At 57.7% G+C, this 57,671-nt stretch carries 49 protein-coding genes (1 of these 49 running past the window's edge); 31 read left to right on the top strand and 18 right to left on the bottom strand.

Features of this window, described 5'->3' with window-relative positions:
• The 4 genes from BM395_RS21465 to BM395_RS21450 form a co-directional block, all read right to left on the bottom strand.
• A protein-coding gene (locus BM395_RS21465) for a polynucleotide adenylyltransferase PcnB (protein WP_069897955.1) crosses the window boundary here: on the bottom strand, positions 1–1,071 show its 5' portion. Its footprint begins 324 nt before the window's first position; the window shows 1,071 of its 1,395 coding nt (coding positions 1–1,071); it begins with the start codon at positions 1,069–1,071; its stop codon lies off the left edge, out of view.
• A 674-nt stretch (positions 1,072–1,745) separates the two neighbouring features.
• The gene (locus tag BM395_RS21460) at positions 1,746–3,170 is read right to left on the bottom strand and encodes a sigma-54-dependent transcriptional regulator (protein WP_090515559.1); all 1,425 of its coding nucleotides are present in this window, start codon (positions 3,168–3,170) and stop codon (positions 1,746–1,748) included.
• 174 nt (positions 3,171–3,344) lie between these two features.
• Positions 3,345–6,299: a sensor histidine kinase gene (locus BM395_RS21455; RefSeq protein ID WP_170860635.1), complete on the bottom strand. Its 2,955-nt coding sequence runs from the start codon at positions 6,297–6,299 to the stop codon at positions 3,345–3,347.
• Positions 6,283–6,459 carry a hypothetical protein gene (locus tag BM395_RS21450; RefSeq protein ID WP_003244646.1) on the bottom strand — a complete coding sequence of 59 codons (177 nt, stop codon included), beginning with the start codon at positions 6,457–6,459 and terminating at the stop codon, positions 6,283–6,285. Before BM395_RS21450 ends, BM395_RS21455 begins: the two co-directional genes overlap by 17 nt.
• 292 nt (positions 6,460–6,751) lie before the next feature.
• Here BM395_RS21450 and BM395_RS21445 point away from each other — a divergent pair, with 292 nt between their 5' ends.
• The 4 genes from BM395_RS21445 to BM395_RS21430 all read left to right on the top strand — a co-directional run bounded on the left by BM395_RS21445 (position 6,752) and on the right by BM395_RS21430 (position 14,600).
• Entirely contained in the window at positions 6,752–10,042 is a 3,291-nt protein-coding gene (locus tag BM395_RS21445) for a transglutaminase family protein (protein WP_090515557.1), read from the top strand.
• A 51-nt stretch (positions 10,043–10,093) separates the two neighbouring features.
• A complete protein-coding gene (locus BM395_RS21440; protein WP_090515555.1) occupies positions 10,094–12,589 on the top strand; it encodes a circularly permuted type 2 ATP-grasp protein in 2,496 nt (831 codons plus the stop codon).
• Positions 12,586–13,509 carry a transglutaminase family protein gene (locus BM395_RS21435; protein ID WP_090515553.1) on the top strand — a complete coding sequence of 308 codons (924 nt, stop codon included), beginning with the start codon at positions 12,586–12,588 and terminating at the stop codon, positions 13,507–13,509. The genes BM395_RS21440 and BM395_RS21435 overlap by 4 nt, the downstream gene beginning before the upstream one ends.
• Positions 13,510–13,748: 239 nt before the next feature.
• Entirely contained in the window at positions 13,749–14,600 is an 852-nt protein-coding gene (locus tag BM395_RS21430; protein ID WP_069897950.1) for a mechanosensitive ion channel family protein, read from the top strand.
• A 78-nt stretch (positions 14,601–14,678) separates the two neighbouring features.
• Here the strand turns inward: BM395_RS21430 and BM395_RS21425 are convergent, their stop codons facing one another.
• The 3 genes from BM395_RS21425 to osmE form a co-directional block, all read right to left on the bottom strand.
• Positions 14,679–15,623 carry a DUF808 domain-containing protein gene (locus tag BM395_RS21425; RefSeq protein ID WP_090515551.1) on the bottom strand — a complete coding sequence of 315 codons (945 nt, stop codon included), beginning with the start codon at positions 15,621–15,623 and terminating at the stop codon, positions 14,679–14,681.
• A gap of 66 nt (positions 15,624–15,689) precedes the next feature.
• On the bottom strand, positions 15,690–16,277 hold the full coding sequence (locus tag BM395_RS21420) for a cytokinin riboside 5'-monophosphate phosphoribohydrolase (protein ID WP_090515548.1): 588 nt from the start codon (positions 16,275–16,277) through the stop codon (positions 15,690–15,692).
• A gap of 2,097 nt (positions 16,278–18,374) precedes the next feature.
• Positions 18,375–18,725: an osmotically-inducible lipoprotein OsmE gene (gene osmE / locus BM395_RS21415; protein ID WP_069898534.1), complete on the bottom strand. Its 351-nt coding sequence runs from the start codon at positions 18,723–18,725 to the stop codon at positions 18,375–18,377.
• Positions 18,726–18,882: 157 nt separating this feature from the next.
• Between osmE and BM395_RS21410 the strand changes: the two genes are divergently transcribed.
• Positions 18,883–19,782: an AEC family transporter gene (locus tag BM395_RS21410; RefSeq protein WP_090515545.1), complete on the top strand. Its 900-nt coding sequence runs from the start codon at positions 18,883–18,885 to the stop codon at positions 19,780–19,782.
• Between the two features lie 78 nt (positions 19,783–19,860).
• On the opposite strand, the gene BM395_RS23420 is transcribed toward BM395_RS21410, so the two are convergent.
• Entirely contained in the window at positions 19,861–20,007 is a 147-nt protein-coding gene (locus BM395_RS23420; protein WP_170827707.1) for a hypothetical protein, read from the bottom strand.
• 207 nt (positions 20,008–20,214) lie between these two features.
• On the opposite strand from BM395_RS23420, the gene BM395_RS21405 reads away from it, so the two are divergent.
• The 7 genes from BM395_RS21405 to BM395_RS21375 all read left to right on the top strand — a co-directional run bounded on the left by BM395_RS21405 (position 20,215) and on the right by BM395_RS21375 (position 28,490).
• On the top strand, positions 20,215–21,105 hold the full coding sequence (locus BM395_RS21405) for a lipase family alpha/beta hydrolase (protein ID WP_090515544.1): 891 nt from the start codon (positions 20,215–20,217) through the stop codon (positions 21,103–21,105).
• A 241-nt stretch (positions 21,106–21,346) separates the two neighbouring features.
• A complete protein-coding gene (locus BM395_RS21400) occupies positions 21,347–21,853 on the top strand; it encodes a TRAP transporter small permease subunit (protein WP_069897945.1) in 507 nt (168 codons plus the stop codon).
• Complete coding sequence (locus BM395_RS21395; RefSeq protein WP_069897944.1) at positions 21,853–23,178, top strand: TRAP transporter large permease; 1,326 nt, start codon at positions 21,853–21,855, stop codon at positions 23,176–23,178. Before BM395_RS21400 ends, BM395_RS21395 begins: the two co-directional genes overlap by 1 nt.
• A 137-nt stretch (positions 23,179–23,315) precedes the next feature.
• Positions 23,316–24,365 (top strand): TRAP transporter substrate-binding protein, encoded by a 1,050-nt coding sequence (locus BM395_RS21390; protein WP_069897943.1) that lies wholly within the window; start codon positions 23,316–23,318, stop codon positions 24,363–24,365.
• 98 nt (positions 24,366–24,463) lie between these two features.
• Positions 24,464–25,837 (top strand): glutamine synthetase family protein, encoded by a 1,374-nt coding sequence (locus BM395_RS21385; protein ID WP_090515540.1) that lies wholly within the window; start codon positions 24,464–24,466, stop codon positions 25,835–25,837.
• Between the two features lie 87 nt (positions 25,838–25,924).
• A complete protein-coding gene (locus tag BM395_RS21380) occupies positions 25,925–27,313 on the top strand; it encodes an aldehyde dehydrogenase family protein (protein ID WP_090515531.1) in 1,389 nt (462 codons plus the stop codon).
• A 7-nt stretch (positions 27,314–27,320) separates the two neighbouring features.
• Entirely contained in the window at positions 27,321–28,490 is a 1,170-nt protein-coding gene (locus BM395_RS21375; protein WP_090515529.1) for an iron-containing alcohol dehydrogenase, read from the top strand.
• A 588-nt stretch (positions 28,491–29,078) separates the two neighbouring features.
• Here the strand turns inward: BM395_RS21375 and BM395_RS21370 are convergent.
• The 3 genes from BM395_RS21370 to dksA form a co-directional block, all read right to left on the bottom strand.
• On the bottom strand, positions 29,079–29,612 hold the full coding sequence (locus BM395_RS21370) for a hypothetical protein (protein WP_090515527.1): 534 nt from the start codon (positions 29,610–29,612) through the stop codon (positions 29,079–29,081).
• Positions 29,613–29,790: 178 nt separating this feature from the next.
• Positions 29,791–30,678 (bottom strand): tRNA glutamyl-Q(34) synthetase GluQRS, encoded by an 888-nt coding sequence (gene gluQRS / locus BM395_RS21365; protein ID WP_090515525.1) that lies wholly within the window; start codon positions 30,676–30,678, stop codon positions 29,791–29,793.
• Between the two features lie 58 nt (positions 30,679–30,736).
• Entirely contained in the window at positions 30,737–31,180 is a 444-nt protein-coding gene (gene dksA, locus BM395_RS21360; RefSeq protein WP_069897937.1) for an RNA polymerase-binding protein DksA, read from the bottom strand.
• 196 nt (positions 31,181–31,376) lie between these two features.
• Here dksA and BM395_RS21355 point away from each other — a divergent pair, with 196 nt between their 5' ends.
• Positions 31,377–32,558: a pyridoxal phosphate-dependent aminotransferase gene (locus BM395_RS21355; protein WP_090515523.1), complete on the top strand. Its 1,182-nt coding sequence runs from the start codon at positions 31,377–31,379 to the stop codon at positions 32,556–32,558.
• Entirely contained in the window at positions 32,548–33,255 is a 708-nt protein-coding gene (gene sfsA / locus BM395_RS21350) for a DNA/RNA nuclease SfsA (RefSeq protein ID WP_090515521.1), read from the top strand. The genes BM395_RS21355 and sfsA overlap by 11 nt, the downstream gene beginning before the upstream one ends.
• 34 nt (positions 33,256–33,289) lie before the next feature.
• On the opposite strand, the gene BM395_RS21345 is transcribed toward sfsA, so the two are convergent.
• Positions 33,290–33,607 carry a Rieske (2Fe-2S) protein gene (locus BM395_RS21345; protein WP_090515519.1) on the bottom strand — a complete coding sequence of 106 codons (318 nt, stop codon included), beginning with the start codon at positions 33,605–33,607 and terminating at the stop codon, positions 33,290–33,292.
• Between the two features lie 127 nt (positions 33,608–33,734).
• Positions 33,735–35,948, bottom strand: a complete 2,214-nt coding sequence (locus BM395_RS21340; protein ID WP_090515517.1) for a TonB-dependent hemoglobin/transferrin/lactoferrin family receptor — start codon at positions 35,946–35,948, stop codon at positions 33,735–33,737.
• 129 nt (positions 35,949–36,077) lie between these two features.
• Between BM395_RS21340 and BM395_RS21335 the strand changes: the two genes are divergently transcribed.
• Genes BM395_RS21335 through BM395_RS21300 form a run of 8 tightly spaced genes read left to right on the top strand, consistent with a single transcriptional unit; the run spans position 36,078 to position 42,594 of the window.
• On the top strand, positions 36,078–36,851 hold the full coding sequence (locus BM395_RS21335; RefSeq protein ID WP_090515515.1) for an energy transducer TonB: 774 nt from the start codon (positions 36,078–36,080) through the stop codon (positions 36,849–36,851).
• 20 nt (positions 36,852–36,871) lie between these two features.
• Positions 36,872–37,942 carry a hemin-degrading factor gene (locus BM395_RS21330; protein ID WP_090515513.1) on the top strand — a complete coding sequence of 357 codons (1,071 nt, stop codon included), beginning with the start codon at positions 36,872–36,874 and terminating at the stop codon, positions 37,940–37,942.
• A gap of 1 nt (position 37,943) precedes the next feature.
• Complete coding sequence (locus BM395_RS21325; protein WP_090515511.1) at positions 37,944–38,585, top strand: MotA/TolQ/ExbB proton channel family protein; 642 nt, start codon at positions 37,944–37,946, stop codon at positions 38,583–38,585.
• Positions 38,582–39,010 (top strand): ExbD/TolR family protein, encoded by a 429-nt coding sequence (locus BM395_RS21320; RefSeq protein ID WP_090515509.1) that lies wholly within the window; start codon positions 38,582–38,584, stop codon positions 39,008–39,010. The genes BM395_RS21325 and BM395_RS21320 overlap by 4 nt, the downstream gene beginning before the upstream one ends.
• Positions 39,000–39,890, top strand: coding sequence for a heme/hemin ABC transporter substrate-binding protein (locus BM395_RS21315; protein WP_090515507.1), 891 nt, complete (start codon positions 39,000–39,002; stop codon positions 39,888–39,890). The genes BM395_RS21320 and BM395_RS21315 overlap by 11 nt, the downstream gene beginning before the upstream one ends.
• Positions 39,887–40,924 carry a FecCD family ABC transporter permease gene (locus BM395_RS21310; RefSeq protein WP_090515505.1) on the top strand — a complete coding sequence of 346 codons (1,038 nt, stop codon included), beginning with the start codon at positions 39,887–39,889 and terminating at the stop codon, positions 40,922–40,924. Before BM395_RS21315 ends, BM395_RS21310 begins: the two co-directional genes overlap by 4 nt.
• Entirely contained in the window at positions 40,924–41,691 is a 768-nt protein-coding gene (locus BM395_RS21305; RefSeq protein WP_090515503.1) for a heme ABC transporter ATP-binding protein, read from the top strand. Before BM395_RS21310 ends, BM395_RS21305 begins: the two co-directional genes overlap by 1 nt.
• 9 nt (positions 41,692–41,700) lie before the next feature.
• A complete protein-coding gene (locus BM395_RS21300; RefSeq protein WP_090515502.1) occupies positions 41,701–42,594 on the top strand; it encodes a ChaN family lipoprotein in 894 nt (297 codons plus the stop codon).
• A gap of 411 nt (positions 42,595–43,005) precedes the next feature.
• On the opposite strand, the gene BM395_RS21295 is transcribed toward BM395_RS21300, so the two are convergent.
• The 3 genes from BM395_RS21295 to BM395_RS21285 form a co-directional block, all read right to left on the bottom strand.
• Positions 43,006–43,803, bottom strand: a complete 798-nt coding sequence (locus BM395_RS21295) for a Crp/Fnr family transcriptional regulator (RefSeq protein ID WP_090515500.1) — start codon at positions 43,801–43,803, stop codon at positions 43,006–43,008.
• 102 nt (positions 43,804–43,905) lie between these two features.
• Positions 43,906–44,178, bottom strand: a complete 273-nt coding sequence (locus BM395_RS21290; protein WP_069897924.1) for a TfoX/Sxy family protein — start codon at positions 44,176–44,178, stop codon at positions 43,906–43,908.
• A gap of 266 nt (positions 44,179–44,444) precedes the next feature.
• Positions 44,445–46,004: a bifunctional aminoglycoside phosphotransferase/ATP-binding protein gene (locus tag BM395_RS21285; RefSeq protein WP_090515578.1), complete on the bottom strand. Its 1,560-nt coding sequence runs from the start codon at positions 46,002–46,004 to the stop codon at positions 44,445–44,447.
• 117 nt (positions 46,005–46,121) lie between these two features.
• Here BM395_RS21285 and mrcB point away from each other — a divergent pair, with 117 nt between their 5' ends.
• From mrcB to BM395_RS21270, 3 genes are read left to right on the top strand one after another with little or no spacing between them, the layout of a single operon-like run.
• Positions 46,122–48,443, top strand: a complete 2,322-nt coding sequence (gene mrcB, locus BM395_RS21280; RefSeq protein WP_090515498.1) for a penicillin-binding protein 1B — start codon at positions 46,122–46,124, stop codon at positions 48,441–48,443.
• A gap of 16 nt (positions 48,444–48,459) precedes the next feature.
• Positions 48,460–49,188, top strand: coding sequence for a tetratricopeptide repeat protein (locus BM395_RS21275; protein ID WP_090515496.1), 729 nt, complete (start codon positions 48,460–48,462; stop codon positions 49,186–49,188).
• The gene (locus tag BM395_RS21270; protein WP_090515494.1) at positions 49,188–49,517 is read left to right on the top strand and encodes a YqcC family protein; all 330 of its coding nucleotides are present in this window, start codon (positions 49,188–49,190) and stop codon (positions 49,515–49,517) included. The genes BM395_RS21275 and BM395_RS21270 overlap by 1 nt, the downstream gene beginning before the upstream one ends.
• 12 nt (positions 49,518–49,529) lie before the next feature.
• Here BM395_RS21270 and BM395_RS21265 read toward each other — a convergent pair whose 3' ends face one another.
• Positions 49,530–49,973, bottom strand: coding sequence for a DUF4124 domain-containing protein (locus tag BM395_RS21265; protein ID WP_090515492.1), 444 nt, complete (start codon positions 49,971–49,973; stop codon positions 49,530–49,532).
• 407 nt (positions 49,974–50,380) lie between these two features.
• Between BM395_RS21265 and BM395_RS21260 the strand changes: the two genes are divergently transcribed.
• Positions 50,381–52,105: an acetolactate synthase 3 large subunit gene (locus tag BM395_RS21260; RefSeq protein ID WP_069898531.1), complete on the top strand. Its 1,725-nt coding sequence runs from the start codon at positions 50,381–50,383 to the stop codon at positions 52,103–52,105.
• Between the two features lie 2 nt (positions 52,106–52,107).
• The gene (gene ilvN, locus BM395_RS21255; RefSeq protein WP_069897919.1) at positions 52,108–52,599 is read left to right on the top strand and encodes an acetolactate synthase small subunit; all 492 of its coding nucleotides are present in this window, start codon (positions 52,108–52,110) and stop codon (positions 52,597–52,599) included.
• Between the two features lie 55 nt (positions 52,600–52,654).
• On the opposite strand, the gene ilvY is transcribed toward ilvN, so the two are convergent.
• Positions 52,655–53,536 carry an HTH-type transcriptional activator IlvY gene (gene ilvY, locus BM395_RS21250; protein ID WP_090515490.1) on the bottom strand — a complete coding sequence of 294 codons (882 nt, stop codon included), beginning with the start codon at positions 53,534–53,536 and terminating at the stop codon, positions 52,655–52,657.
• A gap of 126 nt (positions 53,537–53,662) precedes the next feature.
• Here ilvY and ilvC point away from each other — a divergent pair, with 126 nt between their 5' ends.
• The 4 genes from ilvC (at position 53,663) to msrQ (ending at position 57,340) form a co-directional block, all read left to right on the top strand.
• Positions 53,663–54,679 carry a ketol-acid reductoisomerase gene (gene ilvC / locus BM395_RS21245; protein ID WP_069897917.1) on the top strand — a complete coding sequence of 339 codons (1,017 nt, stop codon included), beginning with the start codon at positions 53,663–53,665 and terminating at the stop codon, positions 54,677–54,679.
• A 148-nt stretch (positions 54,680–54,827) separates the two neighbouring features.
• The gene (gene pssA / locus BM395_RS21240) at positions 54,828–55,643 is read left to right on the top strand and encodes a CDP-diacylglycerol--serine O-phosphatidyltransferase (protein WP_069897916.1); all 816 of its coding nucleotides are present in this window, start codon (positions 54,828–54,830) and stop codon (positions 55,641–55,643) included.
• A 60-nt stretch (positions 55,644–55,703) separates the two neighbouring features.
• On the top strand, positions 55,704–56,717 hold the full coding sequence (gene msrP / locus BM395_RS21235) for a protein-methionine-sulfoxide reductase catalytic subunit MsrP (protein WP_090515488.1): 1,014 nt from the start codon (positions 55,704–55,706) through the stop codon (positions 56,715–56,717).
• A complete protein-coding gene (gene msrQ, locus BM395_RS21230; RefSeq protein WP_069897914.1) occupies positions 56,717–57,340 on the top strand; it encodes a protein-methionine-sulfoxide reductase heme-binding subunit MsrQ in 624 nt (207 codons plus the stop codon). Before msrP ends, msrQ begins: the two co-directional genes overlap by 1 nt.
• Positions 57,341–57,671 lie beyond the last annotated feature (331 nt).

The raw sequence follows: 57,671 nt of genomic DNA, 5'->3' as shown, positions 1-57,671 counted from the left end.
GGGAATGGCGATGCGCTGGCATTGCTCGTTGATCAGGTCATGCGCTGCTTCCTGCATGGCCGGAATCGCCGGCATGCCGCGTTCCTGAAGTTTCAGCACGCGGGCCGGTAGCGCAGGCCAGAGCAGTGCGGCAAACAGGAACGCCGGCGTGACCGGTTTGTTCTGCTGGATGCGCAGGTCGGTGTTGCTCAGCGCATTGTGAATCAAGTCGTCGGTGTAGTCCGGGTTGTCACGCAGCGCCTTGGCGGTGGCCGGGAACAGCTGCTCAAGCAGGCCGTAATCAACCAGCAGGTCGTAGGTGAACACCGCGTAACCGGCGAGGAACAACTTGAGAACTTCTTCAAACAAGCGCGCAGAAGGAATCTCACCCAGCATCGGCGCCAACGTGTAGATCGGCGCCGCGGTGTGCTTCTCGATGTCGAAATCCAGCTTGGCAGCAAAACGCACCGCCCGCAGCATCCGCACCGGGTCTTCCTGGTAACGCTGAGTCGGGTCGCCAATCAGGCGGATCAGGTTGTTGCGAATATCGTGCGCGCCATTGGCGTAGTCGAGAATGCGTTCGCTGACCGGGTCGTAATACAGCGCGTTAATCGTGAAGTCTCGACGCTGGGCATCGTCTTCCAGATTACCGTAGACATTGTCCCGCAGAATTCGGCCGCTCTCGTTGCGCGAAGACTGGTTGCTGTTTTGCGGCTCATCGCCCTGCGGGTGATTGGCGCGGAACGTCGCAACCTCAATGATTTCGCGGCCAAAGTGCACATGCACCAGACGAAAGCGTCGGCCAATGATTCGCGCATTGCGGAACTCGGCTTTGACTTGTTCGGGGGTTGCACTGGTGGCGACATCGAAGTCTTTCGGGTCGATATCGAGCAACAGGTCGCGTACGCAGCCACCCACCAGATAAGCCTGATAACCGGCATTTTGCAGGCGCTCGACAATGCTCACGGCATAGCGACTGATCTGCCCGCGCTTGATCGGGTGCTGGTGGCTCGTCAGCACCTCGGGGGTACTGTGCGAGTGCTTATTGCGACGCAACGGTGTGCGAAATGACTTGAACAGCTTTTTCAGCATGGGGTGCACTGTTTGACGAAATGGCCGGCCAGTTTCAATGATGACCGCAAGGATGGCGCGGATTCTAGCATTGAGTGGGGCAATCGTGTAGGACGGAAAGAAATCAGGCGGGGAATTACCGAGCACAAACTACAAGGGGAGCCTAAGCTCCCCTTCAAGTAGTTACATTCTTTATTGTTATTATTGCGGGCTTGTTGTTTTTGTAAATTTACCCGTTCCATCAGGTCTGCGACCTGTGGAAAACCTCTCAATGAGAGGATTAATAGCAAACGGATTTGTTTGGACGCTGACATTGCAATGATCATCCAGTGATCCAACCAGTTCGGGCGCTGCTTATAAGCAGTTTTATTGTTCTCAGTCCGGTTGTGGGGTCAATCCCAAAAACATGTCCTCTCCAAAAGAATCAGTTAGCTGCGCCTCCGGCTTGTTGTTTTTGTTGTTATGGAGTCGATACGTCTTATTTTTATTATTTTTTTTGCTGCTTGTTATTGTTGTTGTGCCCTAAAGAAAGCAGATGCCGTGCCAACTTTTAAAAGTGCTTTAAAATCAATCGCTTAGTGATTTTGGTGTTTTCTTCGGGCATGAAAAAGCCGGGGTTACGTTACCGTAAGTCCCGGCTTCTGTTACCTGCTCTGGCGTGGGGTAACAACCTCACGCCGCTGGGCGCACACGCGCTACTCCGCGGTTGTGCCCGATTTGCGGCGTGGAATACCCAGGCGCTGGCGGCGTTCCCACAGGCACTTACGGCTGATGCCCAATTTGCGTGCAAGCTCGGTCTCAGTCATGTGTTCCTGGTGCTCGAGAACGAAGTGCTGGAAGTAGTCTTCCAGTGACAGGTCCTCGGTCGGTTCCATGCTGGTGCTGCTTGTCGGGTTATGCGCTTCGCTGTAAGGGTCGTCGTCATCAAGGTCGTCGAGTTCGACATCGATGCCCAGCAGTTCGGCTGAAATGGCGGCGCTTTCGCACAGGATCACTGCCCGCTCAATCGCGTTCTCCAACTCCCGCACGTTACCGGGCCACGGGTACTGGCGAATGGCTTGTTCAGCGTCGTGGGCAAAGTGCAGGTCGTCGCGGTTGATGCGCTTCGACTGGCGGCTTAAGAACGCCAGGGCGATTTCCATTACGTCACTGCCACGCTCGCGCAACGGTGGCAGTTTCAGGGCGATGACGTGCAGGCGGTAGAACAGGTCTTCGCGGAACTGGCCGGTTTTCGCCAGCGTTTTCAGGTCGCGGTGGGTGGCTGCAATCAGGCGTACATCAACCTTCTGCGATTGCACCGAGCCAACGCGGCGAATTTCACCTTCCTGCAACACCCGCAGCAAGCGGGCTTGCGCTTCAAGCGGGAGTTCGCCGATCTCGTCGAGGAACAGGGTGCCGCCATCGGCGGCCTCAACCAAGCCAGCACGACCGGCGCTGGCTCCGGTGAAGGCGCCTTTCTCGTGGCCGAACAGTTCCGACTCGATGAGAGATTCCGGAATGGCTGCGCAGTTGACTGATATCAGCGGCGCCTTGGCTCGGCGCGACAGATTGTGCAGGGCGCGGGCGACCAGTTCTTTACCAGTACCGGATTCGCCCTGAATCAGCACGTTGGAATCGGTCGGCGCTACTTTGCGGATTTTGCTGTACATCTCAAGCATCGACGAACAGGAGCCAATAATGCCGATGTCACCATTGAGGTTGTCGGCGGCTTTGTCATCGGCGCGTGCGCCTTCCGCTGTACTGCGTTCGGGTTGTGCTGCGCTGGTTGCCCGATGGTCGCGCAGAATACGCGCAACTGCCTGGAGCATTTCATCGTGATCAAAGGGTTTGGCGATGTAGTCGACCGCGCCCATTTTCATTGAGTCGACGGCTGAGCGCAGGCTGGCGTAGCTGGTCATGATCAGGACAGGCTTGCCTTCACTGAGCTTGATCAGTTCGGTGCCGGGCGCGCCGGGCAGACGCAAGTCGCTGACGATGAGGTCAAAGCCTGGAATGCTGAAGCGTTCCTGCGCTTCTTGCACCGATCCGGCTTCGCTGACTTCATACTGGTTACGTTCAAGCAGGCGTCGCAGGGCAGAGCGGATAATAGTTTCGTCTTCGACGATCAAAATATGTGGCATCAATTCAGTCTCTCGACGTTCTAGAGCTTATGCAATTACCGCATGGTCGGGTCTTGTGCTGCTGAAGACGCACCGCGATTGCCCGAATGGCCAGGCAATGGCTGTTGGTGTGTTTAAGTTCAGCAGGCTTGACGCTGGCATGAGGCATTTTGCTTCGAGGCTCGTGTCGCTGGTTCAAGTCGCTATTGACGTCGCTTCGACATGCCGTGGCAGTGTCACCCTGATTCGGGTGCCTCGCTGAGTGGCGGTGTCCACCGGGCTGTCGATTGTTATTTGTCCATAATGCTCTTCCACGATGGAATAGACCAGAGCAAGGCCGAGTCCGGTGCCTTTTCCTGGATCCTTTGTGGTGAAAAAAGGCTCGAAAAGTCGGTCGATTATAGCCTTGGGAATGCCACTGCCTTCATCTTCGACAATCAGATCAACGGTGTGCTCGCCCGCTTCGGTCTTGACCCGGATTGATGATCCGCCGGGCGATGCATCGCGTGCGTTAGACAACAGATTGATCAGCACCTGAGCCAGACGTTGCGGGTCGCCATCTGCCCAATGGTCCGGGTCGCAGAGATTGAAGAAGCGGACCTCGATGCTTTCGCGGTTGAGTGACAACAGGCCGATTGCATCCTGCGCCACCTGCGCAAGGCACACCGGCTCGTCGGCCTGCTGATGGCTGCCGGAGTGGGCGAAACTCATCAGCGAGTGAACGATGCGCGTTACCCGCTTGGTCTGTTCGAGAATCTGCTGACTGATCTCGGTCAGCTCGCCGTCGTCTTCGCGTTCTTCACGTAGATTTTGCGCCAGGCAGGCTATACCGGTGATCGGGTTGCCAATCTCATGGGCCACGCCGGCCGCCAGCCGGCCAATGCTGGCAAGGCGCTCGGAGTGAATCAGCTTGTCTTCGAGGTGCTGGGTTTCGGTGAGGTCTTCAACCAGTAACACCAGGCCGCTGTTACCCGGCGCCAGAGGCTCGTCAATCGCCGCTTTGTGCAGGTTCAGCCAGCGACTCTGGCCGTCGGTGGTCAGGCGTTGTTTGTGTAAGTGCTGATCCGGCATCTCGATAAAGCTGTCGAGCAGGCTGCGCCACGGCTCGCCCAGCGTGGTCAGGCGTGAGCCAACTACACGTTGAGCTGGGATCTCGGTGAGTTCCTCCATGGCTTTGTTCCACATGAGGATTTCCTGATCCTTGGCCAGTGAGCAAACGCCCATTGGCAGCTCCTGCAAGGTTTGCCGGTGATAACGGCGCAGGGCGTCAAGCTCGGCCGCAAGCCCGGTCAGGCGCGAGTGATAATCCTCAAGACGGCTTTCAATGAAGTGAATGTCTTCGGTGACATAGCCTTCGCTCTCAGACTTGTACGCCAGAAACGTCTCGACAATATCCTGCGCCACGCTTGGGCCCATCAGGCCGGAAAGGTTGGCTTCAATGCGGTCGCGCAGGCGACGCAGGGCATAAGGGCGACCTTCGTCAAACGGCAGATGCAAGTCGCGCAGCGCTTGTTCAACCTCGCGCTGTGCGGTTTTTGCGCCCAATGGCTTGGCCAGTTGTGCGGCGAATTCTTGTGGCGACAGGGCGACCAGCTCGCGACGTTGCGGGCGCCGGACGTTATCGACGGCACAGGCTTCTGCGGCGCTTTTTTCCTCTTCACTGGCATCGGTGAACACCGACACCAGAGTGAATACCAGAACGTTTGCAGCCAGCGACGCAATGGCTGCAAGGTGCCAGCTGTCGTCATCGAGAATGTAGATGATGTTCAGAACCGGGACGAATACGCCGTCGTAGTTGCCCAGCAACGGCAGCAGCATGCCCAGCGACCAGACCACGATGCCGGCGAGTAAACCGGCAATGAAGCCGCGTCGGTTGGCTGTTGGCCAATACAGCACAGAGAGCACGCCCGGCAGAAATTGCAAAGTGGCAACAAAGGCAACAATGCCCAGGCTTGCCAGATCCTGCTCAGACTTGAGCAAGGCATAGAAGCCATAAGCCGCGAGAATGATGGCGCAGATCAGGGCGCGGCGTGTCCACTTCAACCAACGGTAGATATTGCCCTCAGCCGGCGGCTGATACATCGGCAGGACCACGTGATTGAGCACCATGCCCGAGAGCGCCAGTGTGGTCACAATAATCAGGCCGCTTGATGCGGACAGGCCGCCAACGAAGGCGATCATCGCCAGTGCTTCGCTGTTTACCGCCAGGCCCAAACCGAGGGTGAAGTATTCCGGGCTGATGTTTACCCCCGTTTTCAGGCCCGCCCAGAGAATCAGCGGTATCGGCAGGCTCATCAGCAGCAGAAACAGCGGTACGCCCCAACTTGCGCTGATCATTGCGCGTGGGTTGAGGTTTTCGGTGAAGGTCATGTGGTACATGTGCGGCATGACAATCGCCGAGGCAAAGAACACCAACAGCAGGGTTCGCCATGGGCCTTCCTGCAGCGGTGTGTGCAGGCTGTTCAGCGCGACCTGATTCTGCACCAGCCAGTGTTCAAGATCGCCCGGGCCATTGAATACGCTGTACAGCGCGTAGAGACCGATTGCGCCCAAGGCAACCAGCTTCACCACCGACTCGAAGGCAATGGCGAAAACCAGGCCTTCGTGTTTCTCGCGAGTGGCAATGTGGCGGGCGCCAAACAGAATGCTGAACAGTATCATCAAGGCGCAATATCCCACCGCTACCCTGGCTTGCATGGCCTCACGGGTGAGAATGCCGATCGAGTCGGCCACTGCCTGAATCTGTAACGCCAGCAGCGGCAGTACCCCGATCAGCATGAACAGGGTTGTGAGCGCGCCGGCCCAGGTGCTGCGAAAACGGAAGGCAAACAGGTCAGCCAGTGACGACAACTGATAGGTGCGGGTTATCTTCAATATCGGGTAGAGCAGCACGGGCGCCAGCAAGAATGCGCCGGAGACGCCGAGGTAGCTGGCCAGAAAGCCGTAGCCGTATTGATAGGCCAAGCCGACGGTGCCGTAAAACGCCCACGCGCTGGCATACACGCCGAGCGAGAGGATGTAGGTCATCGGGTGGCGAATGATCCAGCGCGGGATTACGCCGCGTTCGCTGACCCACGCGACACCGAACAGGGTCAGGAGATAGGCGGCGCTGATCAGAACCAGCTGGCTAATGCTAAAGCTCATCGGCATCACGCTGACTCTGCAGAATAAAGGTCACAACAATCAGGATCAGCCACAGCAAGTAAGGCCGATACCAGGCGCCATTGGGGTCGATCCACCAGTCCATGATGGCAGGGGAAAACAGGTAGATTCCCACCACCAGAATCAGAACCAAGCGATAAATATACATGCGGCGTCTCTTATTTCGGTCTGCTGATGTTACCGGATGCACGCCACAGTAGGTAAGTTGCTGGCGTAAAGCAGTTGAGGCCGGTTACAACATGCGAACGCAGGGCCAGGGAGTTTGGCCTGCGCTGATTGCTATCCAGGGGCCGCTTTTGTGCGTGCCCCGAAGTTCCTTCCGGTTTGTGCGCTGTTTTGGTGCCTTTCGCGTTGCTGCCCGCATGCCATCTCGCGCTGCGACGCGGCTGGCATAACTCTTGCGCTGTCCGGTTATCGTCAAGGCTCGCGGGAGGCATGCTGTGTCGATTCATATTGCGCTGCACCACGTTACTCATTACCGCTACGACCGTGCGGTGAATCTTGGGCCGCAGATTATTCGCCTGCGCCCGGCGGCTCACAGCCGTACCCGTGTGCTGTCATATTCTTTGAACGTAGAGCCGGGTGAGCATTTCATCAACTGGCAGCAAGATCCACAGGGCAATTATCTCGCCCGTGTGGTGTTTCCCGAGAAGACCACCGAGTTGAAGGTGGAGGTTGATCTGGTCGCCGAGATGGCGGTGTTCAACCCATTCGACTTTTTCCTTGAGCCTTACGCCGAGAAAATCCCGTTCGATTACACTGACAGCGAGCAGCGCGAGCTTGCACCGTATCGGGTCAAACTGCCGGCCACCGAGCGCTTTGCCAAGTACTTGCAAGCGATAGAGCTGACGCCCACCCCCAGCATCGATTTTCTGGTGGCGATCAATCAGCGGGTGGCGGCGGATATTGCCTACCTGATCCGCATGGAGCCGGGCGTGCAGAGCCCGGATGAGACGCTGAGCAACGGCTCGGGCTCGTGTCGCGACTCCGCTTGGCTGCTGGTGCAGCTGCTGCGCCACCTCGGGTTAGCTGCACGGTTTGTTTCGGGGTATCTGATCCAGCTCAGCGCAGACGTCAAAGCGCTTGATGGGCCTTCCGGCACCGAAGTTGATTTCACCGATTTGCACGCCTGGTGCGAGGTTTATCTGCCAGGCGCCGGTTGGGTTGGGCTGGATGCAACCAGCGGTTTGTTTGCCGGTGAGGGGCATATCCCATTGGCCTGCAGCCCGGAACCATCCTCCGCTGCGCCGATTACCGGCGGCGTGGATGAATGCGACAGTGAGCTTGTGCATGAAATGCATGTCGAGCGTATCTGGGAGGCGCCACGCGTTACCAAGCCTTATTCCGAGCAACAATGGAACGCGATCAATGCAGTGGGCAAACAGGTGGATGCAGACCTGTTAAGTGCGGATGTACGCCTGACCATGGGCGGCGAGCCGACCTTTGTGGCGCTGGATTATCCGGATGACGATGAGTGGAACGTCGCCGCATTGGGGCCGAATAAACGCCGCCTGGCCAGTGATCTGTTCACGCTGCTACGTGAGCATTACGCGCCGCAGTCTTTGGTGCATTTTGGTCAGGGCAAATGGTATCCCGGTGAGCAATTGCCGCGCTGGTCACTCAACTGTTACTGGCGTCGCGACCATCAGCCGATCTGGCACAACCCGGCGCTTTATGCCGATGAACAAACCGACTACGGCGCAGACGCGGCGCAAGCTGCCGCGTTCGTTGCGTCACTGGCCGAGCGTTTGGGCATTACCGGCGAGCACGCTTTTGCAGCTTATGAAGACTGGCTGTATTACCTGTGGAAAGAAGGCTCGTTGCCCGACAACGTCACCCCGCAGGACCCGAAGCTGTCAGACCCGCTGGCGCGCGAGCGGCTGCGCAAAGTATTCGAGCAGGGCCTCGATAAGGTTGTCGGCTATGTATTGCCGTTGGCGCGACTGGACAGTGGCGTGGGTTGGCAGACCGGCAGTTGGTTCCTGCGCGGCGAGCATTGCCGGCTGGTGCCTGGGGATTCGCCTTTGGGCTATCGCCTGCCGCTTGAGTCGCAGCCCTGGGTGCGTAAACAGGATTATCCGTACATAAACCCTGAAGACCCGTCGCAAAAATTTGCGCCTTTACCAAACGCCGCCACCTTGCGCGCGCAGTTGCGTGGCGTCTGGCAGGGCAATCAGAACTCTACCAGCGAGCGCCCGGTGCGCGGCAAATCGGCGAGTAACATCGTGCGCACCGCGCTGTGCGTTGAGCCGCGTGATGGCCGCTTGTATGTGTTCATGCCGCCGCTGAGCAAGCTGGAAGATTACCTGCAACTGGTCAGCGCCATTGAAGCGACGGCCGAAGCGCTGGATTGCCCGGTATTGCTGGAAGGCTACGAGCCGCCACACGATCCGCGTTTGCAGTTTTTCCGCATAACGCCTGATCCGGGCGTTATTGAAGTCAATATTCATCCGGCGTCGAGCTGGGATGAATTGGTCGAACGCACCGAGTTTCTTTATGAGGCGGCGCGTCAGTGCCGGCTGAGCAGCGAGAAATTCATGATCGACGGCCGTCACACCGGCACGGGTGGCGGTAACCATATTGTTCTGGGCGGTGCGACACCGGCCGACTCGCCCTTCCTGCGGCGTCCGGATGTGCTGCGCAGCCTGATCAGTTACTGGCACAATCATCCGTCGCTGTCGTACCTGTTTTCGGGCTTGTTTATTGGCCCGACGTCGCAGGCGCCGCGGGTAGACGAGGCGCGAAACGATGCCTTGTACGAGTTGGAAATAGCCTTCGCGCAAATGCCCGAGCCAGGTCGCGATTGCCCGCCGTGGCTGGTTGATCGTTTGCTGCGCAACTTGCTGGTGGATGTGGCCGGTAATACCCATCGCGCCGAGTTTTGCATCGACAAACTGTACTCGCCGGACTCGGCGACTGGGCGCTTGGGGCTGGTTGAGCTGCGCGGATTCGAGATGCCGCCGCATGCACAAATGAGCCTGGCCCAACAGCTGTTGATTCGCGCATTGCTGGCGCGCTTCTGGAAAGAACCCTACACCCCGGCCAAGCTGGTGCGCTGGGGCACCGAGCTGCATGACCGATTCCTGCTGGCGCATTATGTCGAGCAGGACTTTGCCGATGTCCTGCAGGAGCTGAGCTGCTTTGGCTATCGCATGCGCCCGGAATGGTTCGCGGCGCATCTGGAGTTTCGGTTCCCGCGCGCGGGCGACTTCAACGTCAAGGGCATCGAACTGGAACTGCGGCAGGCGCTTGAACCGTGGCATGTGTTGGGTGAGGAGGGCGCAGCCGGTGGTGCGGTGCGCTATGTCGACTCATCGCTGGAGCGCATGCAGGTCAAGGTCTCGGGCATGCTGCCGGATCGCTTTGTGCTGACCTGCAACGGCCGCGCAGTGCCGATGCGGCCTACTGGCAAAGTTGGTGAGTTTGTCGGCGGTGTGCGTTACCGCGCATGGCAGCCGTCGAACTGCTTGCAACCGACCATTGGCGTTCACGCGCCGTTGGTGTTTGACTTGATCGATACGTGGATGAATCGCTCGCTGGGCGGTTGCCAATACCATGTGGCGCATCCCGGAGGGCGCAATTATGAGACCTTGCCAATCAACGCTTATGAGGCCGAGAGCCGCAGGCTGGCGCGTTTCTTCCGCATCGGCCATAGTCCCGGCAAGCGTTTTGTACAACCTGAAGTCCCTAATAATGAATTGCCAATGACCCTCGACCTGCGCCGAAGTTGAACATTTAACTTAGTGTTGGTGAGCGCTGATTGACTTGCTGCCGAGACCTTGATGGCTGACCTGCTAGCTGATTACCCGCGAAGTGCGGGCACATACCACGAACTGCTGGATAGCAAAGGGCGGGTGCGCGAGCATTGGCAGCGGCTGTATCAGCAGTTGCAGCGCAGCACGCCCGCGCAGATTCAGCAGCGCCAGGCGTTGGTCAGCCGGCAGATTCAGGAAAACGGCGTTACTTACAACGTTTACGCCGACCCCGAAGGCGCTGATCGCCCTTGGGAGTTGGACCTGCTGCCCAATCTGATCCCGGCTAATGAGTGGCAACAGATCGCCGCCGGTGTCGCCCAGCGCGCCACCTTGCTGAATCAGGTATTGGCCGATATCTATGGCCCGCAAGAGCTGATAGCCGAAGGCTTGTTGCCGGCCGAATTGATCTTCGGTCACAACAATTACTTGTGGGCCTGTCAGGGCATCAAACCACCGGGCGGCACCTTTCTGCACTTCTACGCGGTCGATTTAGCGCGCGCTCCTGACGGTCGTTGGTGGGTTACCGCAGACCGTACACAGGCCCCATCTGGCGCGGGTTATGCGCTGGAGAACCGGCAAATCATCTCCAAGGCGTGGCCTGATCTCTATCGCGATTTGCATGTGCAGTATCTCGCCAGCTTCTTTCGTAACCTGCAAGACACGCTGGCTCGCGAGGCGCCTGCGCAGGACGAGACGCCGCTGGTGGTGTTACTGACGCCTGGGCGGTTTAACGAAAGCTACTTCGAGCATGTGTATCTGGCCCGCCAACTGGGTTATCCACTGGTTGAGGGCAGTGACCTCACGGTGCGCGAGGCGACGGTTTATCTGAAAACCCTAGCCGGCCTGCGTCGGGTACACGCTGTGTTGCGGCGACTTGATGATGATTTTTGCGACCCGCTGGAGCTGCGTACAGATTCCGAGCTGGGTGTGCCCGGTTTGCTTGAAGCGGTGCGTCAGGGCCGGGTGTTGGTGGCTAATGCGCTGGGCAGTGGCGTGCTGGAGTCGCCGGGGCTGCCCGGATTCTTGCCAGCCATCAGCGAGAAATTGCTAGGTGAGCCGCTGCTGTTACCGTCCATTGCCAGCTGGTGGTGCGGTGAGCCGCCGGTTCTCGAAGAAGCACTGGAGAAGATGCCATCGCTGGTGCTGCGCTCGTGTTTCCCCTCGCAAAAATTTACCCCGGTATTGCCCGGCGAACTGGACGCAACCAAGCGCGCTGAACTGATGGCGCGCCTCAAAGCCCGACCTTACGTGTATGTCGCGCACGAACTGGCGCAGCTCTCGCAGGCTCCGGTGTGGGAAGAGGAAACGGCCAACTTGCAGGCACGCCCGATCGGCATGCGCGTATTTGCGGTCGCCAGCGCCGATGGCTATCGCATAATGCCCGGTGGTTTGACGCGGGTGGCGGCCGATGCCGATGCCGAAGTGGTGTCGATGCAACGTGGCGGCACCAGTAAAGATACTTGGGTGCTGGGTGCCCGCGTCGCCGGTAACGAACCCTGGCAGGGCGTGCGCCCGGTCGGCACGGCTGATCTGGTGCGCAGTGACCCGTTCCTGCCATCGCGTGTGGTCGAGAATTTGTACTGGTTTGGCCGATACAGCGCGCGCTGTGAGGACTCCGCGCGGCTGCTGCGCATCATGCTTGGGCGTTACGTTGATGATGACGCTCCGCAGGCGCTGGACGCGGCGCTGTGTTTGGGTGAGCGGCTGGGGCTGCTGCCGGCAGAAGATGATGACCTCGTAAGCCTTGAGCAGCGCTTGTTTGAGGCGTTGCTGGGCGCGGATTGGCCGGCGAGCCTGCAGGCCAATCTGCAACGCCTGATCTGGACCGCAGGCAGCGTGCGCGGCAAGTTATCGCAAGCCAACTGGCAGGCGCTGCTTGAGCTGCAACGTGAAGCGCAGGAGCTGCAAAAACCCAACGGTGATGTCGGTGAATCACTGGATTTCCTTGAAGGTCTGCTGATGTCACTCGCGGCCTTGTCTGGTTTCGCCCTGGACGACATGACCCGCGATGACGGCTGGCGATTCTTGATAATTGGTCGTGCTATTGAGCGGCTGCAGTTCATGGCGGAGAGCATCAGCGGCTTTTTACGTCATGCTGCCGCGCAGGATCAGTCGGCGCTGGAGTGGCTGTTGGAATTGGGCAACAGCAGCATTACTTATCGCACCCGTTATCTGGCATTCGCCCAACTGATCCCGGTGCTGGATCTGCTGTTGCTTGATGAGCAAAACCCGCATGCCGTGATCTTCCAGCTGCGCAATCTGTTGCGTTCGCTCGACTATCTGGGCGAGCGTTTTGATTACAGCGACGACGGCGCTCTGGTTACGCTTGAGCGGCAATTGAGCAGCTTCAAGCTGAGCTCGCTGGAAAACGTATTGTTCGGTGCCAGCAGCATTGAGGCCGTGCTGGATGGGCTCGCCGGGTTGCTTGATGACATCGCGCTGGCGGCCGGGCAGGCATCTGATAATCTGGGGTTACGTTTCTTTGTGCATGTCGATGCCAGCAAGCGGACCCTGTCAACATGACGCGCTCAGCCCAGTACGAAATCCTCCACGATACTCATTACCGCTATTCGGCACCCGTTTCGCTGGCCCAGCAGTTGGCCCACTTGTGGCCGCGTGAATGTGCCTGGCAAATTTGTCATGGTCAGGCGTTGCAGGTCAGTCCGCCGCCGTGTCAGCGCATCGAGCGGCAAGATGTGTTTGGTAATCCGTTAACCCGCATGGTGTTCGAGCGTCCGCACGACAGCCTGAGTGTTCTGGCGCGCTTGCACATCGAGGTTCTGCCGCGTCCGGTTGTCCATCAACAGGCCTCGCCACCTTGGGAGCAGGCACGCGCTGTGCTGGGGTACTCGGGGCAACCGTTTGCCGGTGAGGCGCTGAATGCGCTGCGCTATCGCTTCGAGTCACCCTATGTGCATCTCAAACAGCGGTTTGCAGATTACGCCGCAGATTGTTTCCCGCCAGACAGGCCGCTGCTGATAGGTGTCCAGGCGTTGATGGAGAAGATTTTCAGCGAGTTCACCTTCGACGCCGTGGCTACTCAAGTGGCGACTCCCTTGATCGAAGTGCTCGAGGCGCGGCGCGGTGTTTGTCAGGACTTTGCTCACCTGATGCTTGCCTGCTTACGCTCCATCGGCTTGGCGGCACGTTATGTCAGCGGTTATCTGTTGACTCAGCCACCGCCCGGCCAGGCCCGTTTGATTGGCGCCGATGCGTCGCATGCATGGGTTTCAGTTTTCTGCCCGAAGCATGGCTGGGTCGATTTCGATCCGACCAATAATGTCTGCCCGGGGCTTGAACACATCACTCTGGCGTGGGGGCGTGATTTTGCCGATGTGTCACCGCTACACGGCGTGATATTGGGCGGTGGTAATCACGACCCTGAGGTTCAGGTGACAGTGATGCCCATTTCCGCCGCCAGCGAATCCCTCGCCGCGCTCTAACGGTCTGTAGCGACAACTCGTCTGCAAACGCTGGCGTTTAGCTGCGGCTGAGACTTATTTCAGGCGCAATTTCGACGGTATTCAATCTGCGTGCTAACTTTTTGATGGGACTTTTAAGTCCAGACCTAAAGGTTAGTTATCGTTTGTTTTAGGCTGCGCAGAGCGCGGGCTTGCGGTAGACAGCGAGAACAGGACGGCAATGCTATTCCAGCATTATTCCTCGCATTTCGGAGCAGGCTATGGATGACACAACGATAGTCAATATCGGTACGGAAAAACTCAACGCGCTCTACAACCTGGTCACCCAATACGGCGCTGCGTTTGCGATCAAGATCCTTTCGGCAATTGCGTTCTGGGTCGTCGGTCGCTGGCTCATCGGCGTGGCGATCAGCATGGTGCAAAAGGCCCTTGGCCAGCAGAAGGTTGATCCAACCGTTCTGCGCTATGTGGGTAACTTCATTTCGGTCACCCTCAACATCATTCTGGTCATCGGTATTCTTGGCTACTTCGGTGTGCAGACCACCAGCCTTGCTGCATTGATCGCGGCAGTAGGCTTGGCAATTGGCATGGCCTGGTCGGGTTTGCTGGCCAACCTGGCGGCGGGTGGTTTCATCATCGTGCTGCGGCCATTCAAAGTGGGTGACTTCATCTCGGCAGGCGGCGTAACCGGCACTGTGACCGAGATCGGCCTGTTCGTTACCGGGATCAATACCCCGGATAACGTGTTGACCCTGATCGGCAACAACAAGATTTTCTCCGACAATATCCAAAACTACTCACATAACGCTTATCGCCGCGTCGAGTTGAAAGCGCAGCTGTCTGGCGCCGCGGACTACAAAGCGGCAGTGGCGCTGCTCAAAGAGCGCATCAGCGCCATCGACAATGTGATGGCGAACCCGGCGGTGGATGTCGAGATTCTCGAGTTCAATCTGGTTGGCCCTGTGCTGGCTGTGCGTCCTTATTGCCATACCGACCATTACTGGCAGGTGTATTTCGACACCAATGCGGTGATCAAGGACGCGTTGGGCGAGGGCGGTTTCCCCGCACCGATGCCGGCGCAAACCATCATCATGCAGCAGCCCGCCAGTTAAAGCGGTGGGACACAAAAACGCCGGAGTATGCTCCGGCGTTTTTGTGTCTGAGGCAGCGATATAGCCCCGCTAATCCGCTCAGGCGCTGACGGCGTGCTTGATCCGGCCGAACAGTTTCACCGCCGCAAGCACAATGGCGCCGGCAATCACACCGATAACTCCGTGCATGAGGCTCGGCGCTATCGAGCCGAGAAATGCCACGCCGCTAGAGGCTGAAATAACCTCGCCAGCATGTTCAACAAAGTGATGGGCAACCGGTACGCCGTGGGTAAGAATGCCGCCACCCACCAGAAACATGGCGATGGTGCCGACAATCGATAAGCCCTTCATCAGGTACGGAGCTGTTTTCAGAATGCCGTTACCGAAGCTGCGCACAAGGCCCGTCCCCGCGCCTTCACCTTCGCGCTGAGACAAATACAGGCCCGCGTCATCAAGCTTGACGATGGCTGCTACCAGCCCGTAAACCCCGGCAGTAATCACCACCGCAATGCCGCAAAGTACGGCGAACTGCTCAATCAGAGTGGCTTCTGCAACAGTGCCTAAGGTGATGGCGATAATTTCAGCCGAGAGAATAAAGTCGGTACGCACAGCGCCCTTTACCTTGTCCTTCTCGAAGGTCTTCATGTCTTGTGCAGGATTGGCCAACGCCTCAAGGCGGGCCTGGCGTTTGGCCTGATCCGCATCTTTCTTGTGGCCAAAGGTGTGCACCAACTTCTCGAAGCCTTCGAAACACAAAAAGGCCCCGCCGACCATCAACAACGGAGTAATGGCCCAGGGGATAAATGCGCTTATCAGCATTGCCCCAGGCACCAGAATCATCTTGTTCTTCAATGAGCCCTTGGCCACGGCCCAGACCACCGGCAGCTCACGGTCGGCGCGTACGCCGGTCACCTGTTGGGCGTTGAGTGCCAGATCATCGCCCAGAACACCGGCGGTTTTCTTTGCGGCAACCTTGGTCATCAACGACACGTCATCGAGCAGTGTGGCGATGTCATCAATCAGAGCAAGTAGGCTGCTGGCCATGTGCGGGGTTCCTTATCCACAAGCGGGTGAGATGCGCAGTTTATACCTTTGAGCCTGCCAAGACAGTTAATCGGGCTCGCGGTCGTGCCAGCGGGCCTGTTCGATTGGTTGCCATTGGCTAAATGCATCGAGTAAGGCATCGGGAGAATCGCAGAGCTGAAGCATGGCGCGATGCTTGGCCCGGACAAATCCTTCATCCACCAGATGATCAAGGAAGTTACCCAGCTTGGAGTAAAAGTTATTCACATCGAGCAAGCCCAGTGGCTTGGCGTGATAGCCCAGCTGGCCCCAGGTCCAGACTTCAAACAGTTCTTCCAGAGTTCCCAGACCGCCCGGCAGTGCAATAAAGCCGTCGCTGAGCTCTGCCATCCGCGCCTTGCGCGCGTGCATGCCGTCGACTACTTCAAGGCGGGTCAGACCGTTGTGGCCAACCTCGGCGCGTTTCAGGCTCTGCGGAATAATACCGATCACTTCACCGCCCGCCACCATTGCGGCGTCTGCCACAACGCCCATTAAGCCAACTGCGCCGCCACCGTAGATAAGACGGATACCGCGTTCAGCAAGGGTGCGCCCGAGATTTTCCGCCGCTTCCCGATAGAGCGGGTTAGTGCCAGTGCTGGCGCCGCAAAACACACATACAGACTGCAAAGCCATGGGCTACTCCTGAAGTTTACTGGCTTCAGGTTAGTCGTTTTGGCACGCCGAGACGAATGTTTGGATGCGAATATTGTGCTGTTGTTCGCGGCTCAGTCGCTTCCGCAGGCGCCGCAAGCGTAGGCTGCGAGAAGTTGGTGTAGCCAGTGGGTCGGTTGCATGATCGTTCTCCTGTTCAGTTGCAATAACCTTAAGGCATGCACAGAGCGGCCGCCCTTAGATTGTTTGCATGGGCGTGATAGCGCGTTGCCCACAATTGCTGTGGAGTGGCCTGTGCATAACGTGGTGGTAGAACCCGCAGGCCCCGTATCTGCGTGGTTCTGGCGCAGTTGGTGATTATTTGATCAGTTCTCGGCGGAGCTGCTCCAAGCACATATTCACAAGCGTCTGGCGGGTTGAGTAACTTGTCCACGGATATTGTGAGTAGCGCTGTGGACAAGTTCGGTATGCATTGCTGTAAGCGTTGATATGAGTGGCTTACAGAGGGTTGTTTAAATTTTGACCAGCTGTCGCAAGGCCTGCACAGATTGCCGGGTTCGCTCTGAAGTAAAGACTTTTTTCAGTTAATTCAGGCAGTTATTGCACTCAGCCAAAACGCAGTAGATTCACTTATCCCAGTTATCTGTGGAGTGTGCTGTGGATAACATCGGTATGCATTGCTGCAGGCCACAGCAGCCGCGGCTTACATTGATGTGGTTGTTTTTTGATCAGTATAGTATTGAGTGCGGCTGGTTGATTTTTCGCGCTTACTCGTGGCGCCACGACGCCCCTGTTGACAGGATCAAACTACTTATCCAGAAAGTCTGTGGGTGAGCTGTGTATAACTTTTCCTTCCACAGCTGCAGGCACTGTGCTGCCTGGCTTACAGGCAGCTGAGTTCAATACAAGTGGCTGTTCTGCGGCAGTGGTAATACGTTACGACATCCTGTTTTTAAGAATTTCCCCGCTAAATCAGCGCGTTACTGACGTGCAAAATCGTTATCGAGAGAAACTATCCCGACTATCTGGGGATTTAGCTGTGGGTAACATCGGTATGTATTGCTGTAGGCCTTTAAACATAAGGCTTACAGAGATTTGATCAAAAAACGAACAGCTCGTGTGCATGGTAGTGAGCCACAGGATCAACCCGCATCGCTCGGCCTTGCCCGAAATTAAACTGCCTTAATTCAGTGGCTTACGAGGCACTGCAGAATAGTTATCCCTGCTATCTGGGGATTTAACTGTGGGTAACTTCGGTATGCATTGCTGTAAGCCAATAACCAAGCGGCTTACAGAGTTCTGTTCAAAATATGATCAGTTGCAATCGGTCCGTAAAAAGATTGCGCAAGGATCAGCAAGTCAAGAAGTTTTGCCGCTTATTCAAGAGGTTACGGGCAGGCGGAGGTTCAGACTTGTGCAGTTATCCCGACTATCTGTGGAGGGAGTTGTGGGTAACATCGGTATGTATCGCTGAAAGCCTTTAACCACAGGGTCTGAGCGGGATTGATTGAAATTTGATCAAATAATCACGCTGCATCCACAAGCGGGTTCTTTACTGTGGAGCGCGAGCTTTTTACAACCAATCAAACACTTACAGTCGCGCTGTCAGTTATCCCGTTTATCTGTGGAGCGAGCTGTGGGTAACATCGGTATGCATTGCTGAAGCCCAATAACCACGTGGCTTTGCGCGATATGGTTGTTTTTTGATCAGTTGTTTTTCAGGGATAAAAAGTTCTGGGCGGGTGTCATAAGTCAAGGTTTATCAAGCACTTGAACGCAATCGGAGAAATTGCCGGCAAGTAGTTATCCCGCTTATCTGTGGAGTGAGTTGTGGGTAACTCTGGTATGTATTGATACAGCCTTAGTGCGGTGGGCTTTTCAAAGATCTGATTAAAAAACGATCAGCTCTTTTGCTGCGAGCGCAAACTTTTGCCAACACTCACAAGTCAAGCGAAAAGCCCGCTATTTCAGTGGCTTGCGCGTGGCTGACGAACGACTTATCCATTTTTACTGTGGACGTAGCTGTGTATAACCTCAGGATGCTTGTCCACAAGCCATAGCGCATATGGCCTGGCGGGTGCTGGTTGTTTTTTGATCAGCTCCCGCCAGATTCATCGGCTAATCACCAAACAGTGTGGCGCGGGCGTTCTTTTCCATCTGCTCGCAGGTCATGAAACCCTTGCCATCAACCCTGTCGGAGGAGTTGAAGCTGACGTAGTAGGGCTGCTTGTGGTTGTCTTCACTGAGCACATAGTTGTTGCAAGTACCCGGCTCGACGCTGCGATAAATTGTGCTGGAAGGTGGCCCTGCAATTTGCATCACCTCTTTGCTGGTCATGTCGTGATCAACCTTATCCACCAGCGGCTGCGCGCTGTAAGTGACATAGTCGATCGGGTTTTCGACCTTGCTTCCGGCGCAACCGACTAGCGTGCTGAGAGAAACTACGGCGACGAGGACTTTTATGTTCATGAGGGCTCCGTGCAATGAACGCGTATCGTTGATATGCATGTGACCGCCAAAGTGGGCAGAAGTTGAAACTGCAGGTATCGTGTCGCGCTCTATTCTCACCTTCAGCCGCTTTGCAGCTTCATGCAGTGTAGGCAGGGTTCGCGGAGCGGTTCTGAAAATGCTAGCGGTGCTTGCGATTTTGCCGATATTCGGCCTGATAGTTCTGGGGTACGTGCTGGGTCGCCGGCAGTGGCTGAGTCAGGAATCATCGGCGGGACTGGCGAGCATTACCTTCAAGCTGTTCATGCCGACCCTGCTGTTTATCGGGATCGCCAAAGCGCCGCTGGCACAAGGTCTGTCGCCACTGTTATTGCTGGCCTATTACGTGCCGGCCTTAATCGTATTCTGCAGCGTCAATCTGATTGCTCAGCGCATTACCGGCCATGCCACAGCCTCCGGATTGGCGGCTACTTTTTCCAACAATGTGCTGGTGGGTATCCCGTTGGTAACCACATTGCTGGGCCATGACGGGCTGGTTTATGTGTTTGCGATTCTGGTTTTCCACAGCCTTACGCTGTTTACCCTGCAAAGCATTTACTCAGCGTTTGGCAGCGTCGAGCAGGTGAACTTCAAGGCACTGCTGAAGAACCTGGCGAATCCAATGATTATCGGCCTGCTGCTGGGGGCGATGCTTAACCTGTCCGGGCTCACGGTGCCCGCACCTCTGTGGCAGATGGTCGAGTGGCTGGCGCAAGCGGCATTGCCGTGCGCGTTGATCGTCTTGGGCGTGAGTTTGTCCGGATACAGATTGCGTCCGACCACCGCTGTGGTGATGCTGAGCGGCGTCAAGTTGCTGGTGTTTCCGCTCCTTGTCTACACCTCGACGGCTCTGGTTCCGGGGCTCAGCCATGATGCGCGCAGCGTGCTGGTATTGATGGCTGCGTGTCCGAGCGGGGTGAATATTCTGGCCTTTGCGAAAACCCAGTTGGATACCCGCAATGTCAGTTCGACCATCTCGCTGTCAACTGTGCTGGCGGCACTCACGCTGCCGCTTTGGGTGTTGCTGGTGGCGCACTGAGCCCGGCGCAATGCCTGGCTGTTCGGTTGCAAATAACAGCGGCGGATTATCCGCAAGCCGTTTCTGCTCAGTGTCGCCTCAGGCTTGCGGGCTGTTTTGTTGCAGCACAACCGGCTGGCTGTCTTTGAGTTCGCCCAGTAGCGGTTGTGGCTTGAGAACCGGGCGCGCATAAACGTCGGCTGCGAACAGTAAAAACAGCAAGCTGAAGAACAGAGTGGCTTTCATTTCAGGTCTCCTTACGATCAATTCGTCACAATGTTGATGCAGGATATAGCGCGGCTGAAAAATAGGAATTTGTCTGCTTTGATAGTCATCATTGGTCGCTCTGATACACCTTCTCGAGCGCTCTGGCGCACGACTTCTGGCGGATGCGCTAAGGTCATCAAATACTGCTGATAAGGATCAGCAGGCCTGACACACGGATGAACCTAAATGCCCGAGAAGCAATCACTGCGATATCCGCTGATTTTGGTGCCGGGCTTGCTCGGTTTCATAAGCCTGCTGGGCTATCACTACTGGTACGGCATTGTGCGTTTGCTCGCTCGCCACGGTGCCAAGGCTATACCGGTGTTGGTGTCGCCGGTGCATTCGACCGAGGAACGCGGCGAGCAACTGCTGGCGCGAATCGACGCGGTGTTGGCCAGTACCGGAGCTGCCAAGGTGCATTTGCTCGGGCATAGCCAAGGTGCGCTCACTGCCCGCTATGCCGCAGCCAAACGTCCGGATCTGGTGGCGTCAGTAACCTCAGTGGCCGGGCCTAATCATGGCTCTGAACTGGGTGATTTCCTGCAGCGTAATGCCCGGCCAGGCTCATGGCGTGAACGAGTCGTGAGTGCTCTGCTGCAAGCATTTGTCTGGCTTACTACGGTACTTGAGGTCGGCTACCGTGGGCCCAGGTTGCCCTTTGACACCGCAGCCGCGCAGCATTCGCTAACCACAGAAGGGGTGGCGCTGTTCAATCAGCGTTATCCACAGGGCTTGCCGCATACTTGGGGCGGTGAAGGCGATGAGGTGGTTAACGGGGTTTATTACTACTCATGGTCCGGCACATTGCAGCCCGGTATTACCAACCGTGGCGGCAATTTGTTCGATGGCCCGAATGTGGCGTGTCGGTTGTTTGCCCGAACCTTCACCCGCGAAGTTGGCCAGTGCGATGGCATGGTCGGGCGTTACAGTTCGCATCTGGGCAAGGTGATTGGCGACAACTACCCGCTGGATCATTTTGACATCGTTAACCAGAGTTTCGGCTTGGTTGGCAAAGGCGCTGATCCGCTGCGTCTGTTTGCTGAACATGTTGAGCGACTGGCAGCGGCAGAGGCTTAGACCAAAGTCTTAAGCGTCGCGGCAGAAGCCAAGCCCCGCGTTTTCGAGCAGGGAGCAAGCGCCATGCAGCGATGCGGGCGCTGATGCCGGCGGTTGCTGGCGCCTGAAATCCCTCAAGTGACACTCGCCTGGCGCAGGTGCATGCGTGTGGACTGTGGGCGCGTCTTTGGCTTGGGTTGGCTTTGCCTGATCTTGAGCTAGGCTCAGCGGATAAGTAAAAAAACACATTGCAGGGAATCGCATGAACAAGGCCATTCGCGGTTTTGTCAGGACGGTAGACCGGGTTAATCGTCTGATCGGACGATTTGCCATGTACCTGATTTTCGTCATGCTCGGGGTTTTGCTGTACTCCTCCATCAGTAAGACCTTTTTTGATCCGGCTGCCTGGACGCTGGAAACTGCGCAATTTTTGATGGTCGCCTACTTCCTGCTGGGCGGGCCCTATTCGATGCAGCTCGGCGACCATGTACGCATGGACCTGCTCTACAGCCGCTGGAGCCCGAAAACGCGGGCTACCGTGGATGCCGTCACCATTCTGATGCTGATTTTCTACCTGGCGATGCTGCTCTACGGCGCGATCTCCTCGACTCATTACGCGCTGCAATACAGCGAGACCAGTTACTCCGCGTGGTCGCCGCCGATGGCACCAATCAAAATAGTCATGACCATCGGCGTTGCACTGATGTTGCTGCAAGCCATCGCCACGTTCTTCAAGGACGTCGCTGCTGCACGCGGGGAGACGTTGTAATGGGCTACGAATTTATCGCCCTGTTGATGTTCTCCTCGATGATGGTGCTGCTGCTGACAGGCAAGCGCGTTTTTGGCGCCATTGGCTTCGTCGCGGTGGTGGCCGCGCTGGCGTTGTGGGGGGATGGCGGCTCCGAGGTGGCGTTCAGCGCCGCCATGAAATTGATGAAGTGGTATCCGCTGCTGACCCTGCCGCTCTTTGTGTACATGGGCTACATGCTGTCGGAGTCGGGCCTTGCCGAAGACCTCTACCGCATGTTTCACGTGTGGATGGGGCCGCTGCCCGGCGGGCTGGCGGTCGGCACGATTGGCCTGATGGTGGCGATCTCGGCAATGAACGGCCTGAGTGTGGCCGGCATGGCGATTGGCGCCAGTATCGCCTTGCCCGAACTGCTGCGACGCGGCTACGACAAGATCATGGTCACCGGGGTTATTCAGGCCGGCAGTTCCTTGGGTATTCTTATTCCGCCCAGTGTGGTGCTGGTGCTGTACGGCATGATCGCGCGCCAACCGGTCGGCCAGTTATGGCTTGCCGGGGTGTTTCCCGGCCTGCTTATGGCCGGGTTGTTTATCCTCTATATCGCCATTCGTTGTCGTTTGCAGCCGGAGCTGGGGCCGGCGCTGAGCCGTGAGGAACGCGCACAAATCACCTGGGCGGAGCGCTTCAGTCTGCTCAAGGCCGGGGTTGTGCCGCTGTTTATCTTCTTCAGCATGACCGGCCTGTTTCTGATGGGTATCACCAGCCTGGTCGAAAGCTCGGCGGTCGGTGCCACGGCTGCGACCCTGGCGGCGTTGTTTAAGGGGCGGATAAATCGGCATGTCATGGAAGAGACCCTGCGCAAAACGCTGGGCATCAGTTGCATGTTCATGTGGATCATTCTGGCGGCGCTGTGCTTCGGCGCGGTATTCGATGGCCTGGGCGCGGTGAAGGCGATTGAAGCGTTCTTCGTCGATCGTCTGGAAATGAGCCCGTGGCAGGTGCTTATCCTGATGCAAGTGTCGTTCATCATCATGGGCATGTTCCTTGATGACACCGCCATGCTGGTGATCGTCGCACCGCTTTACGTGCCGTTGGTGGGCGCGCTGGGTTTTGATCTGGTGTGGTACGGCGTGCTGTACACCATCACCTGTCAAATCGCCTACATGACGCCGCCGTTTGGCTACAACCTGTTCCTGATGCGGGCGATGGCCCCGCCCGAAATCACCCTGCGCGACATCTACGTCTCGGTCACACCCTTTGTTTTGATCATGGTGCTGGCCTTGGTGTTGGTGATGGTCTTTCCGCAACTGGCGCTTTGGTTGCCGCAGTGGCATTACGCCAGATAGACGGATCAATGAATCCGGCGCGCCTTAAGTAGTGGTGTGCCATCGAACCGGGGCTGTGCAGTATTCAGGCCCGGATAAGTGCCGCCAGCCATGAGCTGAAGCGGCCTGATGTGCCTTGACACTACGGAGAGCACCGCATGACTACTAGACGCAGTTTTCTTAAAAATGCCGCCGTCACCACTGGCGCGGTGGGCGCGACCGCTTTGGGTTCTGCACACATCTATGCCGCCGAGGCGAAAAAAATCACCTGGCGGCTGCAAACCTATGCCGGCCCGGCATTGGCCGAGCATGTGATTAAACCTTCGATTGACGCCTTCAACAAAGCCGCCGATGGCCAGATGGAAATCCAGTTGTACTTCGCCGACCAGTTGGTGCCAACCGGCGAGCTGTTTCGCGCGATGCAGCGCGGCACCATCGACGCGGTGCAGAGTGATGACGACTCGATTGCCGCGCCTGTGGATATCGCCGTGTTTGGCGGCTACTTCCCCTTTGCAACGCGTTACAGCCTCGATGTGCCAGTACTGTTTGAAAAGTACGGGCTCAATGAAATCTGGGCCGAAGCCTACGGCGAAGTCGAAGGTGTTACCTGGCTCGGGGCAGGCGCCTGGGACCCGTGCAACTTTGCCACGGTCGAGCCGGTGAACAGCCTTGCTGACCTCAAGGGCAAGCGCATTTTCACCTTTCCAACCGCCGGCAAGTTCCTCTCGCGTTTCGGCGTGGTACCGGTGACGCTGCCTTGGGAAGACGTTGAAGTGGCGATCCAGACCGGCGAATTGGACGGCATTGCCTGGTCCGGTATTACCGAGGATTACACGGTCGGCTGGGCCAACGTCACCAAGTATTTCCTGACCAACAACATCTCCGGCGCGTGGTGCGGCTCCTACTTTGCCAACTCGGACAAATGGGACGAGGTGCCCGAGCACCTGAAAACCCTGTTCAAACTGTGCATGGACAGCTCCAACTACTACCGCCAGCACTGGTATTGGGGGGGAGAGGCGGCACTGCGGGTTGAGGGCAGCAAATTGCAGCTGACATCCATTCCGGCTGCCGAGTGGAAAACCGTAGAGGATGAGGCGCAAGTGTTCTGGGATGAAATCGCCAAGACCAGCCCACGCTGCGCCAAGGTTGTGGATATCTTCAAGAAGTACAACGCTTTGATGGCCAAGGCTGGCTCGCCTTACCGTTAATCCGTCTTGCCACGACGGCCGATTTCCTGCGCTGCTTTCAGGAAGAAACAGCGCGGGTGTTTTTAAGGAAAGCCTCAACAACAATAACAGAGGTCGCCATGCTTAATCCGCGGGATGTAAAGACCCTTGAAGATGCCAAACGGATCATCGAAGAACGGGGTTTGAGTCATGTGAAAGTTGGGTTGTTCGATAACGATGGGGTCATGCGCGGCAAGTACATGAGCCGCTCCAAATTCTTCTCCTCATTGCACAGCGGTTTCGCTTTCTGCGATGTGGTGCTGGGCTGGGATGTTAAAGACCAGCTCTACGACAACGCCCAATACACCGGCTGGCACACCGGCTATCCCGATGCGCCGGTGCGCATTATTCCGTCCAGTTGCCGTGAGCTGCCGTTCGAAAACGGCATGCTGCTGTTTCTCGCCGAGTTCGACCAGCAAGCGGAGGCGGTTTGCCCGCGCGGCACTTTGCGCCGGGTTATCGAGCGCTGTCAGGCCATGGGTTTTGAGCCCTTTGCTGCGCTTGAGTACGAGTTCTTCATGTTCGATGAAACGCCGGAGTCGGCGCGCGAGAAAGGCTTTCGTAATCTCAAACCGTTCACCCCGGACTGGTTCGGTTATTCGATGATCCGCAACTCGGTACATGCCGAGTTGTATCACCAGATTCTCGAAATGGCCGAGCTGATGGATTTTCCAATCGAAGGCCTGCACACCGAAACCGGCCCCGGTGTGCTTGAGGCGGCAATCGCAGTGGATCGCGCCGAAGCGGCGGCAGACAAAGCCGCGCTGTTTAAAACCTTCATGAAAGTACTGGCCCAGCGCAACGGGCTGATGGCGACGTTCATGGCCAAATGGTCGGGAAAATATCCGGGCCAGAGCGGGCATATCCATGTGTCGCTGCGCGATAGCAGCAGCGACAAATCAGCTTTTTACGACGCCAACCAAGAACACGGCATGAGCGAGATTCAGCGGCATTTTCTGGCCGGTCAGCAACGGCTGATGCCGGAGTTCCTGTGCATGGTTGCGCCCACGCTGAACAGCTATCGGCGGATGATTCCCGGCTTCTGGGCGCCAACTGATGCGACCTGGGGCGTGGAAAATCGCACAGCTGCATTGCGCGTGATTCCCGGCAGTGACAAATCCCAACGTCAGGAATACCGCCTTGGCGCGGCGGACGGTAATCCGTATCTGGCGTTGTCGGTGGCGCTCGCTTCCGGGCTCTACGGGATCATGCACAAGTGGCAACCCACCGACCCGGTAGTCGGTAATGCCTACGATCAGCAGCATCCTGCCGAATTGGCTCTGCCCAGAACCTTGTGGGATGCGGCTCAGCGACTGAAGGCCTCGACGGCGGCGCGTGAGTTGTTTGGCGATGCTTTCGTTGAGCACTTTGCCGCCAGCCGCGAATGGGAGGAACGCGAGTATCGCCGCCATGTCAGCGACTGGGAGCTGGATCGCTACTTCGAGATTATCTAGCGAAGCCGCTGACCGCTGTTGCGGCCCTTAACCCGTGGCGCCGAGCAAGGTTGTGGCGCCGTATGCGGTATTTATCAGGAGTGATGTATGGCGAAGTTGCAGTGTATTTCCCCGATTGATGGCTCGGTGTACGTTGAACGCGAACTTGCCAGCGCAGAGCAGATCAGCGCCGCGTTGGAGCGCGCCGAACAGGCGCAGCGCCAATGGAAGCAAACGCCACTGGCAAAGCGCATTGCCATTGCCCGCAAGGCCGTTGAGTTTTTCAGTGCGCAAGAAGCCGAGCTGGCCAATGAGTTGTGTTGGATGATGGGGCGGCCGATCCGCTATGGCGCCGGTGAGGTGCGCGGGTTTGTCGAGCGTGCAAGCTATATGGCCGACATTGCCGAAAGCGCGCTGGCGGATATTCAACTGCCGGAAAAGCCCGGCTTCACCCGGTTTATCCGCCGCGAGCCGCTCGGTGTCGCGCTGGTAATCGCGCCCTGGAATTACCCGTATCTGACGGCGGTGAATGCCGTGCTGCCAGCGTTGCTTGCGGGTAACAGTGTGCTGCTTAAACATTCGGCGCAAACGCCATTATGTGCCGAGCGCATGGTGGCCGCATTCGATGCGGCGGGCTTGCCGGGCGGGGTGTTTCAGTACCTGCATTTGAGCCATGCCGATACCGAACAGTTGATCAAGGCGCCGGCGGTGCAGCATGTGGCCTTCACCGGATCGGTGCCGGGCGGGGCGATGGTCGAGCAGGCCGCTGCGGGCCGGTTTATCAGCACGGGGCTTGAGTTGGGCGGTAAAGACCCCGCCTATGTGCGCGCCGATGCAGACCTTGCGCATGCCGTTGAAACGACTATCGACGGCGCGTTCTTCAACTCGGGGCAGTCGTGCTGCGGCATCGAACGGATTTATGTGCACGCCTCGCTGTATGACGCCTTTGTCGAGCAGGCGGTGGCATTGGTTAAGCAATACCGTTTGGGGCGCTCGGATGACCCGGAGACGACACTCGGTCCCTTGGTGCGTGCTGAGGCGGCTGAGTTTGTGCGTGGGCAAATCAATGAGGCGGTAGCGGCGGGTGCCACGGCGCATATTGATCCGGCTGACTTTGCGCTCGACAAGCCGGGCACCGCGTATTTGGCGCCGCAGGTTTTAACCGGGGTCGATCACAGCATGCGCGTGATGAGCGAGGAGTCATTTGGGCCGGTGGTGGGTATCCAGAAGGTGGCGGACGATGCCGAAGCGCTGCGGTTGATGAACGACAGCGAGTTCGGCCTTACTGCCGCAATTTTCAGTCAGGATGAAGATGCTGCATTGGCGCTGGCTGATCAAATCGAGGCGGGCACCGTATTTCTCAATCGCTGTGATTATCTCGATCCGGCATTGGCCTGGACGGGCGTGAAAAACTCAGGGCATGGCTGCACGTTGTCGAGTGTCGGTTTCGAGTACCTGACCCGACCTAAATCATTTCACTTCAAGACCCGGTTGTGAGGGCGCCATGAATACTGACCAATACCGTATGAATTGGAATTACCCGACGTCGATCCGCGTGGGAGTCGGACGTATCGCCGAGCTGGCCGATGCCTGCAAAGGGCTTGGCATGAGCGCGCCGCTGCTGGTCACCGATCCCGGCCTGGCGGCGCTGCCCATGATCGATCAGGCGCTGGCCCAATGCCGCGATGCAGGGCTCAAGGCAGATGTGTTCTCTGCGATCAAAGGCAACCCCACAGGCGAAAACGTGGAGGCAGGCGTTCGCGCGTTCAAGGCCGGCGGGCACGATGGCGTGATTGCCTTCGGTGGCGGCTCGGCGCTGGATGCCGGCAAGGCGATTGCACTGATGGTCGGGCAAAACCGCCCGCTGTGGGACTTTGAGGACATCGGTGATAACTGCAACCGGGTCAATGTGGCGGGTATGGCGCCAGTGGTTGCCGTGCCGACCACTGCCGGTACAGGCTCGGAAGTCGGCCGCGCCTCGGTGATCACCGACGACAGTGCGCACATTAAACGCATTATTTTCCATGCGCGCATGTTGCCGGCGTTGGTCATACTCGACCCGGAACTGACCGTTGGCCTGCCGCCCAAAATTACCGCTGCAACCGGCATGGATGCGTTGTCGCACAGCCTGGAGGCGTTCTGCTCTCCACTGTTTCACCCGATGGCTGAGGGCATTGCCCTCGAAGGGATGCGGCTGGTGCAGGAATACCTGCCGCGCGCGGTGGCGCAAGGCAATGATGTCGAGGCGCGTTTGCAGATGCTGGTGGCCTCGAGCATGGGCGCCACCGCATTCCAACGCGGCCTCGGCGCAATGCATGCACTGGCGCACCCGTTGGGAGCCCTGTACGACGCCCATCATGGCCTGTTGAATGCGGTGTTGATGCCGTATGTGTTGCATGCCAATCGCAGCCGCATCGAAAGCCAGATGGCCAAAATGGGCCGCTACCTGAGCCTGCCGAGCCCGACCTACACTGGCGTGTTGGATTGGGTGCTGCAAATGCGCGAGCAATTGGGCATCGCCCATACATTGGCCGAGATTGGTATTGATGATGTGCGAATGGAGCAGGTCGGAAAAATGGCCGAGGTCGATCCCTCCGCCGGCACCAACCCGATCACCTTCAACAGCGAGCAGTACCGGCAAATATTCGAAAATGCCCTGACCGGAAAGATGTAAACACAGGGCCAAACACACGGTGGGGTGTTTAGTTGAGTGTGCTCGCACCGGCGCGGTAATCGGTTGCGGCGCGCCTCGTAACGATGCGTTACGTATTGGGTGCCGGAGGATGGAACCCCCAACGGGGTTTCCGTCATTGCAATATCGCGACTGGCGCGGTGTGGCTTTGGATTTCGCGCAACCCGCAAAACAACAACCTAACCGCGTTATACCGCCAGGCCGCCATGACGGAAGCCGCTACGCGGATTCCATCCTCCGCCGGTGAGGTGTTTGGTTTGGCGTATTCGCACCGGCGCGGTATTCGATGCGTTGCGCCTCGTATTAATACGATTTCTGTTGGGGCATGCCGGAGGATGGAGCCCCCAACGGGGTTTCCGTCATTGCGATGTTGCGACTGGTGCGGTCAGGCTTTGGATTTCGCGCAACCCGCAAAACAACAGCCCAACCGCGTTATACCGCCAGGCCGCCATGACGGAAGCCGCTGCGCGGATTCCATCCTCCGTCGGTGGGGTGTTTGGTTGGGGGGATTCGCCGCGGCGCGGTCATCGGTATGGTGTGGTCCGTAACCGCCGCACTACCAAGTCTGCCTTATTCGGCTTCCAGCTCTGCTTTGAGCGACTCATACGCGGGGGCTGCGTATATGCCGATCTCTACTGCCAATTCCAGCACGCGGGGCAGGTCGGTGGTGTAAACCAGCACTGCTTGCAATGCGTAGTCCAGCGGCTCGCTGAAACTCACCAACACATAACCCTTGGTTTCAGGGCTGAGGCTGCTCAGTTGCACTTGTATGCGGTTCAGCGCTTTCAGCGGTTCAACTTTAACCAGTTGCTTGGGTTTGAGGACGAAGCTGACCTCGGCGCCAAAGGATTCGACAACTTGCTCGAACAGGGCGTCGTAGCTGTCGGCCATGAACAGTACCGTCTCTGGCAGGCTGCCGGCCACGACCCATTCGCCCAGCGGAATGGGGAATTCGTCATCAAAGTTGATATCAGGATTGGCGGCCAGAAACTTCTCGGGATCGGCATACGCCTGCACCGCTTCATCGGCGATGCGCTGAACATCTTCAGCAAGCATGCAGCCCGAACTGATTTTGCTGATTAACTCTTCAAGCTGGGCTTTCATCGCATCTGATCCTGTAAGTGTTGAGTCTAAACGCCAAGGATATAGGCAAATCTGCGCGCACCCTAATTCACAAGACAACCTGCGCCTGAAAAAACGGGCCGGTCAGTCATTTCATGGTGTGCTTTCAGACTGCGGTATGGCGCCAGCCGCCGTTATTTTGCGGGGCGCACTGCACTGATTAAACCAGTGATGCCTCGTCCAGCGTGGCGGTGCGCGGGATTTTGTCTGCATCCCAGTGCGCCGTCGCCCAGCTCAGCAATTCTTTGGGCGGTGCATTATTCAACTCGGGCGGCATCTCCTGGCCAAGCGTGCGCAAGGCTTTGGCCAAAAACGCGCTGGCTTGGTCAGTCTGCAAGGGAGGTGAGCGATAGGACTTGCCGAGTTTGTTGCCGTCGGGTTGGACGATAAGCGGCACATGCAGGTAGCGCGGCTGGCTGAAACCGAGCAGCTCCTGCAAATACAATTGGCGAGGGGTCGAGTCGAGCAGGTCGGCGCCGCGTACGATGTCTGTTATGCCTTGCCAGGCATCATCCAGCACCACGGCCAATTGATAGGCGTATAGCGCGTCGCGGCGCTGAATGACGAAATCGCCAACCTCATTGCCCAGATGCTGGCTGAACGCGCCTTGGACCCGGTCGGTAAATGCGTATGTCAGTTGCGGTACACGCAAACGAATGGCCGCATCAATGCGCGTGTGGCCGGCATTGCGGCAAAAGCCGGGATAGATGCCGTTATAGCCTTCAAGCTGCTTGCGTGAGCACGTGCAGGCGTAGGCCAGGCCCTGGCTGAACAGTTGCTCTACGCAGGCGGCGTAATACGCGTGCCGGTCACTCTGGCGAACCAGTTGGCCGTCCCATTCAAAACCGTAGCTTTCGAGGGTGTGCAGGATTGCATCCTGGGCGCCAGGCACTTCACGCGGAGGGTCTATGTCTTCCATGCGCAGCAGCCAGCGGCCGCCTACCGAGCGGGCGTCGAGATACGAGGCCAGCGCTGCGACCAGCGAGCCAAAGTGCAAGTTGCCACTTGGGGTCGGGGCGAAGCGGCCCACGTAAGCGCCAGTATTCACGTGCAATACCGCTCAGGCAGAAATAAAACGGGGTGCCTTGGCACCCCGTTTCGGCAGATCAGGAACCGATCTGTTTTTCTTTGATTTCTGCCAGAGTCTTGCAGTCAATGCAAAGCGTGGCAGTAGGACGCGCTTCCAGTCGACGAATGCCGATTTCTACGCCGCACGAGTCGCACCAGCCGTAGTCTTCGTCTTCGATCAACTGCAGGGTTTCGTCAATCTTCTTGATCAGCTTGCGCTCGCGGTCGCGGGCACGCAGTTCCAGGCTGAATTCTTCTTCCTGGCTTGCGCGGTCGGCCGGATCAGGGAAATTGGCTGCTTCGTCCTGCATGTGATGCACAGTCCGGTCAACTTCCTGCATCAACTCCAGCTTCCATTTGTTAAGGATGCTGGTGAAATGCGCACGCATCGGCTCACCCATGTACTCCTCGCCCTTACTTTCTTTGTAGGGTTCAAAGCCACGAATCAGTTGACCGCTCTTTTCTTTTGCTTTGGTGGGCATCGATGTCCGCCTCTCACTCTTACTAATCCACTGCGCAGGTGATTTCCATTGCCGATTTTGAGGTCGGCCCTGCGGCTGCAAGCGGGCGAACTTACCAGAACAACCCGTGGTGCGCTACTCCCAGTTGTCGAGGTTGTGCCGTTTCTTCGAACAGTTGGGTAGAATTCGCCCCTAAATTCAGATCAAGGCGAGTTCCATGGCCCAGCCCTACAGTGCCCGCAGCCGCGCAATAGAACCTTTTCATGTTATGGCGTTGCTGGCGCGTGCCAATCAACTGCAAATTGATGGCCATGATGTAATTCATCTTGAAATCGGCGAACCGGACTTCACAACCGCATCTCCTATTATAGCGGCTGGGCAGGCGGCGCTGGCAGAGGGCCATACCCGCTACACCTCCGCGCGCGGGATTCCGGCGCTGCGCGAAGCTATTTCGCGGTTCTATGCCCAGCGTTACCAGCTGAATATCGATCCTGAGCGAATCCTCATTACCCCGGGCGGCTCAGGCGCGTTGCTCCTGGCCACCAGTTTGCTGGTGGACCCGGGCAAGCACTGGTTGCTGGCAGATCCGGGCTACCCGTGTAACCGGCATTTCTTACGGCTGATCGAGGGTGCTGCGCAATTGGTGCCAGTTGGCCCGGATGTGCGCTATCAGCTCACGCCCGAGCTGGTTGAGCGTTATTGGGACAAAGACAGTGTCGGTGCATTGGTGGCGTCTCCGGCCAACCCGACAGGCACCTTGCTCAGCGCCGATGAATTGGCGGGCTTGTCTCAGGCGCTCAAGCGCCGTGGCGGCCACCTGGTGGTTGATGAGATTTATCACGGGCTGACCTACGGCGTAGATGCGCACAGCGTGCTTGAAGTCGACGATGAAGCCTTTGTGCTGAACAGTTTTTCTAAATACTTCGGCATGACCGGCTGGCGCTTGGGTTGGCTGGTGGCGCCGCCGGCGGCTGTACCAGAGTTGGAGAAGCTGGCGCAGAATCTTTATATCAGTGCGCCGAGCATGGCCCAGCAAGCGGCGCTGGCCTGCTTTGAGCCGCAAACCCTTGAAATCCTTGAGCAACGCCGCGAAGAATTTGCCCGTCGCCGCGACTTCTTGCTGCCGGCCTTGCGTGAGCTGGGCTTCAAGATCGCCGTTGAGCCCGAAGGCGCATTCTATTTATATGCAGACATCTCGGCTTTCGGCGGGGACGCATTTGCATTCTGCAAACACTTCATTGAAACCGAGTACGTGGCCTTCACGCCAGGTAATGACTTCGGCCGTTTTCAAGCGCATCAACACGTGCGCTTCGCCTACACACAGAGCCTTGAACGCCTGCAACAAGCCGTCGAGCGTATCGCACGCGGCCTTAAGACCTGGAACCCGCATGCACTTTGAGCCACCACTGGAATCAGCGCGCCTGATCAAGCGCTACAAGCGGTTTCTCGCTGATATTGAGACGGATAGCGGCGAGCTGATGACCATTCACTGCGCCAACACCGGCTCGATGCTCAACTGCATGAGCGAGGGTGGGCGCGTGTGGTTCAGTCGCTCCAACGACCCCAAGCGCAAATTGCCTGGCAGTTGGGAGATCGGCGAAACCCCGCACGGGCGACTGGCCTGCATTAATACGGCGCGGGCCAATGCGTTGGTCGAAGAAGCGCTGAATGCCGGCGTTATCGGCGAACTGGCCGGGTTCACTGCGCTCAAGCGTGAAGTGCCTTACGGTGAGGAGCGCAGCCGGATCGACTTTCGTCTGGAGTATCCGGGCGGGGCGGCGTATGTCGAAGTTAAAAGCGTGACGCTGGGCTTTGCCGACACCGATGTGGCGGCGTTTCCGGATGCGCGCACCGAGCGCGGCGCCAAGCACCTGCGTGAACTCGCCACTCTGGCTCGTCAGGGCGTGCGGGCGGTTCAGTTGTACTGTGTGAATCTCTCGGGGATAACTGCTGTGCGCCCCGCCGAGGAGATTGATCCGGGCTACGCCAGTGCCCTCAAAGAGGCAATGGCGGCTGGCGTGGAAGTGCTGGCGTATGGTGTGGAAATCAGCCCGCAGGGGGTTCGCGTCACTCATCGGCTGGATGTGCAGCTCTAGCACTGATCGGGATCAACGCTGGGTGGCGTTCGGTTTATAGATTGACCCAGATGCCATCCGCGTCTTCGCGGGATTCGAGCTTGTACAAGGATTGTCCCGCGCAGGGGCCCGCGACGCATTCACCGCTATCAATCAGGAACAGTGCGCCGTGGGTGGCACACTGGATCAGGCTGGCGCTGGAATCGAGAAACTGGTCAGGTTGCCAGTCCAACGGCACGCTGCGATGCGGACAATAGTTGCGGTAGACGAACACCTGGCCGTCTTTGCGCACGGCAAAAACCCGTTCATCGTCCAACGTAAAGCCCCGACTCTGGCCTTCAGGCAAGTAGGTCGGGGCGCATAAAAACTGCATGAGTCACTCTCCGCTTAAGGCGGCGATTATCGCCAACAGCGGACAGATGCGAAAGGGGCACATCCGTGTGCGAATTGAATCTGTTGCGCAGCGGCTGCGCAGAAAGTTGCTCAGCCGCTGCAAAGGCTTACATCTCCCAGATCATGTTCACAGCTGCATAACGGCCAGGCTGTGAATAACGGTCCAGTGACGGGCTGTCGGCGGTCAGGCTGCGCACATCGCCCCACTGCCAATACTGCTTGTCGGTGAGGTTGTAGAGGCCGGCGTTAACCGAGAACTGCTCGCTGACCTGCCAGTAACCGTTGAGGTCGAGTGTGCCGTAACCGGCGGGCTCGAACTGGTTAGGGATTGCCGATTTGTCGACGCGCTCTTTGGCGGCCACCAGCGTCCACGCCAGCTCGCCACCGAATTCGCCGTTCGGCGCGTCGTAACCCAGGCCGATAACGCTTTTAAGTGGATCGACGCTGTTGATCGGCTGGCCGGTGTCTTCATCACGACCGCGCGCATAGGCGATAGCGCCGCGCAGGCGGGTGCCTTCAGGCATGCCATAGCTGCCCAGGAACAAGTCCCCCTTGGCCTCTGCGCCACGGATCGTCACTTTGTTGAGGTTCTGGTACTGGAATGTCAGCGGAATGCCGTTGCCGGTCGGGTCGCTGCTCAGAGAGACCTGCTCGATGAAGTCATCGTACTCGTTGTAGAACAGGGCGAGGCCGAAGCTGCCTTGGTCAAACTTGCCGCGCAAGCCCAGCTCGTAGCTGTTGCTGGTTTCGGCTTCGAGGTCCGGGTTGGCAATGGTTTGATAGCCAAAGGCTGAGTTTACAAACTCGCCGAATACATCGACCGGATTCGGCGCGCGGAAGCCTGCCGCATACTGGCCGTAAACGCTGTAGGCGTCGTCGATCTGATAACTGACGGCAAGCTTGGGTGACAGCGCGTGGTCATCGTAATTGTCTGGGTTGGTGTTCACCGGAACACTGTTGAGGTATTCCTGGGTCACGTCCGGTTTCATTTCGTAGTAGTCGTAGCGCAAGCCCGGCAACAGGGTCCAGCGGCCAATTTCTATGCTGTCTTGAGCAAACAGTGCGTACTCGTTGGCGGTTGGGTCCGGGAAGTCGCTCAGCGGGAAGTTTTCACCGCCAAACGACGGCGGGGTTGGCAGGCCCGTGGCTGTGTACACCTCTGAGCCACGGCGCAGGTCGCTGCTTTCAAGGTGCTTGATGTCGAAGCCGTAGATCACCTGATGCTGTGCATCACCGGTGGCGAAGGCCTTGTCGAATTTGTTGTTGAGTGTCCACAGTTCTTCGCGGTACTTGGAGTCGCGGGTGCGCTCACGGAAGGTTCCGGCACTGAAGCGGTCCTGGAATGTTTGCTGACGAATCAGGCTGTCCTGATAACTCAACTGCCATTCAACGCCATCGGTGATCGCGCTCGATAAATCGAACTGGTGCTGCAAGCTGAAGCGTTCGCGGTCGGTGCTGTCCACCGCGTCCGAGGTCCGGGTTGTGCCGGTGGTGGCGTAGTCGCTGAGGATTTTGGTGTCGGCCTCGGCGTTGAAACGCTCATAGGTGAACTGCAGACGGTCGGTCTCGTTGTAACTCCAGCCGAGTTTGCCGAGGAAGTTTTCGTTGTTGAAATCCTGCGGGTTGGCTTCACCCCGGCCACTGCCGATGCCGCTGGCGCCGCCGTAAGTATCGGTTGCCTGGCCATCGCGGCGACCCAGATGCAGCAAGCCGTCGAACTGGCCCTGGCGCCCGGCAAATGTGGCGCTGCGCTGCCAGCTGTCATCGCTGCCGTCGTAACCGGTCTTGAAGCGCAGATACGTGTCGTCGCCGTCTTCCAGATAATCCCCCGCATCTTTGGTCAGGAAGCTCACTGCGCCGCCGATTGCATCGCTGCCATACAGCGAGGATGCCGGGCCGCGAATGATCTCAACCTGCTTGACCGTGTCGAGGTCGACGTAATCACGGCGCGCATTGAGGAACGGGCCAAAGGTGAATGCGTCCGCAGTGGGCACGCCGTCTACCTGGGTGAGGATGCGGTTGTCGCCGATGCCGCGGATATTGAAACCGCTAAGACCAAACCGGCTGCCTGTTCCGCTCACCGTAACACCCGGCTCATAACGCACCAGGTCACTGATGTTGTTGATGTTTTGCTGGTCGATCTGGCGTTCGTCCTGCACCGAAACGGTACTCGGGACCTTATCCAGTGTGCGCTCGCTGCGGGTGGCCGTGACCGACACCGTGTCGAACTGAGTCACTGCAGGTTCCGCAGCGTGAGTCGCTGAGGCGCCGAGCAGCAAAAGTGGCAGCCAGGGACGCAGGGCAAAGGGTGGACGTTGCATAGGTAGCTCCTGATTAGCACGGGTGATTTTGTATTCACCTTGGATGGCAGGCGCAAAATGCTAATGGGATTGACATGCATATGCAAATGATTATCAAATGGATTTGAATTTAATAATTATGGCGTTGTCATGCTGCGTTGGCCGTTGTTTCTCCTGCTTTCACTGGCAGCCCATGTGGCTGCCAGTTGGCTTTTGCGTGAGCCGGTGCAACCGCTCGCCGGCCAGCAGGGGGATGCGCCGCAAGTGCTGCGGATCGCCGCGATTCAGTTGCAGGCCGCCGCCAAACAGGAACCCGTTGCGCCGCCGTCCGCTCCCGCGCCAGAGCCGCCACCGGCAGTTGCCACCGCCAAGCCTGTTGGCGAGCCTGTTAGCACGCCAGCAGTCAAAACCCCGGTTGCGCCGGTGCCCGTGGCCAAGCCAGTAGTCGCCGCCCCCAAGCCTGCTGTCGCCGAACCCAAACCCAAGCCAGTTGTAGCGCCTGAACCTGCGCCGCAAGTTGCGTCCGCCAGTTCGGCCCAGCCCTCTGCGCCGGAACAAGCCGCCGGTAAAGCAAAAGCACCGGCAACAGCCAAACCCGTTGCGGCGCCCGTGACCCAAAGCCCCGAGCCGGTAGAGGTGGTGAGCCATCAGCCGAGCTTTCTGCAGCCGCCGAAACCGCCGAGCTATCCCGCCACAGCGCGGCGCAGGAATCAGGAGGGCACTGTATTGGTTGAGGTGCGCCTTGATCGCAATGGTGCACAGCGCGATGTGCAGGTGCTGCGCTCATCGGGGGTCAGCAGCCTTGATCAAGCGGCAGTGAAGGCGGTTTCTGGCTGGCGCTTCAAACCCGAGACAGTTGCAGGTCAGCCCGTGCCCAGCCGGGTGCAAATTCCCATCGCGTTTGCACTTGCGGCGCGACGTTGAACAACAAGACAGGAGTGCTTATGCAAACGTTAACCAACACCGACGTGACTACAGCGAATTTGTATCAGGCCTGGCAGGCCTTGCGCCAAGCGCAACCGCGTCTGCGCGCCCGCGATGCAGCGGCTCATTTGCAGGTGAGTGAGGGTGAGTTGGTCGCCAGTCGTCTGGGCGTCGACGCCATCCGCCTGCGCCCCGAGTGGAAAACCTTGCTCCCGGCATTGGGTGGGCTGGGCTTTATCATGGCCCTGGCTCGCAACGAGCATTGCGTACATGAACGTAAGGGCTTTTATCGTGATGTAACGGTGATGGCCAGTGGGCAGATGGGCTTGGTGGTGTCTGCCGATATCGACCTGCGTTTGTTCCTCGGCGGCTGGGGCAGCGTTTTTGCCATCGAAGAGCAAACCGATAAGGGCGTGCAGCGCAGCATTCAGGTGTTTGATCGCCAGGGCATGGCGGTGCATAAAGTGTTCCTGACGCCCACCAGCAACGTTGACGCGTGGGCACCGCTGGTGGCGCAGTTCCGCTGTGAAGAGCAGTCTGCCGATCTGCAATTGCAGGCGTTACCGGCCGCTCCAGAGCCAGTTGCAGATGAGCAGATTGATGTCGCTGCACTGCGCGATGGCTGGGCCAGCCTGCAAGACACTCACCATTTCTTCGCGCTGCTGAAAAACTACGGCGTTGCACGTACCCAAGCCCTGCGCCTGGCCGGACACCAATGGGCAGAGCCGTTGGCGACCAGCGCACTGCCGGAATTGTTTGAGCAGGCGGCAAGCGAGGCGGTGCCGATCATGGTGTTTGTCGGCAACCGGCACTGCATTCAAATTCATAGCGGGCCGGTGAACAACCTGCGCTGGATGGACACGTGGTTCAACGTGCTTGATGCCGATTTCAACCTGCACCTGAAAACTCTGTCGGTGCATGAACTATGGCGTGTGCGTAAGCCGAGCAGCGATGGTGTGATCACCAGCTGGGAAGCGTACGACGAAAACGGCGAGATCATCGTGCAGTTGTTTGGTGCGCGTAAGCCCGGCGTCCCTGAGTTAACTGCCTGGCGTGATATCGCCGAGCGCTGCCCGCGCCTGGAGGCCTGACATGCTTGCCCTGCTGCAGAACATGGGGCCGCTGGCGTGGCCTTTGGCGCTGTGCTCCGTCATCGCCTTGATGTTGATCCTTGAGCGGTTGAGCGTGTTCCTGCGCTTGCCGCCCTTGAGTGTCTCTGCCGGCAAGGCCGCCGTAAGTGCGTGCCGCGACTGCGATAAACAGGCGTGCCACGGCGCCGTGCGCGGCTGGCGATATGGCCTGGCCTTGCTGCTGGAACACAGCGCTGCACCCAGCCAGCAGCGTGAAGAGGTGCTTGGTTGCTGGCTGCTGGAGGAGCGTCGCAGGCTTAATCGCCAGTTACGCCTGCTGCAACTGATTGCAGTGCTCGCGCCGATGCTCGGGCTGTTGGGGACCGTGCTGGGCATGCTCGAAATGTTCGCCAATATTGCCGGACAAGATCGTCCCGTGACCCCCGCTTTACTCGCCGATGGTTTATGGCAAGCCTTGTACACCACGGTGTGGGGCCTGTTGATTGCGATCCCGTCAATGGCTGCTGGCCAAGGCTTCGCGCTATGGGCGGAGCGATATCTGGAGGCTGTGCAAAACCTGCTCAATCGTTGTCATCTGGCAATTGATGGCCTGAATCTGGACCTCACGCCAAGTGCATCCCGTGTGCAGTGGGCGTTGCCATGATTCGCCTGGCGCAGTCATCACCCAGCGGCATCAGCTTGCTGCCTGATCTGACGCCGCTGCTTGATGTCATCTTTATTGTCTTGGTGTTTTTCCTGCTCACCGCGCAAACGCCGCTGCTTGAGTTGCCCATGCAAATGGCGCAAAGCCAGGAGACGCTTGAGCCGGCTGTTGCGGGCGGTGAGCGGATGCGCATCCAGCTCGATGAACAGGGCAATTGGCGGTTTAACACGACCGACTACGACAGTTTTGCGGCGCTACGCAGCCAGCTGTTGAGCAATCTCGGCGAAGTCAAAGCAGCAGGGTTGGATATCGCCCTCGATCGCCGAGCGCCACTGACTACATTTCTCGACCTGATGGCCATGCTCCAGCAGCACGGCATTGAGGACAGTCGAATTCTATTGGAGCCTGTCAAAGATGCGCCTTAGTCTTTCTATATTGTTGAGCCTGATCATGCCGGCCGCTGCGTTCGGCGCTGAAACCTTGCCGCAACGCTGGCTCAGCGCCGGCGGCTCGTTAACCGAGTGGGTTGTGGTATTGGGCGGTGAGAGCAAGCTGGTTGGCGTCGACACCACCAGTCAGCACCCTGCAACAGTGACCAAATTACCGAGCGTGGGTTATCAGCGTCAGCTGTCTGCTGAAGGTATCTTGTCGCTCAATGCCGACGTGCTGGTCGGCACGGAAGAGATGGGCCCGCCGCCGGTGCTTGAGCAACTGAGTGCGGCAGGGGTGCGCATCGAAACCTTGTCCGCCAAGTCGGATGTAACCGTACTTGAGCATAATTTGCAGCGCCTTGGCAGTTTGCTGGGCGATGAAGCCAAGGCGCAGGAAGTGTTTGCGCACTACCAGCAACAGTTAAATCGTCAGGCACAATGGGTGAGCGCCGCGCAAAGTAAGCAGGCGGCGCCACGGGTATTGTTGCTGCTGGGTAATGCCGGCGGTAATCCAATGGCAGCTGGTGTTGATACCGGTGCGAATTGGCTGATCGAGCAGGCCGGAGGTCACAACGTGGCGACCCACGCCAGTTATAAAGGTATATCTAATGAGGCCTTGCTGGCGCTCGACCCTGAAGTATTGATTGTGGCGGATCGGCGCTTGCGCGGTGATGAGGCCAAGCAAGCCTTGTTGAAAAGTAACCCGGCGCTAGCGGCCACCCGCGCGGCAAAGGCCGGGCGGATTGTGGTGCTGGACCCGACGCTGTTAGTCGGTGGGCTGGGGCCGCGTTTGCCGGAAGGGCTGGCGGCCTTGTCTGCAGCCTTTTATCCTGCCAGCCAACCTTTGCTTGTTGAAGCCCACGCCAACTTATGAATCCAGTCCTCCGACCGCGCTCACTGTTCATCGCACTGGGCGTATTGCTTGCACTCGCATTCTTCTTGTCCCTCGCACTGGGGCCAGTCAGCTTGCACCTGCTGGACAGCTTGCAAGCGCTGTTACGGCTGGTTGGCGTGCCGGTAGGCGACGACACGTTAGAGCAGGCGCAATTGATTATTGGCCAGATTCGCATGCCGCGGACGCTGCTCGGATTATCGGTGGGCGCGGTATTGGCGTTATGCGGCGTGGCCATGCAAGGGCTGTTTCGTAATCCGCTTGCCGACCCCGGTTTGATCGGTGTTTCCAGCGGCGCGGCACTCGGTGCGGCCATAGCGATAGTCGGCGGCAGTTTGTTCGGCGGGATACCCGAGGCGTTCGCGCCGTATTTGCTTTCAGTGTTTGCCTTCGCCGGCGGGCTGGGCGTCACTGCGCTGGTTTACCGGCTCGGCAGACGTGACGGCCAAACCAGTGTGGCGACCATGCTCTTGGCGGGCATCGCGCTCACGGCATTGGCAGGCGCGGTGATCGGTTTGTTCACCTACCTGGCTGATGATGCGACCCTGCGTACGCTGACCTTCTGGAATCTGGGCAGCCTCAATGGCGCCAGTTATGCACGACTCTGGCCGCTGCTATTGGTCACTTTCGCGGTGGCCTTATGGTTGCCACGCCGGGCTAAAGCATTGAATGCGCTGTTGCTGGGTGAGTCGGAAGCGCGGCATCTGGGGTTTCCGGTTGAGCGGGTCAAGCGTGAGCTGGTGTTCTGTACTGCTCTCGGCGTGGGCGCGGCGGTAGCTGCAGCGGGGATGATCGGTTTTATCGGCTTGGTGGTTCCGCATTTGGTGCGCTTGCTGGTCGGGCCGGATCATCGCGTGTTGCTGCCAGCCTCGGCGTTGGCGGGCGCCAGTTTGCTGCTGTTTGCCGACCTGATCGCACGCCTGCTGTTAGCTCCGGCTGAATTGCCGATTGGGATTGTCACCGCGCTTATTGGTGCTCCGTTCTTTATTTACCTGTTGTTGCGGGGGCGTGCCTGATGCTACGCGCAGACTCAATAAATGTGCAGCGCGGTGATAGCCGTGTGCTTGAGCAGGTCAGCCTTGAGCTGGTGCCGGGCCAAGTGTTGGGCGTGCTTGGGCCAAACGGCGCGGGCAAGAGTACATTGCTCGCAGCGCTTTGCGGTGAGCTGGCGGTTTCAGCCGGTTCGGTGAAACTCGACCAGCGCGAGTTAAGCGACTGGCAAGGTGTAGAGCGAGCGCAGCGTTTGGCCGTATTGCCGCAATCGTCCACGCTCAATTTTGCGTTCAAGGTCGAAGAAGTTGTCGGCATGGGGCGTTTGCCGCATGCCACCGGGCGTGAGCGCGATCAGCAAATCATCGGCCAGGCACTGGCTGCGGCAGATGCGCAACATTTACTCGCGCGCAGTTATCTGGCGCTGTCGGGAGGCGAGCGTCAGCGGGTCCATCTGGCGCGGGTGTTGGCGCAACTTTGGCCTGGTGGAATAGGCCAGACGTTATTACTGGACGAGCCGACCTCGATGCTAGATCCCTTGCACCAACACGTTACCTTGCAAGCCACCCGCAGGTTTGCTGAGCAAGGTGCAGCCGTGATGGTGATTCTGCATGACTTGAATCTGGCTGCGCGCTATTGCGATCGCTTACTGTTGCTTGAACGCGGCGTGCCGCGTGCAATGGGGAAACCTGAAGAGGTGTTGCAGGCCGAATTGCTGCAATCTGTATTCGGGCTCGAAGTGCTGGTGCATAAGCACCCAGAGCGCGGCCATCCGCTGATTATTGCTCGCTAAGGAGTTCGCGTGCGTATAGCTATCACGTTGCTTTTGCTGTTTTTGGCGGGTTGTCAGTCCGTGCGCCCAACAGTCCCTGCGGTTCCTGACTGGCAGAGCCCGCAAGGGCGCGAGCATGCTCAACTCGGGGTAATTATTGATCTGCGCAGTGGCCAGCAGATCAGCCCTCAACAGCTGGTTGATGAGTTGGCAACGGCCGGGCATGTACTGGTTGGCGAGCAGCACGATAACCCTGATCATCACGCCTTGCAGCTATGGTTGCTCAAAGCCCTGGCCCAGTACCGGCCAACAGGCAGCCTGTTGCTGGAAATGCTTACCCCAAGCCAGCAGGGGGCTGTGGACAGCAGCCGCGCTGCGACTCAAGCCAATCAGCCACCGGCAGATTTAGCCAAGGCGTTGAGCTGGAAGGAGGGCTGGGACTGGAACTACTACGGGCCTATCGTGCGCTACGCCTTGGTACAGCCTTATCCGTTATTGGCAGCTAACCTCGACCGTGAAGAAATCATGGCGGTGTATCGTCAGCCTCCGCCGTTGGTTGGCTCAGCTTCTACCGCTGCCAGCGTGCGCACAGCGCTGCAGGATGACATTCGTGAGTCGCATTGCGGGCTGCTGCCAGAATCGCAAATGCCGCCGATGTTAGCCATTCAGCAGCAGCGTGACCGACGCATGGCCGAGCAGATTAAAGCCGCACCACAGCCCAGCATCCTGTTTGCCGGGGCCTTTCACGTGCGCCGTGATCTGGGCGTGCCGCTGCATCTGCAAGACCTTGGCGACAGCGCGCAGACTCGTGTGCTGACGCTGGCAGAAGTAGGGCGCACGGTGACCGCTCAGCAGTCCGACTTTGTCTGGTACACCGCCGCCACGCCAGAGCAGGACCATTGCGCCAAACTGCGTAAGCCATAACCTAGTCCCCCGCGGCGAGCAATTCGTCGTGGGGTCGCAGCCCTTCAGCGCAACTCTGCGCAGTCCGCTACCCATTCCGATCTCATTAGTGCAGCTTGCACGCAGAAGCGTCTTGCCGCCCTAACGTGACTTGCGCGCTCGCGGGTTGCGCCACATCTTCGACAACTCAGATACCTAAGTGATTACGGCGCGGATAAATCGCAGGCAAAAAAAGACCCGGCAAAGTGCCGGGTCAAAAACCGTGATTAGCCTGATGAGGAGATAATCTGAAGAGTCCGACTGAAGGTCTCTTGAGCTTATCAGCTGATCTCGCGACCAGTTGAGTTAATAATAACAATTATCATTTGCGTGTCAACAGTCTAATGCGATTTATTCTCAATTAAGTTTTTTGGCTGTATTTCGGCAGGTTTCTCACTTGAGCGCCGCGGCGCGCAACTGGGTGATTTCCTTGTTCAGCAGGTCGATGCGCCGGGCCATGCTCTCGACCAGACTGTGGGCGATGCGCGGGTTGTTATGCATCAGGGTGATGAACTGATCCTTGGGAATGACCATTACCGTGCACGGCTCGACGGCGATAATTGTCGCGCTGCGTTTTTCTTGGGTGAACACCGCCATAGCGCCAAAGATTTCATCTTTCTTGACGTCGCCAACCTTGTGCCCGTCGACATAGGCGTCGGCCTGGCCCTCGATAATGATGAACACGTCGTCGGCATCATCGCCCTGGTGCAGCAGTTCTTCGCCGGCAGCAAAGTGCTGAAACCCTGTCGCGGTGCGAATTTCTGGTTGCTTGAGGCACGCCAGCGCCTCGCAGAGTAAAACGGTGTGGCCGATCAGGTATTGCAGGAATAACTCCTGACGCTGCTCATCGGCGTGAATGTGCTTGAGCACCTCACTGCGCGAATACGGGAGCAGAGCCACCGGATCTTCGCTGCTGTAATGCGTTGGCGGGAATTCGATATTCTGGCGCAAGCCGAGCAGGTCACCTTGCTGCAGGTAGAACAGCGGGTGTTGATCGACGGCGGCGTGCAACAGACCGTGCTCGATCAGAAACAACTCCGTTCTCGGTAACTCCAGTGTGAGGTCATCACTGCGCTCAAGCTTGATGACCGGGCCACTTGGATCGAGACCGGCAAGTAGCTGGGTGGGAATCTGCTGCAACTTCCTGATGAGTTGTTCGGCGTAGATCGGTTGTTCACCGAGTAGGTACATGAGTGCAATTCCTTGGCTGGCTGGCGGACGAATGCCCTGACTTGAGGAAAACGATAGGCGTCCACAGTCAGCAGGTAAATCTCTCACGTTGGAGGTTGTGAGCTAGCTCTTATTGCGGGTCACAGGGTCGTCCAACTGTCCGCTCAGCTCGGCTTTTAGCGTCGGAGGTAGTTGACTCCAGTGCACATCAAGGAGTGCGCCTTCAATTGCATAGAGCAACACTTTCGAGGCGCGAAAACCGCGTGCACGCACCGCCCGGTAAGCGCTGACGGCGCCAAGCCGGCGTAAATCGTTGGCACTGTGAATTCCCGAGGCATGCAGCCATTGCGCTGAGGTCTTGCCGAGATTTTTCATCTGCTGCAATTCATCGTTCATTGCGCCTCCGTGCGTCGCCAAGCGTACGTGTTGGGGAAGAGGAACGGTGCTTACCCATTAAGTGTAGCGGCCAATCGCGCAGGTGTGGCTTTTTGCTATTGCCGGCTCTCACCGAAAGGCTGGGGGCAGCGTGAAACTGACAAAGAGCTGCTTGAGGCAGGATTTTTAGAGGCGGTCGAGACGTTGCCAAAGTTGGCTTGGAGGGGCTTGATCTGAGGAGGGGAGCGCCGGGGCAGATTCTGCCCCGGCGCTAAAGGGCGACTAAATCAGAGGCCTGGCAGGCGTTGGCGGATGCGGGCCACCAGCCCATCGAGGCTAGCGCTGCTGTTGGTTTCAACCAGCTTGCTGTGAACGCGCTCTTCTTCGGTCAAGGCTTCTCGGTTGGCTTGCTGCGCCTGCACGACTTCCAGTGTGGCGTCGGATGGGTCCTGTCCTTCAGCTTGGCGCTGTGCGAGCCAGCCGGCAATTACTTGCTCCGGAGCCTGGCAGTCGAGAATCAGGAATGGAACGCCGGTTTCCTCGGCAACACTGCACGCCGCTTGGCGCTGCACTTGCTTGAGATAAGTGGCATCGACCACAACCGGGTAGCCGGCATGCAGCGCGGCGCTGGCCAGTTTGTGCAGATGTGCATAAGTAGCTGCAGAGGCGTCGGCGGTGTAAATGCCGCTGTCCAAGGCGTTGCCGTCAGCCTGCTGCTCACCGAACAGGCGCTTGCGTTCGACATCCGAGCGTAGGCGAATGGCGCCCATTGCTTCAACCAAACGCATGGCGACCTGACTTTTGCCGACCGCAGACACGCCATGGGTGATAGCCATGAAACGCGACGGAATAGCGCTGTAGCTCTCGGCTAAGGCGGCATAACGGCGGTACTGGCGCAGGATTACGGCGCGCTCGACTGCGCTTTGCTCCTGCCCCAGACGGAACAAACTGACCTTGCCACGCACCATCGCGCGATAAGCCTTGTAGAAGTTCATCAGTTCCAGCGCGGCGTAATCGCCCGTGTGCTCAAGCCAGCCGTTGACGAAACGTCGCGCCAGGCACTTGAGACCACGGTCTTCAAGGTCCATGGCCAAAAAGGCGGCATCAGCTGTGATGTCGGTCAGGCGGAACGGCTCGTTGAACTCAATGCAGTCGAACAACGTGACCTGACCATTGAATACGGTGGCATTGCCAAGATGCACATCCCCGTGGCATTCACGGATAAAGCCGTCAGCCTTGCGTGAGGCGAGCAGAGGCTTGAGGCGCTCATAGCTGCTTTCGGCCCAGGCCTGCAATGCATCAAGCTGCTCAAGATCAGCTTTGTCGGTGAGCATCGCGCGGGCTTGCTCGAAGTTCTGCATCACCGGCGCCATCGCCGCTTCTGCTGTGCCCAGTTCATGCTCTTGCGGCACGCGCGGGGCGCTGAGATGGAAGTCTGCGATGATTTTCGCCAAGGCGTCGATGTGCTCTGTGCCCAGCTCGCCGCGTGCCTGTAACTCGCCGAGCAGTTGGCTTTGCGGGAATTGGCGCATTTGCAGCACGTATTCGATGGGCTCGCCTTCGCCATTCAACTGCGGGGCCTCGACGCTACCGGTAATCGGCAGCACTTGCAGGTAAAGGTCTTTGGCCAGACGCTGATTAAGGCGCAGCTCTTCGTTGCAGAAGTGTTCGCGGGCGCTGAGTTCGGTGAAGTCGAGGAAACCGAAGTTGACCGCTTTCTTGATCTTGTAGGCGTATTCGCCCGTCAGAATTACCCAGGAAATATGAGTCTCGACGACCTCGAAGGCCTCCACCGGATGGGGAAAAATAGCAGGGTTCTGCAGGGCTGCAATCAGGGCTTGGCTCACGGTTGATCCTTGGCGTGAATTCATAAAGTAGTGGCTCATTATGGCCGCTACGGACGGCGCTGCAAACTACTCAGCGGTGCCTGCTTGTGTGCGACAAAGTGCGTATAATGCTGCGCCATGACTCGACCTAAATCCCCCCGTTCCCGTTCTAAACGCCGTAAAACCCGTGGTTCGCGCCCCTGGCTTGGCTGGGCTGTAAAGCTTGGTCTGGTTGGGCTGGTAGTCTTTGCCGGTTTTGCGGTTTATCTCGATGCGGTTGTTCAGGAGAAATTCTCCGGCAAGCGCTGGACTGTGCCGGCCAAGGTTTATGCCCGGCCGCTGGAGTTGTTCGTCGGTGAAAAACTGTCGAAAAGCGACTTCCTCAAAGAGCTGGATGCCTTGGGCTACCGGCGCGAGAACAGCGTATCCGGCCCCGGCGCTGTGTCGGTTAACGGCAACAGCATCAATCTGTATTCCCGTGGTTTCCAGTTTTACGAAAGCGCCGAGCCTTCGCAGAAGGTCAATGTGCGTTTCTCGGGTGATTATGTTGCCGGTCTGAGCCAGGTCGGCGGTGGCAAACTCTCGGTTGCTCGCTTGGAACCCTTGCTGATTGGCGGCCTGTATCCGGCGCATCAGGAAGACCGGGTGCTGGTCAAGCTCGACCAGGTGCCGCCTACGCTGATCCAGACACTGGTCGCAGTTGAAGACCGCGACTTCTTTGAGCATCACGGTGTGTCGCCCAAGTCGATCGCCCGCGCCGTTTGGGTGAACGCCTCGTCAGGTGCATTGCGCCAGGGCGGCAGTACGCTGACTCAGCAGTTGGTGAAAAACTTCTACCTGACCAACGAGCGCAGCCTGACGCGTAAAGCCACCGAAGCGATGATGGCGTTGCTGCTGGAGCTGCATTACGACAAGAACGAAATTCTTGAGGCGTACTTCAACGAAGTGTTCCTCGGGCAGGACGGCAACCGTGCGATCCACGGTTTCGGTCTGGCCAGCCAGTACTTTTTCAGCCAGCCAATTGCCGAGCTTAAGCTTGATCAAATGGCGCTGTTGGTGGGCATGGTCAAGGGTCCGACGTATTACAACCCACGCCGCCATCCTGAGCGTGCAACGGTTCGGCGTAACCTGATTCTCGACATGCTGGCCGAGCAGGGCGTGGTTTCTGTCGAGGAAGCAACGGCGGCCAAGGCGCGTCCATTGGGCGTGACCAGCAAAGGCAGCATGGCCAACAGTTCATTCCCGGCATTCCTCGATCTGGTCAAACGCCAATTGCGCGAAGACTACAAAGAGGCTGACTTGACCGAGGAAGGGCTGCGCATCTTCACCAGCTTCGACCCGATCATGCAGATCAAGGCCGAAGAGTCGCTCACCGGCACGCTCAAGCGTCTGTCAGGGCGCAAAGGTGTGGATCAGGTTGAGGCCGGTATGGTCGTCACCAATCCGGAAACCGGTGAAGTGCAGGCGCTCATTGGCAGCCGTCAGCGGGGTTATGCAGGCTTCAACCGCGCGCTGGATGCGGTGCGTCCAATCGGCTCGCTGGTTAAACCTGCGGTTTACCTCACGGCGTTGGAGCGTCCGAGCGAATACACCCTGACGACCATGATGGAAGATAAAGCCTTCTCGGTTAAAGGGCAGGACGGCCAGGTATGGAGCCCGCAAAACTACGACCGTAAGTCGCATGGACGGATCTATCTGTACCAGGGGCTGGTCAACTCTTACAACCTGTCGACTGCCAAGCTGGGCTTGCAGGTTGGCGTGCCGAATGTACTGAAAACCTTGCAGCGGCTGGGTATGCAGCGCGAATGGCCGGCGTATCCGTCGATGTTGTTGGGTGCCGGTAGCCTGAGCCCGATGGAAGTGGCGGATATGTATTCAACCTTGGCCAACGGTGGTTTCAATACGCCGTTGCGCGGGATTCGCAGCGTGTTGACCGCCGAAGGCGAGCCGTTGAAGCGCTATCCCTACAAGATTCAGCAGCGCTTCGATCCGGGTGCAATCTACCTGCTGCAAAACGCCATGCAGAGAGTGATGCGCGAAGGCACCGGGCGTTCGGTTTACAACCAGTTGCCGCGCTCGTTGAATCTGGCTGGCAAGACCGGTACCAGTAACGACTCGCGAGATAGTTGGTTTGCAGGTTTTGGGCAGGATCTGCTCGCGGTCGTCTGGTTGGGACGTGACGATAACGGCCCAACGCCGCTGACCGGCGCAACGGGTGCATTGCAGGTGTGGACCAGCTTTATGGCTAAGGCCGACCCGCTGCCGCTGGATATGCCGCAACCGGATAACGTGGTGCAGGCATGGGTTGATCCGAAGACGGGACAGGGTTCCGATTCGAGTTGCCCGGGTGCGGTGCAGATGCCGTATATTCGTGGCAGTGAGCCAGTAGCCGGTTCTGCGTGCGGAATTCAAGCGCCGGTGGACTCTGTTATGGATTGGGTTCGTGGCTGGATAGAATAATTAAAGAGGGTTTGATGTGACTAAGTGGTTGATACCGGCTTTTACAGCGTCCCTGGTTTTGGCGGGTTGCTCCAGCGTACCGCGCGGGTCGATCCCGGTGGTTGATTCCGGTACTTCGGCGTCAGCTAACCGGATGGACAACGTCAAGGTCTATGGCTCCTCCAATGGCCAGCAAGGTTCTCAGGCGCAAGCTCAGGCTCAGGCGATCCCTGAAGATTCTGGCGTGGTGGTCATGGTGCCGGGCGGCGTGGGCGGCTCAATGCCGCTGGATACCTCATCCGCGCCGATCAGCAGCCAGCCAATACAATCCGAGCCGATTCAGATGAACTCGACTCAGGGCGATAACACGCCGTCGACCAGCAGTGCGCCAAGCATCAGCAGCTCGACGCAGAGCGCAGGTGGCCTGGCTGCAGACGAACAGCTTGATGGCCCGGTTCTGGCGCTGCTGACCACTGCTCAACAGCAGCAGGCAGGCGGTGACTTGAACGGCGCGGCTTCGAGCCTTGAGCGTGCCCAGCGCATTGCTCCGCGTGAGCCGCAGGTTCTATACAACCTGGCTCAGGTGCGTCTGGCTCAGGGTGACGCTGCGCAGGCTGAGCAATTTGCCCGTCGAGGCCTCAGCTACGCCAGTGGGCGTCCGGCGTTGCAGGCCAGTTTGTGGGATTTGATCGCGCAGTCCCGGCAGATGCAGGGCGATGCGGCAGGTGCAGCGCAGGCACGTGAGCGGGCCAAGGTTAATCTCTGATGGCCGTGCAAATAGCCGAGGTTGCCGAGTGCTTGTTGCTCATTGAGCGCGAAATGCGGGTCCAGCAGCTCTGGTCGGTCGAGCCGCCCAGCGCTGAGGCCATGGCCAGTGTTACGCCGTTTTGCGTCGACAGCATGCCATTCGAGCAATGGCTGCAGTGGATATTCGTGCCGCGCATGAAGATGATTATCGAGGCAGGCGCCGCTTTGCCCGGCGCGTCAGGAATTCAGCCGATGGCTGAACAGGTTTACGGAGAAAGCAATCCGCAAACCCGTGGTCTTCTCAAGTTGCTCGGCGAGTTTGATCAACTGATCAGCGACGCCAACTAACCCTGAGTCCGCTTAATTGCAGTTTTCGCTGATGGCCTTCTTGGCCTCGGCGATACGCTGCTGGCGCTCATCTTCGCCCAAACGGCGTACTTCCCCGTCGATCTCAGCCCGCAGGCGTGGGTTGTTCTCGAGTTGAGCCAGGCTGGTACGCACTTCGGTGCAGTACTGCTTGCGCTCGGCGGCCTTGGCGGCCACTTCAGCTTTGACCTTCTTGTCGATCTCGGCCTGTTCCGGGTTGGCGATGCTGTCGAACGTCGGCACCTCTGGCTTTTCTAGTGCTTGCACCGGCGCGCTGGTCGGGGTGTTGGTGTCGATTGTCGTCGCCTGCTGCCCGGCTGGCGGTTGCGCCCCGAAATGCGTCATACCCTGCGCATCGACCCACTTGTAAACTTGGCTGGCCATCGCCGAAGTGCTCATGATGAGCAGCAGGGTGCTGGTTAAAAATACGTGGCGCATGTTGAATCCTTAATTCGAACTGTCAGAGCTTGGAATAACTATAACCGTAATCTGTAGTTGCCCATGCTGCGCTATGTCACAACAGAAGTTTGTATATTCTGTCACGGATTACTTGACTTGCAGCGCTCTAATCCCGAACAATCCCACGCTCGCTGTAGTGGAGTCCGCCGCAAGCAGGCTTTAGCTCAGTAGAGATGAGGTGCACACCCGCGCCGACTTGTTACACCCGCAACGCGTTACCTCGCGCTGGGTGGGAAAACCCCGCAACACTTTGGGGCGTTCCCAATACTTGCTCAGTAGTAGCTGACGTAGTCGGCGACCACCGTCGCTCATGCTCTGCTTGGCAGTAAACCTATTTCAAACCGCCTTCTTCCTTGGCGGTTTCTGGCGTTTTAGAGGTGAACAACGTGGAGCTTTTATCCGGCGCTGAAATGGTCGTCCGCTTTTTGCGTGACGAAGGCGTTAAGAACATCTATGGGTACCCAGGCGGTGCCTTACTGCACATTTATGATGCCCTGTTCAAAGAACCTGAAGTGAACCATATTCTGGTTCGCCATGAGCAGGCGGCTACCCACATGGCTGATGGCTATGCACGTGCGACCGGTAAAGCCGGCGTAGTGCTGGTGACTTCCGGCCCGGGTGCAACCAACGCCATTACCGGTATTGCTACGGCCTACATGGACTCCATTCCGATGGTGGTTCTGTCGGGTCAGGTTCCTAGCAACATGGTCGGCACCGACGCGTTCCAGGAAACCGACATGATCGGTATTTCGCGGCCAATCGTGAAGCACAGCTTCATGATCAAGCACGCCTCGGAAATTCCGGAAGTGATGAAAAAAGCCTTCTACTTAGCTGAGTCCGGTCGTCCTGGCCCAGTGGTTGTCGATATCCCGAAAGATATGACCAACCCGGCTGAGAAGTTCGAGTACGTTTATCCGAAGAAAGCCAAGCTGCGTTCGTACAGCCCGGCACTGCGCGGTCACTCCGGGCAGATTCGCAAAGCGGCTGAGATGCTCATCGCGGCAAAACGCCCGGTCATCTACAGCGGCGGCGGCGTGATCATGGGCGGCGCATCCGCTCCGCTCACCGAGCTGGCGCAAATGCTCAACACGCCGGTCACCAATACCCTGATGGGTTTGGGCGGCTACCCAGGTACCGATCGCCAGTTCCTTGGCATGCTCGGTATGCACGGCAGCTACACCGCTAACCTGGCAATGCATCACGCGGACGTGATCTTCGCGGTTGGCGCACGCTTTGATGACCGTGTTATCAACGGCGCGGCCAAGTTCTGCCCGAACGCAAAAATCATCCACGTCGACATCGATCCGGCGTCTATCTCCAAGACCATCAAGGCCGACGTGCCAATTGTTGGTCCGGTTGAAAGCGTGCTGACCGAAATGGTCGCGATCCTCAAGGAAATCGGTGAAACCCCGAGCAAAGAGGCGCTGGCCAGCTGGTGGAAGCAGATCGAAGAGTGGCGCGGCAGCCGTGGCATGTTCCCTTACGAAAAGGGCGATGGCAGCATCATCAAGCCTCAAACCGTTATCGAGACGCTCAGCGAAGTAACGCACGGCGATGCATTTGTGACCTCCGACGTAGGTCAGCATCAGATGTTCGCGGCTCAGTACTATCGCTTCAACAAGCCTAATCGCTGGATCAACTCTGGCGGTCTGGGCACCATGGGCTTCGGTTTCCCCGCGGCCATGGGCGTTAAGCTGAGCTTCCCGGATGATGACGTCGCCTGTGTAACGGGTGAGGGCAGCATCCAGATGAACATACAGGAGCTGTCGACCTGCTTGCAGTACGGTTTGCCGGTGAAAATCGTCAACCTGAACAACGGCGCGCTGGGCATGGTGCGTCAGTGGCAGGACATGAATTACAACAGCCGTCACTCGCACTCCTACATGGAGTCGTTGCCTGACTTCGTCAAGCTGGCAGAGGCTTATGGCCATGTCGGCATGCGCATCACTGATCTGAAAGATCTGAAGCCGATGATGGAAAAGGCGTTCGCCATGAAAGATCGCCTGGTATTCCTCGACATTCAGGTCGACACCAGTGAGCACGTCTATCCGATGCAAATCAAAGACGGTGCAATGCGCGACATGTGGCTGAGCAAGACGGAGCGGACCTAATCATGCGACACATTATTTCCCTGTTACTGGAAAACGAACCGGGCGCTTTGTCCCGTGTGGTTGGCCTGTTCTCGCAGCGTAACTACAACATCGAAAGCCTGACTGTGGCGCCGACTGAAGACCCGACTCTGTCGCGTCTGACGTTGACCACGGTTGGTCATGATGAGGTGATCGAGCAGATCACCAAAAACCTCAACAAGCTGGTTGAGGTGGTCAAGCTGGTTAATCTTTCAGAGAGCGCTCACATCGAGCGTGAACTGATGCTGGTCAAGGTCAAGGCTACCGGTGCTCAGCGCGCCGAAGTCAAACGCACCACGGATATCTTCCGTGGGCAGATCGTCGACGTAACCAGCAGTGTCTACACCATTCAGTTGGCCGGCACGAGCGATAAGCTGGACAGCTTCATTCAGGCCGTAGGCACCGCCTCGATTCTGGAAACCGTGCGCAGCGGTGTTACCGGTATCGCCCGTGGCGACAAGGTTCTGAGCATCTGATTGTTCTGCACTAAAGAAGCCCCGCAAATTTTGCGGGGTTTTTTTTGCCTGTCATTTAATGCTGGCGATTCCAGAACGCGTTGATCAGCGGTTCTTTCAGATGTTTTTCAAGGGCAAACAGGCCGATGTCGTAAGCGGTGAGGGGCGGCTGAATATCGTAGGTGCGGATGCGTGCGCTAAGCGGACTGTTGTCGAGCACAATTTGCGGGACCACACCAATGCCAAAGCCCAGGCTGACCATGCTGACGATGGCCTCGTTACCGCTGACCTGAGCGTATATCCGGGGCTTGATGCTGTGATTTTTGAGCCAGCGATCGGTTCGTGTTCGCGCCAGCCCTTCTTCCGAGAGAATCATCGGCACATCACGCCAACTGGCTGCGCTCGGGTGCTTAACTTGCTCCTCAGTTAAAAGCTGCGGCGATTGCGGGCCAATGAAGCGCAGCGCCGAGCGGGCAATTGGCTGAAAGGCCACGCCGGTTGGCAGGCTGTCTGGGCGCGCTCCGATGGCAATGTCCTCAAGCCCTTCCTGGATACGCTCAACCGCTTTCGCCGCGTCCCCGGTGTGCAGCTTCATTTCGATGCGCGGGTATTCCTGGCGAAAGCTGCTCAAAATATCGTAGAGAAAGCTGTAGCTGGCCGTGACCGAGCAATACAGTGAAAGCTCACCTTGCAGAATCAATTGATCCTGCTTGAACGACTGGCGCATGGTCTGCCAGCCGCTTATCACCTCTGTGGCGTATTCGCGAAACTGCTGGCCCTCGCGGGTGAGTCGGACGGAGCGGTTATCCCGGAGAAACAACTGAGTGCCGAGTTCGTCCTCAAGCTGCTTGATACTGCGGCTGAGAGCAGACGGGCTGACATGATGCTCGCGGCTGGTTTTGCCGAAGTGCAGGTTGTCCGCAAGGGAGAGGAAAAGAATAAGCGAATGGCTGTTCATGTGTATTTCATATATCGGCATGTTGTGTTGCAAATATATCATTTTACGCAATGGGGGGAGGTCGCATAGACTGGCCACGTAGCGGTGCTTGCACCCACCCCTTTTTCGATTAGAAGAGCCAAGAACATGAAAGTTTATTACGACAAAGACTGCGACCTCTCCATCATCCAGGGCATGAAAGTAGCCATCATCGGTTACGGTTCTCAGGGCCACGCTCAAGCGTGCAACCTGAAAGACTCGGGTGCGGACGTGACCGTTGGTCTGCGTAAAGGCTCTGCTACCGTTGCCAAGGCTGAAGCCCACGGCCTCAAAGTTGCTGACGTTGCCACTGCTGTTGCCGGCGCTGATCTGGTAATGATCCTGACTCCGGACGAGTTCCAGTCGCAGCTGTACAAGCAAGAAGTTGAGCCGAACATCAAGCAGGGCGCTACCCTGGCTTTCTCCCACGGCTTCGCGATTCACTACAACCAAGTTGTTCCGCGCAGCGACCTCGACGTGATCATGATCGCGCCGAAAGCGCCGGGCCACACCGTGCGTTCCGAGTTCGTCAAAGGCGGCGGTATCCCTGACCTGATCGCTATCTATCAGGATGCTTCGGGCAACGCCAAGAACGTTGCACTGTCTTACGCTTCGGGCGTGGGCGGCGGCCGTACCGGTATCATCGAAACCACCTTCAAAGACGAAACTGAAACCGACCTGTTCGGCGAGCAGGCTGTTCTGTGTGGCGGTTGCGTTGAGCTGGTTAAAGCGGGCTTCGAAACTCTGGTTGAAGCTGGTTACGCGCCAGAAATGGCCTATTTTGAGTGCTTGCACGAACTGAAGTTGATCGTTGACCTGATGTTCGAAGGCGGTATCGCCAACATGAACTACTCGATCTCTAACAACGCTGAGTACGGCGAATACGTTACCGGTCCGGAAGTTATCAACGCCGAATCGCGTCAGGCTATGCGTAACGCTCTGAAGCGCATTCAGGACGGCGAATACGCCAAAATGTTTATCCAGGAAGGCGCTGCCAACTATCCTTCGATGACTGCTTACCGTCGCAACAACGCTGCTCACGGCATCGAAGTTGTTGGCGAGAAGCTGCGTTCGATGATGCCTTGGATTGCAGCGAACAAGATCGTCGACAAAGCCAAGAACTAAGGCTTTTTGCGACAGCGAAAAACGCGGCCAATGGCCGCGTTTTTTCGTTCTGTAGCCTACTTCTGGTATAAAGCCTGATCTTTAAGCGTTGTCTGGCTGTTTCAGATAAGGCCAAATGAATATCTTAATCCGTTGCAAGGTGCAGTTCATGAACGAGCGTCCCGAAGAGCAAGGCCCTACTCCTGAAGAGGAAAGTCTGCTGCCAATCGATGAGCACATTGAAGAAGGGCACGATGCTGAGGGCCGCAAGGTCCGTCACCGCGGCATCTATCTTTTGCCGAACCTCTTCACCACCGCCAACCTGTTTGCCGGTTTCTACGCCATCATCAATGCAATCAACGGCAACTTCTATGTGGCAGCGGCGACTATTTTCGTCGCCATGGTGCTCGACAGTCTGGATGGGCGTGTCGCGCGTCTGACCAATACGCAAAGCGCCTTTGGTGCTGAATACGATTCGCTGTCCGACATGGTCGCGTTCGGCGTGGCACCGGCAATCATCGCGTTCGAGTGGGCGTTGGGCAGCTTGGGTAAGGTCGGCTGGATGGTTGCATTCATCTATGTCGCCGGTGCTGCATTGCGCCTGGCACGCTTCAACACTCAAATCGGCAGCGTCGATAAGCGCTACTTCATCGGTCTGGCCAGCCCGGCAGCAGCCGGTGTGGTGGCGGGAACGGTGTGGGCATTCAGTGACTTCGGTATTGAAGGCTCGAACATGGCCTTTGTGCTGGCTGTACTGGTAGCGGCCGCTGGCATGTTGATGGTCAGTAACATCAAATATCACAGCTTCAAAGATCTCGACCTCAAGGGGCGTGTGCCGTTTGTGGCGATCCTTGCTGTGGTGCTGGTGTTCGCGGTAGTTTTCAGCGACCCACCGCGGATCTTGCTGATTATCTTCCTGGCCTATGCGTTCTCTGGTCCGGTGCAATATTTGTTGCAATTGCGTCGCCGCAAAACAGCCAAGTGATGTAATTTCTGTCAGGCTCCGCGGTCTACTCGTCTTACTACTGGTAGCTGCGGAGTCATCATGCTGATCAAGCTTCCCCCTGCGTCTGCTTGCAAAGAGTCAGACGTCACCCCCGAGTCAATTTACTTATCGCGGCGCAAGTTTGTTGGCAGCTCAATGCTCGGGCTGGCGGCTACAGCTATGCCTGTGTTGGCGCGTGCCGAAGATGCAGTCCGTTACGCTGGGGTCGAGCCTGCAAAGGCGCCGGCCTGGTTTCAGAACAAGCTTTCAAGCACGCAATGGCAGGATGTTGTAGCCAAGGGCGAAACCATCACGCCTTATGTCGACGCGACCCAGTACAACAACTTCTATGAGCTTGGCGCCAATAAAGGCGACCCAAAGGCCAATGCGGCTGCACTAAAGACCGAGCCCTGGACCGTTGTGGTCGATGGCGAAGTGGCTAATCCCGGTCGTTATACCCTCGAAGACTTCATACAACCTCATCAACTTGAAGAGCGCATTTACCGGTTGCGCTGCGTAGAGGCGTGGTCGATGGTGGTGCCGTGGCTGGGGATTCCGCTGTCAGCGTTGCTCAAACAAGTCGCGCCAACCAGCAAAGGCAAGTTCGTCCGGTTCGAGACGCTGGTCGACCGCGAGAATCTGCCGGGGCAAAAATCCAGCTTCGGGCTTATCGACTGGCCTTATGTGGAAGGGCTGCGTATTGATGAGGCGATGAGTCCGTTAGCGATTCTGGCGGTCGGTATGTATGGGCGCACGCTGCCCAATCAGAATGGCGCACCATTACGGTTGGTCGTGCCCTGGAAGTATGGCTTTAAAAGCATCAAGTCGATTGTGCGCATCAGCCTGGTTGAAGAGCAGCCGAAAACCACCTGGCAATCGCTGGCCGCCGATGAATATGGTTTTTACGCCAACGTTAATCCGAGCGTCGACCATCCGCGTTGGACGCAAGCGCGTGAACGGCGTTTGCCAAGTGGTCTGTTTAGCCCGAATGTTCGCGATACCCTGATGTTCAATGGTTATGGCGATGAAGTTGCCTCTCTCTACAGAGGCATGGACCTGCGAGTTAATTACTGATGCGTTATCCGCTTTGGCGTTTTCTGGTGTTTGTCGTCATTGCAGCTGTGCCGCTGTATTGGTTCTATCAGGCCTGGTTGTTTGCGCTCGGCCCGGATCCGGGCAAGACCTTGGTTGATCGTCTGGGCTTGGGCGTTTTGATTCTGTTGTTTATCACCCTGGCGATGACGCCGCTGCAGAAGCTGACAGGCTGGCCGGGTTGGATTGCAGTGCGCCGACAACTAGGGCTGTGGTGCTTTGCTTATGGGGTGCTGCATCTCACTGCGTATAGCGTGTTCATTCTGGGGCTGGACTGGGCGCAGTTCGGGGTAGAGTTAAGCAAGCGTCCATACATAATAGTGGGGGCGCTGGGCTTTCTCGGCTTGCTGGTGTTGGCGATTACCTCTAACCGTTTCAGCCAGCGCCGTTTAGGCAAGCGTTGGAAGAAGTTGCATCGCGTGGTATATGGCATCCTCGCGCTGGGCTTGCTGCACATGCTGTGGGTTGTGCGCGCAGATCTCAAAGAGTGGAGCCTGTATGCCTTGATCGGTGTGTTCCTGATGGTTCTGCGTATTCCGGCGGTAGCCAGGCGTTTACCGCTCATTCGCTCTAAATCAGCCGGTACTGCAATAAATCCGCAATAAACCCTTGACGGCAAAACTGAGGTGCCTATAATGCGCACCTCTTCCGGCGTCGACCTCTCGGAAAACTTCTTAGAAAACAAGAAGTTAGCTTAAAAAGAGGGGTTGCAAAACAGCGAAAGCTGTGTAGAATGCGTCGGGCTCTGAAGGGTGGTTTTAAAGCCTTTTAGAGTGATCGCCACGGTGATCGGAAGCGGTAGAAAACGAGGTGTTGACAGCGGCTTTGAACGCTGTAGAATGCGCCTCCCGCTGACGAGAAGCTGGTTTGATCGGAAGCGCAAGTGGTTGAGTAGATTGAAGAAATTCTTCGAAAAACAGCTTGACAGTAAATGAG

Source organism: Pseudomonas marincola (assembly GCF_900116605.1).
Classification (GTDB): domain Bacteria; phylum Pseudomonadota; class Gammaproteobacteria; order Pseudomonadales; family Pseudomonadaceae; genus Aquipseudomonas; species Aquipseudomonas marincola.
This window is presented reverse-complemented; position numbering and strand designations above follow the sequence as displayed.

What these genes read in the sequence shown, in the direction of transcription:
- BM395_RS21460 (WP_090515559.1), bottom strand. Translation starts at nt 3,170, where the DNA reads ATGCCACATATTTTGATCGTCGAAGACGAAACTATTATCCGCTCTGCC.
- BM395_RS21455 (WP_170860635.1), bottom strand. Translation starts at nt 6,299, where the DNA reads ATGCCGATGAGCTTTAGCATTAGCCAGCTGGTTCTGATCAGCGCCGCC.
- BM395_RS21450 (WP_003244646.1), bottom strand. Translation starts at nt 6,459, where the DNA reads ATGTATATTTATCGCTTGGTTCTGATTCTGGTGGTGGGAATCTACCTG.
- BM395_RS21440 (WP_090515555.1), top strand. Translation starts at nt 10,094, where the DNA reads ATGGCTGACCTGCTAGCTGATTACCCGCGAAGTGCGGGCACATACCAC.
- BM395_RS21435 (WP_090515553.1), top strand. Translation starts at nt 12,586, where the DNA reads ATGACGCGCTCAGCCCAGTACGAAATCCTCCACGATACTCATTACCGC.
- BM395_RS21430 (WP_069897950.1), top strand. Translation starts at nt 13,749, where the DNA reads ATGGATGACACAACGATAGTCAATATCGGTACGGAAAAACTCAACGCG.
- BM395_RS21425 (WP_090515551.1), bottom strand. Translation starts at nt 15,623, where the DNA reads ATGGCCAGCAGCCTACTTGCTCTGATTGATGACATCGCCACACTGCTC.
- BM395_RS21420 (WP_090515548.1), bottom strand. Translation starts at nt 16,277, where the DNA reads ATGGCTTTGCAGTCTGTATGTGTGTTTTGCGGCGCCAGCACTGGCACT.
- osmE (WP_069898534.1), bottom strand. Translation starts at nt 18,725, where the DNA reads ATGAACATAAAAGTCCTCGTCGCCGTAGTTTCTCTCAGCACGCTAGTC.
- BM395_RS21410 (WP_090515545.1), top strand. Translation starts at nt 18,883, where the DNA reads ATGCTAGCGGTGCTTGCGATTTTGCCGATATTCGGCCTGATAGTTCTG.
- BM395_RS23420 (WP_170827707.1), bottom strand. Translation starts at nt 20,007, where the DNA reads ATGAAAGCCACTCTGTTCTTCAGCTTGCTGTTTTTACTGTTCGCAGCC.
- BM395_RS21405 (WP_090515544.1), top strand. Translation starts at nt 20,215, where the DNA reads ATGCCCGAGAAGCAATCACTGCGATATCCGCTGATTTTGGTGCCGGGC.
- BM395_RS21400 (WP_069897945.1), top strand. Translation starts at nt 21,347, where the DNA reads ATGAACAAGGCCATTCGCGGTTTTGTCAGGACGGTAGACCGGGTTAAT.
- BM395_RS21395 (WP_069897944.1), top strand. Translation starts at nt 21,853, where the DNA reads ATGGGCTACGAATTTATCGCCCTGTTGATGTTCTCCTCGATGATGGTG.
- BM395_RS21390 (WP_069897943.1), top strand. Translation starts at nt 23,316, where the DNA reads ATGACTACTAGACGCAGTTTTCTTAAAAATGCCGCCGTCACCACTGGC.
- BM395_RS21385 (WP_090515540.1), top strand. Translation starts at nt 24,464, where the DNA reads ATGCTTAATCCGCGGGATGTAAAGACCCTTGAAGATGCCAAACGGATC.
- BM395_RS21380 (WP_090515531.1), top strand. Translation starts at nt 25,925, where the DNA reads ATGGCGAAGTTGCAGTGTATTTCCCCGATTGATGGCTCGGTGTACGTT.
- BM395_RS21375 (WP_090515529.1), top strand. Translation starts at nt 27,321, where the DNA reads ATGAATACTGACCAATACCGTATGAATTGGAATTACCCGACGTCGATC.
- BM395_RS21370 (WP_090515527.1), bottom strand. Translation starts at nt 29,612, where the DNA reads ATGAAAGCCCAGCTTGAAGAGTTAATCAGCAAAATCAGTTCGGGCTGC.
- dksA (WP_069897937.1), bottom strand. Translation starts at nt 31,180, where the DNA reads ATGCCCACCAAAGCAAAAGAAAAGAGCGGTCAACTGATTCGTGGCTTT.
- BM395_RS21355 (WP_090515523.1), top strand. Translation starts at nt 31,377, where the DNA reads ATGGCCCAGCCCTACAGTGCCCGCAGCCGCGCAATAGAACCTTTTCAT.
- sfsA (WP_090515521.1), top strand. Translation starts at nt 32,548, where the DNA reads ATGCACTTTGAGCCACCACTGGAATCAGCGCGCCTGATCAAGCGCTAC.
- BM395_RS21345 (WP_090515519.1), bottom strand. Translation starts at nt 33,607, where the DNA reads ATGCAGTTTTTATGCGCCCCGACCTACTTGCCTGAAGGCCAGAGTCGG.
- BM395_RS21340 (WP_090515517.1), bottom strand. Translation starts at nt 35,948, where the DNA reads ATGCAACGTCCACCCTTTGCCCTGCGTCCCTGGCTGCCACTTTTGCTG.
- BM395_RS21335 (WP_090515515.1), top strand. Translation starts at nt 36,078, where the DNA reads ATGCTGCGTTGGCCGTTGTTTCTCCTGCTTTCACTGGCAGCCCATGTG.
- BM395_RS21330 (WP_090515513.1), top strand. Translation starts at nt 36,872, where the DNA reads ATGCAAACGTTAACCAACACCGACGTGACTACAGCGAATTTGTATCAG.
- BM395_RS21325 (WP_090515511.1), top strand. Translation starts at nt 37,944, where the DNA reads ATGCTTGCCCTGCTGCAGAACATGGGGCCGCTGGCGTGGCCTTTGGCG.
- BM395_RS21320 (WP_090515509.1), top strand. Translation starts at nt 38,582, where the DNA reads ATGATTCGCCTGGCGCAGTCATCACCCAGCGGCATCAGCTTGCTGCCT.
- BM395_RS21315 (WP_090515507.1), top strand. Translation starts at nt 39,000, where the DNA reads ATGCGCCTTAGTCTTTCTATATTGTTGAGCCTGATCATGCCGGCCGCT.
- BM395_RS21310 (WP_090515505.1), top strand. Translation starts at nt 39,887, where the DNA reads ATGAATCCAGTCCTCCGACCGCGCTCACTGTTCATCGCACTGGGCGTA.
- BM395_RS21305 (WP_090515503.1), top strand. Translation starts at nt 40,924, where the DNA reads ATGCTACGCGCAGACTCAATAAATGTGCAGCGCGGTGATAGCCGTGTG.
- BM395_RS21295 (WP_090515500.1), bottom strand. Translation starts at nt 43,803, where the DNA reads ATGTACCTACTCGGTGAACAACCGATCTACGCCGAACAACTCATCAGG.
- BM395_RS21290 (WP_069897924.1), bottom strand. Translation starts at nt 44,178, where the DNA reads ATGAACGATGAATTGCAGCAGATGAAAAATCTCGGCAAGACCTCAGCG.
- mrcB (WP_090515498.1), top strand. Translation starts at nt 46,122, where the DNA reads ATGACTCGACCTAAATCCCCCCGTTCCCGTTCTAAACGCCGTAAAACC.
- BM395_RS21270 (WP_090515494.1), top strand. Translation starts at nt 49,188, where the DNA reads ATGGCCGTGCAAATAGCCGAGGTTGCCGAGTGCTTGTTGCTCATTGAG.
- BM395_RS21265 (WP_090515492.1), bottom strand. Translation starts at nt 49,973, where the DNA reads ATGCGCCACGTATTTTTAACCAGCACCCTGCTGCTCATCATGAGCACT.
- ilvN (WP_069897919.1), top strand. Translation starts at nt 52,108, where the DNA reads ATGCGACACATTATTTCCCTGTTACTGGAAAACGAACCGGGCGCTTTG.
- ilvY (WP_090515490.1), bottom strand. Translation starts at nt 53,536, where the DNA reads ATGAACAGCCATTCGCTTATTCTTTTCCTCTCCCTTGCGGACAACCTG.
- ilvC (WP_069897917.1), top strand. Translation starts at nt 53,663, where the DNA reads ATGAAAGTTTATTACGACAAAGACTGCGACCTCTCCATCATCCAGGGC.
- pssA (WP_069897916.1), top strand. Translation starts at nt 54,828, where the DNA reads ATGAACGAGCGTCCCGAAGAGCAAGGCCCTACTCCTGAAGAGGAAAGT.
- msrP (WP_090515488.1), top strand. Translation starts at nt 55,704, where the DNA reads ATGCTGATCAAGCTTCCCCCTGCGTCTGCTTGCAAAGAGTCAGACGTC.
- msrQ (WP_069897914.1), top strand. Translation starts at nt 56,717, where the DNA reads ATGCGTTATCCGCTTTGGCGTTTTCTGGTGTTTGTCGTCATTGCAGCT.